52 protein-coding genes (2 of these 52 only partly in view) are annotated in these 57671 nt (G+C 63.9%); 26 read left to right on the plus strand and 26 right to left on the minus strand.

Going from position 1 to position 57671, the window contains the following annotated elements; translation table 11 throughout:
- Nucleotides 1–138: the beginning of an ABC transporter ATP-binding protein gene (locus IVB45_RS03475; RefSeq protein ID WP_007599710.1), read on the minus strand. 660 nt of this gene lie to the left of the window's left edge; the window shows 138 of its 798 coding nt (coding positions 1–138); the start codon lies at nucleotides 136–138; its stop codon lies off the left edge, out of view.
- A gap of 66 nt (nucleotides 139–204) precedes the next feature.
- Nucleotides 205–1071 carry an IclR family transcriptional regulator gene (locus IVB45_RS03480; protein WP_007599713.1) on the minus strand — a complete coding sequence of 289 codons (867 nt, stop codon included), beginning with the start codon at nucleotides 1069–1071 and terminating at the stop codon, nucleotides 205–207.
- Nucleotides 1072–1199: 128 nt separating this feature from the next.
- On the opposite strand from IVB45_RS03480, the gene IVB45_RS03485 reads away from it, so the two are divergent.
- The 9 genes from IVB45_RS03485 (at nucleotide 1200) to IVB45_RS03525 (ending at nucleotide 14903) form a co-directional block, all read left to right on the plus strand.
- Entirely contained in the window at nucleotides 1200–3296 is a 2097-nt protein-coding gene (locus tag IVB45_RS03485) for a 3-hydroxyacyl-CoA dehydrogenase NAD-binding domain-containing protein (protein ID WP_247362837.1), read from the plus strand.
- Between the two features lie 198 nt (nucleotides 3297–3494).
- Nucleotides 3495–5189 carry a dicarboxylate--CoA ligase PimA gene (pimA, locus tag IVB45_RS03490; RefSeq protein WP_247362836.1) on the plus strand — a complete coding sequence of 565 codons (1695 nt, stop codon included), beginning with the start codon at nucleotides 3495–3497 and terminating at the stop codon, nucleotides 5187–5189.
- A complete protein-coding gene (locus tag IVB45_RS03495; protein WP_247362835.1) occupies nucleotides 5186–6373 on the plus strand; it encodes an acetyl-CoA C-acyltransferase in 1188 nt (395 codons plus the stop codon). Before pimA ends, IVB45_RS03495 begins: the two co-directional genes overlap by 4 nt.
- Nucleotides 6374–6528: 155 nt before the next feature.
- The gene (gene pimC / locus IVB45_RS03500) at nucleotides 6529–7719 is read left to right on the plus strand and encodes a pimeloyl-CoA dehydrogenase large subunit (RefSeq protein ID WP_247362834.1); all 1191 of its coding nucleotides are present in this window, start codon (nucleotides 6529–6531) and stop codon (nucleotides 7717–7719) included.
- Between the two features lie 132 nt (nucleotides 7720–7851).
- Nucleotides 7852–8994 (plus strand): pimeloyl-CoA dehydrogenase small subunit, encoded by a 1143-nt coding sequence (gene pimD, locus IVB45_RS03505; RefSeq protein ID WP_247362833.1) that lies wholly within the window; start codon nucleotides 7852–7854, stop codon nucleotides 8992–8994.
- A 125-nt stretch (nucleotides 8995–9119) separates the two neighbouring features.
- Entirely contained in the window at nucleotides 9120–9893 is a 774-nt protein-coding gene (locus IVB45_RS03510; RefSeq protein WP_247362832.1) for a glucose 1-dehydrogenase, read from the plus strand.
- Nucleotides 9894–10143: 250 nt separating this feature from the next.
- A complete protein-coding gene (gene glpK, locus IVB45_RS03515; protein WP_247362831.1) occupies nucleotides 10144–11649 on the plus strand; it encodes a glycerol kinase GlpK in 1506 nt (501 codons plus the stop codon).
- Nucleotides 11650–11767: 118 nt separating this feature from the next.
- A complete protein-coding gene (locus tag IVB45_RS03520; RefSeq protein WP_247362830.1) occupies nucleotides 11768–14215 on the plus strand; it encodes a penicillin acylase family protein in 2448 nt (815 codons plus the stop codon).
- Between the two features lie 94 nt (nucleotides 14216–14309).
- The gene (locus tag IVB45_RS03525; RefSeq protein WP_247362828.1) at nucleotides 14310–14903 is read left to right on the plus strand and encodes a GNAT family N-acetyltransferase; all 594 of its coding nucleotides are present in this window, start codon (nucleotides 14310–14312) and stop codon (nucleotides 14901–14903) included.
- Nucleotides 14904–15013: 110 nt separating this feature from the next.
- On the opposite strand, the gene IVB45_RS03530 is transcribed toward IVB45_RS03525, so the two are convergent.
- Complete coding sequence (locus tag IVB45_RS03530) at nucleotides 15014–15268, minus strand: hypothetical protein (protein ID WP_247362826.1); 255 nt, start codon at nucleotides 15266–15268, stop codon at nucleotides 15014–15016.
- Nucleotides 15269–15350: 82 nt separating this feature from the next.
- On the opposite strand from IVB45_RS03530, the gene IVB45_RS03535 reads away from it, so the two are divergent.
- Entirely contained in the window at nucleotides 15351–15980 is a 630-nt protein-coding gene (locus tag IVB45_RS03535; RefSeq protein WP_247283565.1) for a glutathione S-transferase family protein, read from the plus strand.
- 51 nt (nucleotides 15981–16031) lie between these two features.
- On the opposite strand, the gene IVB45_RS03540 is transcribed toward IVB45_RS03535, so the two are convergent.
- The 6 genes from IVB45_RS03540 to metF form a co-directional block, all read right to left on the minus strand.
- Nucleotides 16032–17039 (minus strand): DUF3592 domain-containing protein, encoded by a 1008-nt coding sequence (locus IVB45_RS03540; RefSeq protein ID WP_247362824.1) that lies wholly within the window; start codon nucleotides 17037–17039, stop codon nucleotides 16032–16034.
- A gap of 83 nt (nucleotides 17040–17122) precedes the next feature.
- Nucleotides 17123–17815 carry a hypothetical protein gene (locus tag IVB45_RS03545; RefSeq protein WP_245287899.1) on the minus strand — a complete coding sequence of 231 codons (693 nt, stop codon included), beginning with the start codon at nucleotides 17813–17815 and terminating at the stop codon, nucleotides 17123–17125.
- Nucleotides 17816–17871: 56 nt separating this feature from the next.
- Complete coding sequence (locus IVB45_RS38855) at nucleotides 17872–18003, minus strand: hypothetical protein (RefSeq protein ID WP_256379063.1); 132 nt, start codon at nucleotides 18001–18003, stop codon at nucleotides 17872–17874.
- Nucleotides 18004–18216: 213 nt separating this feature from the next.
- A complete protein-coding gene (locus IVB45_RS03550; protein WP_155810035.1) occupies nucleotides 18217–18465 on the minus strand; it encodes a hypothetical protein in 249 nt (82 codons plus the stop codon).
- Between the two features lie 52 nt (nucleotides 18466–18517).
- Nucleotides 18518–22381, minus strand: a complete 3864-nt coding sequence (metH, locus tag IVB45_RS03555; RefSeq protein WP_247807588.1) for a methionine synthase — start codon at nucleotides 22379–22381, stop codon at nucleotides 18518–18520.
- Between the two features lie 6 nt (nucleotides 22382–22387).
- Nucleotides 22388–23308, minus strand: a complete 921-nt coding sequence (metF, locus tag IVB45_RS03560; protein ID WP_027570183.1) for a methylenetetrahydrofolate reductase [NAD(P)H] — start codon at nucleotides 23306–23308, stop codon at nucleotides 22388–22390.
- 395 nt (nucleotides 23309–23703) lie between these two features.
- Between metF and IVB45_RS03565 the strand changes: the two genes are divergently transcribed.
- A complete protein-coding gene (locus IVB45_RS03565; protein WP_247359483.1) occupies nucleotides 23704–24717 on the plus strand; it encodes an LLM class flavin-dependent oxidoreductase in 1014 nt (337 codons plus the stop codon).
- Nucleotides 24718–24762: 45 nt separating this feature from the next.
- Here the strand turns inward: IVB45_RS03565 and IVB45_RS03570 are convergent, their stop codons facing one another.
- On the minus strand, nucleotides 24763–25608 hold the full coding sequence (locus IVB45_RS03570) for a prephenate dehydratase (protein WP_247359484.1): 846 nt from the start codon (nucleotides 25606–25608) through the stop codon (nucleotides 24763–24765).
- 21 nt (nucleotides 25609–25629) lie between these two features.
- Nucleotides 25630–26370, minus strand: a complete 741-nt coding sequence (locus tag IVB45_RS03575; RefSeq protein ID WP_007599748.1) for a 3-deoxy-manno-octulosonate cytidylyltransferase — start codon at nucleotides 26368–26370, stop codon at nucleotides 25630–25632.
- Nucleotides 26371–26589: 219 nt separating this feature from the next.
- Here IVB45_RS03575 and IVB45_RS03580 point away from each other — a divergent pair, with 219 nt between their 5' ends.
- From IVB45_RS03580 to IVB45_RS03605, 6 genes are all read left to right on the plus strand, one after another.
- Nucleotides 26590–27144 carry a cytochrome c family protein gene (locus IVB45_RS03580; protein ID WP_247359485.1) on the plus strand — a complete coding sequence of 185 codons (555 nt, stop codon included), beginning with the start codon at nucleotides 26590–26592 and terminating at the stop codon, nucleotides 27142–27144.
- A gap of 208 nt (nucleotides 27145–27352) precedes the next feature.
- On the plus strand, nucleotides 27353–29254 hold the full coding sequence (locus IVB45_RS03585; RefSeq protein WP_247359486.1) for an extracellular solute-binding protein: 1902 nt from the start codon (nucleotides 27353–27355) through the stop codon (nucleotides 29252–29254).
- Nucleotides 29255–29268: 14 nt separating this feature from the next.
- Nucleotides 29269–31149, plus strand: a complete 1881-nt coding sequence (locus IVB45_RS03590) for an extracellular solute-binding protein (RefSeq protein ID WP_247359487.1) — start codon at nucleotides 29269–29271, stop codon at nucleotides 31147–31149.
- On the plus strand, nucleotides 31146–32255 hold the full coding sequence (locus IVB45_RS03595; protein ID WP_007605353.1) for a microcin C ABC transporter permease YejB: 1110 nt from the start codon (nucleotides 31146–31148) through the stop codon (nucleotides 32253–32255). Before IVB45_RS03590 ends, IVB45_RS03595 begins: the two co-directional genes overlap by 4 nt.
- Nucleotides 32255–33436 carry an ABC transporter permease gene (locus IVB45_RS03600; RefSeq protein WP_247359488.1) on the plus strand — a complete coding sequence of 394 codons (1182 nt, stop codon included), beginning with the start codon at nucleotides 32255–32257 and terminating at the stop codon, nucleotides 33434–33436. The genes IVB45_RS03595 and IVB45_RS03600 overlap by 1 nt, the downstream gene beginning before the upstream one ends.
- Nucleotides 33437–33440: 4 nt before the next feature.
- The gene (locus IVB45_RS03605) at nucleotides 33441–35078 is read left to right on the plus strand and encodes an ABC transporter ATP-binding protein (protein WP_247359489.1); all 1638 of its coding nucleotides are present in this window, start codon (nucleotides 33441–33443) and stop codon (nucleotides 35076–35078) included.
- Between the two features lie 6 nt (nucleotides 35079–35084).
- Here IVB45_RS03605 and IVB45_RS03610 read toward each other — a convergent pair whose 3' ends face one another.
- Nucleotides 35085–35939, minus strand: coding sequence for a C40 family peptidase (locus tag IVB45_RS03610; RefSeq protein ID WP_247359490.1), 855 nt, complete (start codon nucleotides 35937–35939; stop codon nucleotides 35085–35087).
- Entirely contained in the window at nucleotides 35932–37305 is a 1374-nt protein-coding gene (locus IVB45_RS03615) for a leucyl aminopeptidase family protein (protein ID WP_247359491.1), read from the minus strand. The genes IVB45_RS03610 and IVB45_RS03615 overlap by 8 nt, the downstream gene beginning before the upstream one ends.
- A gap of 200 nt (nucleotides 37306–37505) precedes the next feature.
- Between IVB45_RS03615 and IVB45_RS39000 the strand changes: the two genes are divergently transcribed.
- From IVB45_RS39000 to IVB45_RS03630, 3 genes are all read left to right on the plus strand, one after another.
- Nucleotides 37506–37709: a hypothetical protein gene (locus IVB45_RS39000; protein ID WP_018454690.1), complete on the plus strand. Its 204-nt coding sequence runs from the start codon at nucleotides 37506–37508 to the stop codon at nucleotides 37707–37709.
- Between the two features lie 284 nt (nucleotides 37710–37993).
- Entirely contained in the window at nucleotides 37994–39496 is a 1503-nt protein-coding gene (locus IVB45_RS03625) for a metallophosphoesterase (RefSeq protein ID WP_247359493.1), read from the plus strand.
- Nucleotides 39497–39695: 199 nt separating this feature from the next.
- A complete protein-coding gene (locus tag IVB45_RS03630) occupies nucleotides 39696–40445 on the plus strand; it encodes a tetratricopeptide repeat protein (RefSeq protein WP_247359594.1) in 750 nt (249 codons plus the stop codon).
- 60 nt (nucleotides 40446–40505) lie between these two features.
- Here the strand turns inward: IVB45_RS03630 and IVB45_RS03635 are convergent, their stop codons facing one another.
- From IVB45_RS03635 to IVB45_RS03680, 10 genes are all read right to left on the minus strand, one after another.
- A complete protein-coding gene (locus IVB45_RS03635) occupies nucleotides 40506–41480 on the minus strand; it encodes a type II secretion system F family protein (protein ID WP_027570195.1) in 975 nt (324 codons plus the stop codon).
- Between the two features lie 9 nt (nucleotides 41481–41489).
- A complete protein-coding gene (locus tag IVB45_RS03640; RefSeq protein ID WP_247359494.1) occupies nucleotides 41490–42467 on the minus strand; it encodes a type II secretion system F family protein in 978 nt (325 codons plus the stop codon).
- A 16-nt stretch (nucleotides 42468–42483) separates the two neighbouring features.
- Nucleotides 42484–43947 (minus strand): CpaF family protein, encoded by a 1464-nt coding sequence (locus IVB45_RS03645; RefSeq protein ID WP_027570197.1) that lies wholly within the window; start codon nucleotides 43945–43947, stop codon nucleotides 42484–42486.
- 21 nt (nucleotides 43948–43968) lie between these two features.
- Nucleotides 43969–45237: an AAA family ATPase gene (locus IVB45_RS03650; RefSeq protein ID WP_027570198.1), complete on the minus strand. Its 1269-nt coding sequence runs from the start codon at nucleotides 45235–45237 to the stop codon at nucleotides 43969–43971.
- Nucleotides 45234–45971: a CpaD family pilus assembly protein gene (locus IVB45_RS03655; RefSeq protein WP_247359495.1), complete on the minus strand. Its 738-nt coding sequence runs from the start codon at nucleotides 45969–45971 to the stop codon at nucleotides 45234–45236. The genes IVB45_RS03650 and IVB45_RS03655 overlap by 4 nt, the downstream gene beginning before the upstream one ends.
- A gap of 17 nt (nucleotides 45972–45988) precedes the next feature.
- Complete coding sequence (locus IVB45_RS03660; protein WP_027570200.1) at nucleotides 45989–47464, minus strand: type II and III secretion system protein family protein; 1476 nt, start codon at nucleotides 47462–47464, stop codon at nucleotides 45989–45991.
- Between the two features lie 11 nt (nucleotides 47465–47475).
- Nucleotides 47476–48273, minus strand: a complete 798-nt coding sequence (gene cpaB / locus IVB45_RS03665) for a Flp pilus assembly protein CpaB (RefSeq protein WP_027570201.1) — start codon at nucleotides 48271–48273, stop codon at nucleotides 47476–47478.
- 127 nt (nucleotides 48274–48400) lie between these two features.
- The gene (locus IVB45_RS03670) at nucleotides 48401–48925 is read right to left on the minus strand and encodes a prepilin peptidase (protein ID WP_027570202.1); all 525 of its coding nucleotides are present in this window, start codon (nucleotides 48923–48925) and stop codon (nucleotides 48401–48403) included.
- Nucleotides 48926–49047: 122 nt separating this feature from the next.
- Nucleotides 49048–49194, minus strand: a complete 147-nt coding sequence (locus IVB45_RS03675; RefSeq protein WP_247359496.1) for a hypothetical protein — start codon at nucleotides 49192–49194, stop codon at nucleotides 49048–49050.
- Nucleotides 49195–49261: 67 nt separating this feature from the next.
- Nucleotides 49262–49426, minus strand: a complete 165-nt coding sequence (locus IVB45_RS03680) for a Flp family type IVb pilin (protein WP_007599783.1) — start codon at nucleotides 49424–49426, stop codon at nucleotides 49262–49264.
- A 260-nt stretch (nucleotides 49427–49686) separates the two neighbouring features.
- Between IVB45_RS03680 and IVB45_RS03685 the strand changes: the two genes are divergently transcribed.
- From IVB45_RS03685 to IVB45_RS03700, 4 genes are all read left to right on the plus strand, one after another.
- Nucleotides 49687–50514: a sterol desaturase family protein gene (locus IVB45_RS03685; protein WP_247283629.1), complete on the plus strand. Its 828-nt coding sequence runs from the start codon at nucleotides 49687–49689 to the stop codon at nucleotides 50512–50514.
- A gap of 153 nt (nucleotides 50515–50667) precedes the next feature.
- Complete coding sequence (locus tag IVB45_RS03690) at nucleotides 50668–51165, plus strand: pilus assembly protein N-terminal domain-containing protein (RefSeq protein WP_027570204.1); 498 nt, start codon at nucleotides 50668–50670, stop codon at nucleotides 51163–51165.
- A 261-nt stretch (nucleotides 51166–51426) separates the two neighbouring features.
- Nucleotides 51427–51999, plus strand: coding sequence for a TadE/TadG family type IV pilus assembly protein (locus IVB45_RS03695; RefSeq protein ID WP_027570205.1), 573 nt, complete (start codon nucleotides 51427–51429; stop codon nucleotides 51997–51999).
- Between the two features lie 5 nt (nucleotides 52000–52004).
- Nucleotides 52005–52655, plus strand: coding sequence for a TadE/TadG family type IV pilus assembly protein (locus IVB45_RS03700; protein WP_247359497.1), 651 nt, complete (start codon nucleotides 52005–52007; stop codon nucleotides 52653–52655).
- Between the two features lie 77 nt (nucleotides 52656–52732).
- On the opposite strand, the gene IVB45_RS03705 is transcribed toward IVB45_RS03700, so the two are convergent.
- The 3 genes from IVB45_RS03705 to IVB45_RS03715 form a co-directional block, all read right to left on the minus strand.
- Entirely contained in the window at nucleotides 52733–52945 is a 213-nt protein-coding gene (locus IVB45_RS03705) for a cold-shock protein (protein ID WP_007599788.1), read from the minus strand.
- A gap of 271 nt (nucleotides 52946–53216) precedes the next feature.
- Entirely contained in the window at nucleotides 53217–53504 is a 288-nt protein-coding gene (gene infA, locus IVB45_RS03710; protein WP_007599789.1) for a translation initiation factor IF-1, read from the minus strand.
- Between the two features lie 23 nt (nucleotides 53505–53527).
- Nucleotides 53528–55123: a DEAD/DEAH box helicase gene (locus IVB45_RS03715; RefSeq protein ID WP_247359498.1), complete on the minus strand. Its 1596-nt coding sequence runs from the start codon at nucleotides 55121–55123 to the stop codon at nucleotides 53528–53530.
- A 478-nt stretch (nucleotides 55124–55601) separates the two neighbouring features.
- Here IVB45_RS03715 and urtA point away from each other — a divergent pair, with 478 nt between their 5' ends.
- Nucleotides 55602–56924 (plus strand): urea ABC transporter substrate-binding protein, encoded by a 1323-nt coding sequence (gene urtA / locus IVB45_RS03720; protein WP_027570208.1) that lies wholly within the window; start codon nucleotides 55602–55604, stop codon nucleotides 56922–56924.
- A gap of 84 nt (nucleotides 56925–57008) precedes the next feature.
- Nucleotides 57009–57671, plus strand: partial view of an urea ABC transporter permease subunit UrtB gene (gene urtB, locus IVB45_RS03725; RefSeq protein WP_247359499.1) — the 5' portion only. The gene runs 945 nt beyond the window's last position; the window shows 663 of its 1608 coding nt (coding positions 1–663); the start codon lies at nucleotides 57009–57011; its stop codon lies off the right edge, out of view.

The following is a 57671-nucleotide window of genomic DNA, read 5'->3' on the forward strand; positions in this document are numbered from 1 at the left end:
GCCGATCAAGCCGAGGATCTGGCCCTTGTGCATGTCAAAGGACACACCGTTGAGCGCGACGATGCCGCCGAACACGACGCTGACGTCGCGAACCGCGAGCAGGGGCGATGTCCCCTGCGCGAGCTGTGCCTGCGTCATCTCGTCTCGCCCACTCTGTTCGGTGAGCGAAGGAGCGATGTGAACCGCTCTCGATGACAACAAAGGCTATCTGATCCCCTCGGCCACACGCGCAACTTTCCCTCCTGATTTCAGCTTTTTGCTGACGTCTTTTTTGGAATGCGGCATCAGACCCCCAAGTGCCGCTTCGATGTTCCTTACCATCGCAAGCAGACGCGGTCCAATGTCGTTGATCAAACGCTCTTCCGTGAAGCGGAATGCCGGCGCGCCGCAATTGAATGCGTAGGGGCCGGTTCCGTCGTTGAGCCTGAGTGCGACGCCGGCGGCGCCGATGTCGTCGTGCCAGTCGCCGACCGAAATCGCAAATCCGTATTTCGCGACCGTCTCGCCGGAACGTTCCAGCCCGTCGCGCATCTTGGGCCAGCGGCTGCCGTAATGTTCGCGCAAGACACGAGACAGTTCCGCCCGATCGTTTTCCTCGAGCGCCCAGAAATAGGCGCGGCCCATCGCGCTGGTTGCAATCGGCACGCGGGAGCCGACGTCGAGTTGAACGCCGACCGTCTCGCTGCCGCGGCTTTGCCCGAAATAGATCATGCTGTGACGGTCGCGGCCGCCGACGGCAACGGCTCCGCCGGTCGCGCGCATCATTTCCTCGCGGAACGGTTCGGACAAATGCCGAACGCCGAGATTGGACAACGCGGCGTAGCCGAGCGCCATCGCGGCCGGCGCAAGCTGATATTTCTCGAAACGGGGAACCGGCGTCAGATAGCCGAGCTTGGTCAAGGTATAGGTCAGCCGCGAAACGGTCGGCTTGGGCAAATTGGTACGGGCCGCGATTTCCTGATTGCCAAGAAGTCCGTCGCTGGGCTGGAATGCGCGCAATACGTCTAGTCCGCGGGAAAGCGCGACGACGAAATTCCGATCGGTCGCGGTCTTCTTTCCTGTACGCTTCATCCCAGATCTGCTTCTTGCGCGGAGTCGTTGACAAGCCACGTGCTTCAAAATAACCCTGCCGTCAAGATGCGGAATTAAATTCCGCAGTGCGAAATTGAACAAAAGTTACCCCACCAAGGAGGGACACCGTGAGCGAAGTGGTCAAGCTTGAGCGTCATGACGAAGTCGGGATCGTCACGGTCGACAGCCCTCCGGTCAACGCGCTGAGCGCCGCGGTTCGCGGCGGAATTCTGGGATGCATCAAGGCCGCAATCGCCGATCCCGCCATCAAGGGCATCGTGCTGACCTGTGCCGGCCGCACCTTCATCGCAGGCGCCGACATCACCGAATTCGGCAAGCCGCCGAAGGCGCCCGCCCTCAACGACGTGCTTTCCGAGATCGAGAATTCACCGAAGCCGGTCGTGGCCGCGATTCACGGCACCGCGCTCGGCGGCGGCCTCGAGGTCGCGCTCGCCTGTCATTTCCGCGTCGCGGTGAAGGAAGCCAAGCTCGGCCTGCCCGAGGTGAAGCTCGGCCTGCTGCCGGGCGCCGGCGGCACCCAGCGCCTGCCGCGCGCAGTCGGACCGGAGCTCGCGGTCAAGATGATCGTCGGCGGTGATCCGATCGGTGCGGCGGAAGCTCTGAAGAACGGCCTGATCGAGGAGATCGTCGAGGGCCCGGCCGCCGGAGGTGAAGCCTTCGTACGAAAGCTGCTGGCTGAAAAGCGTCCGCTGCGCCGTCTGCGTGACGACGACTCCAAGATCGCGGCGGCCAAGGTCGATCGCTCGATCTTCACCAACGCGGTCGCCGCCATGACCAAGAAGTCGCGCGGCCTGGAAGCTCCGTTCGCGGCGGCTGACGCCGTCGGCTCCGCCATCGACCTGCCGTTCGACGAAGGCCTCAAGAAGGAGCGCGAAGGTTTCCTGAAGCTCGTCGCCAGCGATCAGTCCAAGGCGCAGCGTTATGCCTTCTTCGCCGAGCGCGAGGCCAGCAAGATCGCCGGCGTTCCTGAGGGGACCAAGCCGCGGCCCGTGAACCGCGTCGCCATCCTCGGCGCCGGCACGATGGGCGGCGGCATCGCGATGTCCTTTGCCAATGCCGGCGTTCCCGTCACCCTGATCGAGACCGGCGAGGAGCAGCTCAAGCGCGGCATGGGCATCATGCAGAAGAACTGGGAAGCGACCGCTGCGCGTGGTGGCATCCCGGCGGATGCGCCCGCCAAGCGCATGGCGCTGATCAACGGCGTCGTCGGCATCGAGAACGTCGGTGATGCTGACCTGGTGATCGAGGCCGTGTTCGAGACCATGGCGGTGAAGAAGGAAGTGTTCGGCAAGCTCGACCAGTACGTCAAGCCGGGCGCCGTGCTCGCCTCCAACACCTCGTACCTGAACATCGACGAGATCGCGAAGTCGACCAAGCGTCCGCAGGATGTGCTCGGCATGCACTTCTTCTCGCCCGCCAACGTCATGAAATTGTGCGAGATCGTGCGCGCCGACAAGACCGCGCCGGATGCCCTTGTGACCGCGGTCTCGATCGCGCGCAAAATCGCAAAGGTGCCGGCCGTGGTCGGCGTCTGCGACGGCTTTGTCGGCAACCGCATGCTGGCCCAGCGCGGCAAGCAGTCCGAGAAGCTGCTGTTCGAAGGCGCGCTTCCGCAGCAGGTCGACGCCGTCGTGACGAAGTTCGGCATGCCGATGGGGCCGTTCGCGATGGGTGACCTCGCCGGCCTCGATATCGGCTGGCGCTCGCGCAAGGACCGCGGCATCAAGTCGGAGATCGCGGACGCGCTCTGCGAAGCCGGGCGCTTCGGCCAGAAGACCGGCAAGGGCTATTACAAATACGAAGCCGGCTCCCGTTCGGCGCTGCCGGATCCCGAAGTCGAGAAGCTGATCGATGAGACGCTGCTGCGCATGGGCCGCAAGAAGCGCGTCGTCAGCGACGACGAGATCCTCGAGCGCATGATGTATCCGATGATCAACGAGGGCGCAAAGATCCTGGAGGAAGGTATCGCCGCGCGCCCGTCCGACATCGACGTGGTCTGGCTCTATGGCTATGGCTGGCCGATCTACCGCGGCGGCCCGATGTTCTGGGCCGACACCGTCGGCCTCAAGCACATCGCCGATCGTCTCTCCTTCTATGCCAAGGAGACCAACGATCCGAGCCTCGAGCCCGCGCCACTGCTGAAGAAGCTCGCGGCCGAAGGCAAGACCTTCGCGTCGCTCGCGGCGGGCTCGAAAGCGGCGTGATTGGATTGGGGTGGCTGTGATGTCTCGCCCCGGGCAACGCCCTCTCCGTTCCATCCCCCCTTGTGGGGGAGGGTCAGGGAGGGGGATAGCCCCGGGCGCAGGCGTTTGTGGCCACCCCCTTCCCCAACCCGTCCCCACAAGGGGGAAGGGAGCCCGTCTGTCCGTGCCCGCCTCACGTTTGCAAAGTAACGGCCTTCAATGACCCATCCCGGCGAACAGTTTTATCCCGAGGGCGTGCGTTGGGACGACGCCATCGTCCAGGGCACGCTCCCTGACCTGCTGTCGAAAGCCGCCGCTGACTACGGTGCGCGCACCGCGCTCGAGTTTCGCGATCGTCCGATTAGCTACACCGAGCTCGCCGCGATGGCGGAGCGTGCGGCTGCCGCGTTCCTGCGCGCCGGCTGCGGCAAGAATACTTCCATCGCGCTGTTCCTCGGCAATACGCCGGACCATCCCGTCAATTTCTTCGGCGCGCTGAAGGCCGGCGCCCGCGTCGCGCATCTCTCACCGCTCGACGGCGAGATCGCGCTGACGCACAAGGTCTCCGATTCCGGTTCGCGCCTGCTCGTCACGTCCAACCTCGCGGCGCTGCTGCCGACCGCGCTGAAATTCCTGGAGAAGGGCCTGATCGACCGCCTGGTGGTCTGCGAGGACAATAATTGGGGTAAGGTCGGCACGCCGCAGGCTGCGATCCCCAGCGATCCCCGCATCGTCACCTTCAAGGCCTTTGTCGAGGGCGCCACCGCGCCGGCAGAGTGGCCGCAAGTGAGCGCCGACGACGTCGCGCTGCTGCAATATACCGGTGGCACCACCGGCTTGCCCAAAGGCGCGATGCTGACCCACGGCAATCTCACCTCGGCCGTGTCGATCTACGACGTCTGGGGCAAGCCGTCGCGCGCGACGCGTGGCGACGTGGTCGAGCGCGTGATCTGCGTGCTGCCGCTGTTCCACATCTATGCGCTCACAGTCGTGCTGCTGTCCTCGCTCAGGCGCGGCAATCTGATCTCGCTGCATCAGCGTTTTGACGTCGAAGCGGTGATGCGCGACATCGAAATCAAGCGCGCAACCTACTTTCCCGGCGTGCCGACGATGTGGATCGCGATCGCGGCCCTTCCCGATCTCGACAAGCGCGATTTTTCCTCGCTGGCGACGATCGGCTCCGGGGGCGCGCCGCTGCCGGTGGAGATCGCGAGTTTCTTCGAGCGCAAAGTCGGCAAGAAGCTCCGCAGCGGCTGGGGCATGACCGAGACCTGCTCGCCCGGCACCGGCCATCCGCCTACAGGTCCCGATAAGCCCGGCTCGATCGGCCTGATGCTGCCCGGCATCGAGCTCGACGTCGTTTCCCTGGACGATCCCACGAAGGTGCTGCCGCCGGGCGAAGTCGGCGAGATTCGCATCAAGGGCCCGAACGTCACCAGGGGCTACTGGAACAAGCCCGAGGGATCCGCGGAGGCCTTCGTCGACGGCCGCTTCGTCACCGGCGACATCGGCTATGTCGATAGCGACGGCTATTTCTTCCTGGTTGACCGCAAGAAGGACATGATCATCTCCGGCGGCTTCAACGTCTATCCGCAGATGATCGAGCAGGCGATCTATACCATGTCAGGCGTGCACGAGGTGATCGTGCTCGGCATTCCCGACCAGTACCGGGGGGAGGCGGCCAAAGCCTTCATCAAGCTGAAGCCGGATGCAAAACCGTTCTCGCTCGACGAGCTGCGCGCGCAGCTCGCCGGCAAGCTCGGCAGGCACGAATTGCCGGCGGAGGTCGAATTCGTCGACGATCTGCCGCGCACGCCGGTCGGAAAGCTGTCGCGCCATGAGTTGCGCCAGCAGCAGAAACCATCACAATCCGCCCAACTTGCCACCCGACTTGCATCAGGAGATCGCTCTTGACCGACGCCGTCATCGTTTCCACCGCCCGCACCCCGATCGGCAAGGCTTATCGCGGCGCGCTCAACGCTACCGAGGGCGCAACCCTGCTTGGCCACGCCATCGGCGCGGCCGTCGCGCGCGCCAAGGTCGACCCCAAGGAGATCGAGGACGTTGTGATGGGCGCAGCGCTCCAGCAAGGCGCGACCGGCGGTAACATCGCGCGCAAGGCGCTGCTCCGTGCCGGTCTCCCCGTCACGGTCGCCGGCACCACCATCGACCGGCAATGCGCCTCGGGACTGCAGGCGATCGCGCTCGCCGCACGTTCGGTGATTTTTGACGGTGTGGAGATCGCGGTCGGCGGCGGCGGCGAGTCCATCTCGCTGGTGCAGAACGACAAGATGAACGGCTTCCATGCGCAAGACCCGGCGCTGCTCGAGATCAAGGGCGAGGTCTACATGCCCATGATCGACACTGCCGAAATCGTGGCCAAACGCTACGGCATCTCGCGCGAGAAGCAGGACGAATATTCGCTGGAGAGCCAGCGCCGAACGGCCGCGGCCCAGCAAGGCGGCAAGTTCAGGGACGAACTCGCGCCGATCACCACAAGGATGGCGGTGACCGACAAGGCAACCGGCGCAGTCTCGTTCAAGGACATCACGCTCTCGCAGGACGAAGGCCCGCGCCCCGAGACCACTGCGGAAGGCCTCGCCGGCCTCAAGGCCGTGCGCGGTGAAGGCTTTTCGGTCACCGCCGGCAATGCCAGCCAGCTCTCTGACGGCGCCAGCGCGAGCGTGATCATGAGCGACAAGGAAGCGGCGAAGCGCGGGCTGAACCCGCTCGGCATCTTCCGCGGCTTCGTCTCCGCCGGCTGCGAGCCGGACGAGATGGGCATCGGCCCGGTGTTCGCGGTGCCGCGCCTGCTCAAGCGTCATGGCCTCACCGTCGACGACATCGGCCTGTGGGAGCTCAACGAAGCCTTCGCGGTGCAGGTGCTGTATTGCCGCGACAAGCTCGGCATCGACCCCGACAAGATCAACGTCGACGGCGGCGCGATCGCGGTGGGGCATCCCTACGGCATGTCGGGCGCGCGTCTCACCGGCCACGCTCTGATCGAAGGCCGCCGCCGCAAGGCGAAGTACGCGGTCGTCACCATGTGCGTCGGCGGCGGCATGGGCGCGGCGGGGCTTTTTGAGGTGTTGCAGTAGTTCTGGTCCAGTAGCCGTCGTCCCGGCGAAAGCCGGGACCCATACTCCGCAGCAGGAGTTTGGCGCACGAACAACAATGGCCTTCGCAGGACAACGAAGGCCGGTGGTTATGGGTCCCGGCCTTCGCCGGGACGACACATTCACAGGAGGATCCGATGGATCTCGCATTCACGAAAGAAGAGCAGGCGTTTCGCGAGGAAGTGCGGTCATTCTTCCGCGACAATGTGCCGCCGGATACGCGGCGCAAGCTGGTCGAGGGCCGCCACCTCTCGAAGGACGAGATGGTGACGTGGTGGCGCATCCTCAACAAGAAGGGCTGGGGCGTCAGCCACTGGCCCAAGCAATATGGCGGCACCGGCTGGACCTCCGTGCAGCACTACATCTTCAACGAAGAGCTGCAGTCCTATCCGGCGCCGCAGCCGCTCGCCTTCGGCGTCAGCATGGTCGGTCCCGTGATCTACACCTTCGGCAATGAAGAGCAGAAGAAGCAGTATCTGCCCCGCATCGCCAATGTCGACGATTGGTGGTGCCAGGGCTTCTCCGAGCCCGGCTCCGGCTCCGACCTCGCCTCGCTGAAGACCAAGGCCGAGCGCAAGGGCGACAAGTGGATCATCAACGGACAGAAGACCTGGACCACGCTCGCCCAGCACGCCGACATGATCTTCTGCCTGTGCCGCACCGATCCGTCCGCCAAGAAGCAGATGGGCATCTCCTTCATCGTGTTCCCGATGAAGTCGAAGGGCGTCACCGTGCGCCCGATCCAGACCATCGACGGCGGCGCCGAGGTCAACGAAGTGTTCTTCGACGACGTCGAAGTGCCCTACGAGAACCTGATCGGCGAGGAGAACAAGGGCTGGGATTACGCGAAATTCCTGCTCGGCAATGAGCGCACCGGCATCGCTCGGGTCGGGGTCTCCAAGGAGCGGCTCCGCCGCATCCGCGATCTCGCCGGTAAGGTCGAATCCGGCGGCAAGCCGATCATCCAGGACGCGGCCTTCCGCGACAAGCTCGCGGCCTGCGAGATCGAGCTCAAGGCGCTCGAGCTGACGCAGCTCCGCGTCGTCGCCGACGAAGGCAAGCACGGCAAGGGCAAGCCCAATCCGGCTTCCTCGGTGCTGAAGATCAAGGGCTCCGAGATCCAGCAAACCACCACCGAGCTGTTGATGGAAGTGATCGGCCCGTTCGCCGCGCCCTACGACGTGCACGGCGACGACGGCTCGAACGAAGCCATGGACTGGACCGCCCAGATCGCGCCGAGCTACTTCAACAACCGCAAGGTCTCGATCTACGGCGGCTCCAACGAAATCCAGCGCAACATCATCGCCAAGGCGGTGCTGGGGCTGTGATCGTACACTATTAACGCGCACTCACCGTCATGGCCGGGCTTGACCCGGCCATCCACGCCTAGCGCCACGAAAGAACGTGGATGCCCGGCACAAGACTGGGCATGACGACATCGATACCGGAGAGCAAAGAATATGGATTTTGATCTGAACGAGGAGCAGCGGCTTCTCAAGGAAAGCATCGACGGCCTCTTGACCGATTCCTACGATTTCGAGAGCCGCAAGAAGTACATGAAGGAGAAGGGCGGCTGGAGCAAAGCGGTCTGGGGCAAGCTCGCCGAGCAGGGCCTGCTCGGTCTGCCCTTCGCGGAGGCCGATGGCGGCTTCGGCGGCGGCGGCGTCGAGACCATGATCGTGATGGAAGCGCTCGGCAAGGCGCTGGTGCTCGAGCCTTATCTCGCAACCGTCGTGATCGGCGGCGGCTTCCTGCGCCATGCGGGCAGCGATGCGCAAAAGGCCGCGCATGTGCCCGGCATCGTCGACGGCAGCAAGACGCTCGCCTTTGCCCAGCTCGAGAAGAACTCGCGCTACGATCTCTTCGACGTCTCCACGACGGCGAAGAAGAAGGGCGAGGGTTGGGTCATCGACGGCGAGAAGTTCGTCGTGCTCAACGGCGAGAACGCAGATACCCTGATCGTGACCGCGCGCACCAGGGGCGAGCGCCGCGACAAGAGCGGCATCGGCGTGTTCCTGGTGCCGGCCAACGCCAAGGGGGTCGCCAAGAAATCGTACCCGACCCAGGACGGTCTGCACGCCGCCGACCTCACCTTCACCGGCGTCGAGATCGGTGCCGATGCCGTGCTCGGCAATTCCGACGATTCGCTCGCGCTGATCGAGCGTGTGGTCGACGAAGCCCGCATCGCGCTCTGCGCCGAAGCGGTCGGCCTGATGGACGAGTCTCTGAAGACAACAGTCGAGTACATCAAGACGCGCAAGCAGTTCGGTGTCGCGATCGGTTCGTTCCAGAGCCTCCAGCACCGCGCCTCCGACATGTTCGTCGCCGCCGAGCAGGCGCGATCGATGTCGATGTTCGCGACCATGGCTGCTGATTTCGAGGACGCCAAGGAGCGCAGCAACGCCGTCGCCGCGGCCAAGGTGCAGATCGGCAAGTCGCTGAAGTTCGTCGGACAGCAGGCGATCCAGCTCCACGGCGGCATCGGCATGACCATGGAGGCGAAGATCGGCCACTACTTCAAGCGCCTGACCATGATCGAGAACAGCTTTGGTGACACCGACTACCACCAGCGCCGCGTGGCGGACGGTGGCGGGTTGATCTAAGCGCCACCGCCGTCATTGCGAGGAGCGTAGCGACGAAGCAATCCAGACTTTCTCCGCCGAAAGATCCTGGATTGCTTCGCTGCGCTCGCAATGACGCAGTCAACGGAATCAACGGAGCAACAACAATGAAAAACACCCCGTTCGATCTTACCGGCAAGGTCGCCGTGGTCACCGGCTCCAGCCGCGGCATCGGCCGCTCATCCGCGGAGTTGCTGGCAAAGCTCGGCGCCAAAGTGGTCGTCTCCTCGCGCAAGGCCGACGCGTGCCAGGAGGTCGCCGACGGCATCAAGGCGGCCGGTGGTGACGCCACCGTCATCCCCTGCAACATCGCGCGCAAGCAAGAGGTCGAGGCGCTGATCGCGGGTGCGACCAAGCACTATGGCAAGATCGACGTCCTCGTCTGCAACGCCGCGGTGAATCCGTATTACGGCCCGCTGCTCGACATCACCGACGAAGCCTTCGACAAGATCATGGGCAGCAACGTCAAGAGCAACATCTGGCTCTCCGCGCTGGCGATCCCGCAGATGGCCGAGCGTGGCAACGGCTCCGTCGTCATCATCTCCTCGATCGGCGGCCTGCGCGGTTCGACCGTGATCGGCGCCTACGGCATCTCCAAGGCCGCCGACTTCGCGCTGTGTCGTTCGCTCGCCGGCGAATGGGGCCCGAAAGGCGTCCGCGTCAACTGCATCGCGCCCGGCCTGATCAAGACCGACTTCGCCCGTGCGCTGTGGGAAGACGAAGCGAATCTGAAACGCCGCACCGCCACCACACCTCTTCGCCGCATCGGCGAACCCGACGAAATCGCGGGCGCAGTGGCCTACCTCGCCTCCGACGCGTCGAGCTTCATGACCGGACAGACCATCGTCATCGACGGCGGCGTGACCACGGCGGCGGCGTAGGTCTCTCAGCTGATCGTCCCGGCGAAGGCCGGGACCTATAACCACAGGGAGTGGTTTGACGAAGTCTGGTCGTGCTGGATCGGCATCGTGCGCAATCGATGGATCACGCGGTATGGGCCCCGGCCTTCGCCGGGACGACAGCTGAGCCCTTCTTGACCTTCCCGCCCTAATCCGCTCCCTTTGGCGCGACACAATGATCCCTCCCGGGACAACGCCAAGAAAACAACCAGCAAACCCCAAGGGTGCTTCCATGTCTTTCGTCCTTGCCATCGACCAGGGCACCACCTCCTCGCGCGCGATCGTGTTTCGCGGCGACATTTCCATTGCGGCGAAGGCGCAAGCCGAGTTTCCGCAGCATTTCCCCGCCTCGGGCTGGGTCGAGCACGAGCCCGAGGACATCTGGACCTCGACCGTGACGGTCTGCCGCGACGCGATCGCGCAGGCCGGCATCAGCGCAAAGGACATCGCCGCGATCGGGATCACCAACCAGCGCGAGACCACCGTGGTGTGGGACCGCGCCACCGGGCAGGCCGTGCACCGCGCCATCGTCTGGCAGGACCGCCGCACCGCCGACATCTGCGCGAGACTGAAAGCCGACGGCCGCGAGCCCGTGATCTCGCAGAAGACCGGCCTGATCATTGATCCCTATTTCTCCGGCACCAAGGTCGCCTGGATTCTCGACCACGTCCCCGGCGCGCGGGCGCGCGCCGCGCGCGGCGAATTGATGTTCGGCACCGTCGATTGCTATCTGCTGTGGCGCCTCACCGGCGGCAAGGTGCACGCCACCGATGCCACCAACGCCTCGCGCACGCTGCTGTTCAACATCCACACCGGCCAGTGGGACGACGAACTGCTCGAGATCATCGGCGTGCCGCGCTCGATGCTGCCCGAGGTGAAGGATTCCTCCGCCCGTTTCGGCGAGAGCACGCCGGACCTGTTCGGCGGCGCGATTGCGATCTCCGGCATCGCCGGCGACCAGCAGGCCGCGACCATCGGCCAGGCCTGCTTCCGCCCGGGCATGATGAAGTCCACCTACGGCACCGGCTGCTTCGCCCTGCTCAACACCGGCACGACGCCCGTGGCCTCGAAGAACAAGCTGCTCACCACCATCGCCTACCAGCTCGGTGGCAAACGCACCTACGCGCTCGAAGGCTCGATCTTCGTCGCGGGCAGCGCGGTACAGTGGCTGCGAGACGGCCTCGGCATCATCAAGCACGCCGCCGAGACCGGACCGCTCGCCGATCAGTCCGACTCCATGCAGAGCGTGTATCTGGTGCCGGCCTTCGTCGGCATGGGCGCGCCGTACTGGAATCCGCGCGTGCGCGGCGCGCTGTTCGGCCTCACCCGCAACACCGGCCCGGCCGAGCTTGCCCACGCCGCGCTCGAAAGCGTCTGCTACCAGACGTTTGATCTCTGGGCCGCCATGCGCGCCGACTGGCCGAGCTCGGAAACCGCAAGCGTCGTGCTCCGCGTCGACGGCGGCATGACCGCGTCCGACTGGACCATGCAGCGCCTCGCCGATCTGCTGGATGCGCCGGTCGATCGTCCGGTGATCCAGGAGACCACGGCACTCGGCGCCGCCTATCTCGCGGGCCTGCAGGCCGGCGTCTATCCCGAGCCGACCAAGTTCGCCGACAACTGGCGCCTCGAGCACCGCTTCAAGCCGAACATGAGCCAGGCGACAAGGGAGCGGAAGCTGGCGGGCTGGGCGAGGGCGGTGAAGGGCGTGCTCGCGAGCGACGAGGGCGAGGGCTAGGAGGATCTCGTAGCCTGGATGGAGCGCAGCGAAATCCGGGGTTCTGCATGGCACGGTTCCCGGATTGCGCTGCGCTCCATCCAGGCTACAAGAAACAGCAACAAAGGGAGCACCAACAATGAACACGGATTTCAACCGGGTCATCCAGAAGCTTTTTGGCGCAGCGATCTGCGCCGCGCTGCTCACCTCGACCGCCATTGCGCGTGAGAAGCCGGACCCGCTCGGAAGCGCGCGGCAGGTCAAGACCGACGTCGCCGGTCTCAAGGCTCCCGCGCAGATTCTGGTCGATGTCTGGGGCATCCCGCACATCTATGCCGGTAATGAGCACGACCTGTTCTTCCTGCAAGGCTTCAACGCCGCGCGCGACCGGCTCTGGCAGATCGATCTCTGGCGCAAGCGCGGGCTCGGTCTGCTGGCCAAGGATTTCGGCGCGGCCTATGCCGAACAGGACAAGGCGCTGCGGCTCTTTCTCTATCGCGGCGATATGAAAGCGGAATGGGCGGCTTACGGCCCCAAGGGGAGGACCTATGCGGAGGCATTCGTCGCCGGGGTCAACGCCTACGTCGCCGATGTGCGCGCGGGCAAGCGCCCGCTGCCGACCGAGTTCAGGATCGCCGGCACCATGCCGGATCCGTGGACGGCGGACGACATCGTCCGCATTCGCAGCCACGGCCTGACGCGCAATGTCGCCTCCGAGGTCAAGCGCGCGTTGGTCGCCTGTGCGGCCGGCCTCGATGCCGATCGCTTTCGCGTCAAGCTCGAACCGGCGTGGACGACGAAAGTGCCGGATGGTCTCGATCCCTGCAGCGTGCCGAAGGCGGTGCTGGCGCCTTACGACCTGGCGACGCGCCCGGTCGCCTTTGCCGCGCCGAAAGACCGCCAAGCCGCGCTCGCGCACGATCCGGACAAGTACCTCACCGAGGCCGACCAGCAACGCGACACCATCGGCTCCAACAATTGGGTGATCGCGGCGTCGCGGACCGCGACGGGACGGCCGATCCTCGCCAACGATCCGCATCGCGAGCACAGCGTGCCGTCGCTGCGCTACATCGTCGGCCTCAATGCGCCCGGCCTCTCCGTGATCGGTGCGGGCGAGCCGGCGCTGCCCGGCATCTCGATCGGCCACAACGGCACCATCGCCTTCGGTCTCACCATCTTCAACGTCGACCAGGAAGACCTCTACGTCTACGAGCTCAATCCGCAGAATCCCAACCAGTACCGCTATGGCAGCGGCTGGGAGGACATGCGCATCGTGCACGAGAAGGAGCAGGTGAAAGGCGAAGGCGATCGCGATCTCGAGCTGAAATTCACCCGGCATGGTCCGGTGATCTATGTCGACGACGCCAACAAGCGCGCCTTCGCCGTCCGCTCGATCTGGTTCGAGCCCGGCACCTCGGCCTATTTCGGCTCCTCCGACTACATGACCGCGAAGGATTGGAACGGTTTCCTCGGCGCCATGCGGCGCTGGGGCGCGCCATCGGAGAACCAGGTCTATGCGGACACCAAGGGCAATATTGGCTGGGTTGCCGCCGGCAAGACGCCGCGGCGCGCCAATTATGATGGCCTGATGCCGGTGCCGGGCGACGGCCGCTACGAATGGCAGGGGTTTCTCTCGCTCGACGAACTGCCCAAGGCCTATCAGCCCAAGCAGGGCTTTCTCGCCACCGCCAACCAGATGAACCTGCCGGCGGATTATCCCGTCAGCGAGCGCAAGGTCGGCTTCGAATGGGCGGACAGTGCGCGCTGGCAGCGCATCACCGAGGTGCTGCAGGCCAACAGCAAGGTGACGCTGGCCGATGCCATGGATTTGCAGAACGACGACACCACGATGCTGGGGCGGCGGCTCGTCAATCTGCTGCAGCCGCTCACTTCGGACGATGCCAACGTGAAGAAGGGCCTCGAACTGCTCAAGCCGTGGGACGCGCGTGATGCCGCCGACAGCGCCGCTGCCGCGGTGTTCGAGGTTTGGATCGCCAATCATCTTGGACCGGTGCTGTTGAAGACCACGGCGCCCAAGGCGGCCGACCTGATCGCGCCCGAAGCGTCCAGCATTTCGGCGCTTGTCCCCTTCCTGGAATCTCCAGACGCGTCGTTTGGCTCCGATCCCGCCGCCGCCCGCGACCAGATCCTGCGCGACAGCCTTGGCGCCGCGGTGGCCGATGTGACGACCAAGCTCGGGGCCGATTCCTCAACCTGGCGCTGGGGCCGCCTGCACGTCGCGAAATTCGACCATGCTCTGATGCCGCTTGCCGACAAGGCGACGGCCGCTCAGCTCTCGGTCGGTCCGCTGGCCTACGGCGGCGCCGCCAATGTGCCGCGCGCGGCCACCTATCGCCGCACCGATTATCAGCTGTTCGCCGGCGCCTCGTTCCGCATGGTGCTGGACGTCGGCAATTGGGATGCGAGCCGCACCATCAACACGCCGGGCCAGTCGGGCGATCCCTTCAGCGGCCACTATCGCGACCTCGCGCCGCTGTGGGCGACCGGCCGGTATGTGCCGCTGCTCTACAGCCGCGCTGGGGTCGAAGCGGCGACGGCTGAGGCGATCACGCTGACGCCGCGGTGAATGAGGCGTATCCACAAACTCCGCCGTCGTCCTGGCGAAAGCCAGGACGACCCCGAATGTGTGGCCGGCGTTCAGCTTCAAAGGGACGCATCCCATGATCCTCCCCGACGGCTATTCCGACATTCCCGCCGGCAAGATCGCTGCGGTCGTCACGCATCTCGAGATGACGGCGCGTCCGCCGCTGCGTGGCGATCCCCTTGGCGCATGGACCCTGCGCAAGGTCGATACCCCCGCGGTTCATTGGTATCGCGATCTCCATCGCCGCGTCGGCGAGGAGTGGTTGTGGTTTTCGCGGGCGCGCATGAACGACGCCGAGCTCGCCGCAGTCATCCATGCACCGGGCGTCGAGGTCTATGCGCTTGTCGTGGACGGCAACGATGAAGGCCTGCTGGAGCTGGACTTTCGCGAGGCCCGCCAGTGCGAGCTCGTGTATTTCGGCGTCACCGCAAAACTGATCGGCAGTGGTGCCGCTCGCTTTATGATGAACCGCGCGCTTGAGCTCGCGTGGTCACGCGACCTGTCCGGGGTCTGGGTGCACACCTGCACCTTCGACCATCCGTCCGCCGTCGCGTTCTATCAGCGCTCCGGCTTCCGCCCGTTCCGCCGCCAGATCGAGGTTGCCGACGACCCGCGGCTCGATGGCACGGCGCCGCGAACCGCGGCGAAGCATGTGCCGATCATCGAATAAAAGCTACTGTCAGACGTCGCCCCGGACTGGCCGAAGCTCGAAGCGCGAAGGCGGAAGCGCAATCCGGGACAGCGTCCCCGCATTCCGCTCCGCTCCATGCGGGCTACTCCTCAAAACACCTTCTGCTCCGCCCGCGCCAGCGAAAACCCGCGCTGCAAAATGACCGGTGCGGACGGCAGGGCGAAATCGGCGAGATCGGCCTCAACGAGCGGCGTGCGCCGTATGTGCGGACGGATGACGGCCTCGGTCGCCGCGATCCGCTCCCGATTGATGTCCATTGTTGCTGTCATGATGCCGTCCTTGATAGCGCATCCGGCAGACGCTGTCGCGGCGCCGTTGCATCCGGCGCAATGCTCCACTTCCATGATTTTGCTTGCGCTACTGCGGCCTTGCCGTGGAAACTGATCGGCCCTGCCTCGTCTAAAAGCCAGAGAAGAGCGCAAAACCATGTTCCTGATCGGCCAATACGATTCCCCCTTTGTCCGCCGCGTCGCAATTGCGCTGCGGCTGTACGGCCTCGCCTTCGAGCACAGGCCGTGGTCGACCTTCGGCGACGCCGACAAGATCGCGCCCTATAATCCGCTGCGCCGCGTGCCGACGCTGGTGCTCGACGACGGCGAGGCGCTGATCGAGAGCACGGTCATCCTCGATTATCTCGACGAATTGGTAGGGCCGGAGAAGGCGATGCTGCCGCGCTCCGGCGCCGAGCGCCGGCATCATTTGCGCATCTGCGCGCTCGCCTCCGGTCTCGGCGACAAGGCGGTCAGCCTGCTCTACGAGCGCGTGTTGCGGAAGGAGCAGCTTGCGCTGTGGGTGCAGCGTTGCGAAGCGCAGATCGCGGACGTGCTGAAAGCGCTGGAGGCCGAGCGCGCCAAGGTGACCACGCCATACTGGCTAGGCGACCGCATCGGCCATGCCGACATCGCGGTGGCCTGCGTCGTGCGCTTCACCCGCGAGGCGCACCCGCTTCTGTTCGAGACCTCGCGCTATCCGGCGTTGTCGGCGCATGCCGACGCGTGCGAGGCGCTGGTGCCGTTCCAGGAGATCGTGCAGCCACTGTCACCGCCAAAGGGGTGAGGCTCTTTCAATCCCTCCCGCTTACGGGGAGAGGCGAAGGGAGAAGCGCCGCTATGCGAACCCGACCTTGATCAGGATTGTCAGGAACAGGCCGCCGACAACCGCGCAGACCGCGGCGCCGATCAGCGGCCCCAGCGCGCCTGCGCGGCTTGCAGGCTCCAGCACGGCTTGACCGGGCTGGTCCGGATCGTAATAGACCTGGACGCTCTTCCCGGGCCTGTATTTCGCAGCGCCCTCTTCGGCGACCTCGCGCAACCCGGAGATCATGGTGCCGTTCCAATCGACTTCGGTGCCGATGAAGTCGCGCTTGCCGACCCTGTAGGCGTAGCGCAGGTCGACCTGATAGCGGTGGACGAGCTTTGAAGTCGTCGGTCGATTGTCGTGCTCGGTCTTCTCCTCGACGATTTCCTCGATCACGTCGCAATGGGTGACCCTACCGGCAGCGGTCGGCCAGCGCAGGCTGGCGCTCGCCAGCCGGCGCGTCCGGACATAATCGGCGGCGAGGAACACCCCGCCCACGAGCACGATGATCGGCACCGCGAACGCGAACAGCGGCACGCCCTTGTCGGCGTAGAGCACGTGGCCTGCGAACGAATGCGCGGTCAGCGTGGCGGCGATGATGCCGAACACCATTGTGAACGCCACCAGTGCCGCGACGTTCTGCGCGGCGGCGGGCTCCAGCAGCGCCTCGGTCGGTTGCTTCGGATCGACGTGGACGTCGACATGGGCGCCGACCGGATAACGTCCGGTCAGTTTTGCGGCCAAGACCCTCGTCGTGATGACGGTGCCGCCGACAAAGACCTTGTCGCCTTCCAGCTCCTGGCCGCCGGCCTGATAGCGGTAGCGGATGATGGGCTTGGCGTCGTTCCGATCGTCCGAGGTGTGCGCCGCTGGCTGGTCGACCCGGGAGACCGTGATGATGCCCTCCACCTTGTCCCAACTCCGCGCCGCGACCATCCGGCCTCGCATGCGGATCAGGTTGAACAGCGTCAATCCAAACAGCAGCACCGCGATGCCGGCGGCAATCTGGGTCCACATTAATTGTTGGGCGTTCAGCATCCGATTCCCCTGCGCTTCGGCGGCGACCGCCATTGGTCGCGGCGAACGCGCGTTGCGTTCACGTCAGGGGTGCGGCGCCGATCCTATCTCCTCGTGCAGGGCTTGATCTCGCCCGAAGCAGAGTGCATCACGATCGGATTTGGCGACAGTCTGATGCCGAAAAACAATTGAGAGCCGGAGACCTTGTCGTTCGCCCCCTCATGGACGTCAAGATCGAGCTTCGTCGCGATCTCGGATGTCAGTTTGGCCCGCTCCTCCATCGAAATAGTGTTGTGATATTTGATCTCGTAGACGACGTCGGCCTCCAGCACGGACCGCGTCTGGCACACGACGCCGCCGCTCGAAACGTTCTGGGTGACCGCGTCTTCACACTCGGCTTTCAGCAAGGCGTTGCGGGCCGAGATCAGCGACTCGTCGGATATCAGCAGAATGTTGGCGTTCTCGAGCTTGAGGTTGACGGTCTCGACCTGCTGCATTCCGGCGACGGCCGACAGCTTGTCCCTGACCTGGGCCGACACGTCGAGCTTTTTCTCGAGCGACTGCTTCAGGTCGCGGTCGACGGTCCGCGATTTTTGAATCTTGCCGGTGAGCAGCGTCGGATCGACCTCGCAAGTCGGATGCAGCTCCACCCGGCCATTGCTCAGATACTCGATCGTGTTGATCGTGCCGGGGCCGCCGAACGTGCTTGGCGGCACCACCTCGAAATATCCGGTCTCGGAGAGGATGGCCGTGATGGTCTGCTTCTTGCGCGGGAATCCCGCGTAGACCGAGACCATCACGAGGGCTATCGCGACAAAAACTCCGCTACCAAGCCAAAGCCATTTGCGGCTTGTTACTTTCCCGGGCAGCACAACTGATTTTTCTCGCCGCATGGCACATAGCCTTTCGGACAGTCCGCCGCGGCAATCGTGGGTAGCACGACGAGAGCGATCGCGGCGACGAACGGTGCAATGAACTGCTTCATATGTTCGATCCCAAGCAAATCGTCGGTTAAAGGTAGTAGGCCGAGACAGTAGCGAACCAAGGTTGAGCGGACAAGTGAACGAGTTCACAAGCGGCCGATTCTTGCGAGGGCGCATCCGCAGCTGTTCGATGTGCTGCGTCGTTCCGGTACAGGCTAGAGCATTTGCCTCACCGATATTGTTCTGGGAAAGCCAGGACCCATCACCCCAGTTGGTCATTTGGCGAAGATTCGTCGTTCGGTAGTGCCCGCGATCGTCACCGATGGGTCACTCGGCATGAGTCCTGGCTTCCGCCATGACGACACCGAACGTTCGACACCGAACGTGTGGCGCGCGCTCATGATCGCGGCGGACGAGGCAGCGAGTATCAAATGGGCGCGGTCGGCGATCATGCATTCATACAGGTGTTTTGCCCGACGCCGCAAGCCATTTCGGGAAGGACGAAATTTGTCGAGCTTTTTCAACCCCATGCCTACTGTGCATGGGGTTGATTTCTCGTTTTTGTTTGGAGGGCGCCTAGCCCGCGCCCGCGCGCTTCTTCTGCCAGACCAGGTGCACCGCGCAGGTGCAGCCCGGCGGATGCGAGGCAAGCTCCTTCGACGTTTCGTCGTTGGCCGGTGTTGCCGCGAATGCCGCCTTGTCGGCCGTGCCCTCTCGCGCCGGGATGTAGTTCAGGATCGGCGCGAGCCAGCGCTCGGTCTCGGCGACGCTCATGCCCTTGCGCGCAGCATAATCCTCGACCTGATCGCGCTCGATCTTGCCGACGCCGAAATAGTAGCTCTCGGGATTGGCGAGATAGAGCCCCGACACGGAGGAGCCCGGCCACATCGCAAAGCTCTCGGTCAGCTTCACGCCGGCGGTGTTCTCGGCGTCGAGCAGCTCGAACAGCGTGGCCTTCTCGGTGTGATCGGGCTGCGCGGGATAGCCGGGAGCGGGACGGATGCCCTGGTACTTTTCGAGGATCAACTCGTCGGTCGAGAGCGTCTCGTCCGGCGCATAGGCCCAGAACTCGCGGCGGACGCGGGCATGCATGCGCTCGGCGAAGGCTTCGGCGAGGCGATCGGCCAGCGCCTTGCACAGGATCGACGAGTAGTCGTCATTGGCCATCTTGAAACGGTCCGCGACCACATCCTCGCCGATGCCGGCGGTGACGACGAAGCCGCCGACATAATCGGGCACGCCGGTGCCGGCGGGCGCGACGAAGTCGGACAGCGCCGCGTTGAAACGGCCCTCGCGCTTCTCGAGCTGCTGGCGCAGCGTGTGCAGCGTCGCGATCGTCCTGGTCCGGCTCTCGTCGGCGTAGAGCACGATGTCGTCGCCCTGCGCATTGGCCGGCCAGAAGCCGACGGTGGCGCGCGCGCGAAACCATTTCTCCTTGACGATCAGATCGAGCATCTTGCGCGCGTCGTCGTAGAGTGAGCGCGCGACTTCGCCGACCTTGGCATCGTCGAGAATGGCGGGGAAGCGCCCGGCGAGCTCCCAGGTCTGGAAGAACGGCGTCCAGTCGATATAGGGCACCAACTCGGCGAGATCGTAGTCGTCGAAGCTTCGGGTGCCGAGGAAGGTCGGCTTCACCGGCTTGTTCGCGGCAAAGTCGACCGGCACGCGGTTGGCGCGGGCGGTCGCCAGCTTCAGCCGCTTCTTGTCGGCCTGGGCGCGCATATGCGCGTCCGAGATTTTTGCGTATTCAGCGCGGACTTCGGCGGCATAGGCCTCGCGCCTCTCGGGCGACAGCAGAGCAGACGCAACACCAACCGCGCGGCTGGCGTCGTTGACATGCACCACGGGGCCGGCGCGATAGCTCGGGTCGATCTTCACCGCCGTATGCACGCGGCTCGTGGTGGCGCCGCCGATCAAGAGCGGCAGCTTGAGGCCTTCGCGCTGCAATTCTGCGGCGAAGAACGCCATCTCGTCGAGCGAGGGTGTGATCAGGCCGGACAGCCCGACGATGTCGGCCTTCTCCGCCTTCACCGTCTCGACGATCTTGGCCGCGGGCACCATCACGCCGAGATCGATCACCTCGTAATTGTTGCACTGGAGCACGATGCCGACGATGTTCTTGCCGATATCGTGGACGTCGCCCTTGACAGTCGCGAGCACGATCTTGCCGGCGGACGATGAGCCTTCCGTGCCGATGCCGTTGGCGAGATTGCGCGCCTTCTCCTCTTCCATGAACGGCATCAGCCAGGCGACAGCCTGCTTCATCACGCGGGCCGACTTCACCACCTGCGGCAGGAACATCTTGCCGTCGCCGAAGAGATCGCCGACCACGTTCATGCCCGCCATCAGCGGACCCTCGATCACGTCGAGCGGGCGCTTCGAGGCCTTGCGGGCCTCCTCGGTATCCTGCTCGATGAACTCGGTGATCCCGTGGACCAGCGAATGCGACAGCCGCTTCGCCACCGGCCATTCGCGCCAGGCGAGATCGGCTTCCTTGGTCTGGGTCTTGTTGCCGCGGAATCTTTCGGCGAGCGCCAGCAGACGCTCGGACGCACCGGGGTCGCGGTTGAGGATGACGTCCTCGCACACCTGGCGCAATTCGGGATCGATGTCGTCATAGACGATCATCTGCCCGGCATTGACGATGCCCATGTCCATGCCGGCCTTGATGGCGTGATACAGGAACACCGAGTGCATGGCCTCGCGCACCGGTTCGTTGCCGCGGAACGAGAACGACAAATTGGACACGCCGCCCGAGATATGCGCGCCCGGCAGATTCTTGCGAATCCAGCGCGTCGCCTCGATGAAGTCGACGCCGTAATTGTTGTGTTCCTCGATGCCGGTTGCGATCGCGAAAATATTCGGATCGAAGATGATGTCTTCCGGCGAGAAGCCGACGCGGTTCACGAGGATGTCGTAGGCGCGCTTGCAGATCTCGGTCTTGCGGGCGAACGTATCGGCCTGGCCGACCTCGTCGAACGCCATCACCACGACGGCCGCGCCATGACGGCGGGCGACCTTCGCCTCGTGAATGAACTTGTCCTCGCCTTCCTTCATCGAGATCGAGTTGACGACCGGCTTGCCCTGCACGCATTTCAGGCCAGCCTCGATCACGGAGAATTTCGAGCTGTCGACCATCACGGGGACGCGGGCGATGTCGGGCTCGGCGGCGACGAGGTTGAGGAAGGTCACCATCGCGGCTTCCGAGTCCAGAAGGCCCTCGTCCATGTTGACGTCGATGATCTGCGCGCCGTTCTCGACCTGGTCGCGCGCCACCTGCAGCGCGGCGGTGTAGTCGCCGGCGGTGACCAGCTTGCGGAAGCGGGCGGAGCCGGTGACGTTGGTGCGCTCGCCGACGTTCACGAAAGGAATCGCGTCGGTCAGGATGAACGGCTCGAGGCCGGAGAGCCGCAAGCGAGGTTCGATCTCCGGCACGATGCGCGGCTTGTGCGGCGCGACCGCCGCCGCAATCGCCGCGATATGATCCGGCGTGGTGCCGCAGCAGCCGCCGACGATATTGACGAGGCCGTCACGCGCGAACTCGCCGACCAGGCGGGCCATGTATTCCGGGGTCTCGTCATACTGGCCGAACTCGTTGGGCAGGCCGGCATTGGGATAGGCACAAACGAGCGTGTCGGCGACGCGGCCGATATCGGCGATATGCGCGCGCAGATCTTCCGCGCCGAGCGCGCAGTTGAAGCCGATGGTGATGGGCTTGGCGTGTTGCACCGAATGCCAGAACGCTTCCGGCAACTGGCCGGACAACAGGCGGCCGGACTTGTCGGTGATGGTGCCCGACACCATCACCGGCATGTCGATGCCGCGTTCTTCCGTGATCTCGGCGATCGCGTACAGCGCCGCCTTTGCGTTGAGCGTGTCGAAGATGGTCTCGACCAGCAGCAGATCGACGCCGCCGTCGAGCATGCCGTTGATCTGCTCGCCATAGGATTTGCGCAAATCGTCGAACGTGACGGCGCGGTAGCCGGGATTGGACACGTCAGGCGAGATCGAGGCGGTGCGGTTGGTCGGTCCGATGGCGCCGGCGACGAAGCGCGGCTTGCCGTCCTCGGCCTCGACGCGGCGTGCGGCGTTGCCGGCGAGGCGGGCGCCTTCGCGCGCCATCTCGTAGACGATGTCGGCGAGATCGTAATCGGCCTGCGCTATCGAGGTCGTGGAGAAGGTGTTGGTGGCGACGATGTCGGCACCGGCACGCAAATAGGCGGCGTGGATGTCCTCGATCGCCTGCGGCTGGGTCAGGATCAAGAGATCGTTGTTGCCGCGCAAATCGCGATGGAAGGTCTTGAAGCGCTCGCCGCGGAAGGCGGCTTCGTCGAACTGGAGGTTCTGGATCATCGTGCCCATGGCGCCATCGAGCACGAGAATGCGCTCGCGCGCGGCGTTGAGCAGGGCGGTTCGCTTGGGAGAGGTGGATACGGTCATGCTGTCTTAAGCCGCCTTCTGCGCGCTCTTGGCGCGGATGCCGAGCAAATGGCTGATCGCGAACACGAGATCGGCGCGGTTCATGGTGTAGAAATGGAAGGTGTCGACGCCGTGCTTGGCGAGCTTCTGCACCTGGCCGGCGGCGACGGTGGCCGCCACCAGCTTGCGGGTCTCGGCGTCTTCATCGAGGCCCTCGAACTTCGCGGCGATCCAGTCCGGCACGGAGGTGCCGTTGCGGGTGACGAAATTGCGAGCCTGCTTGAAATTATGCATGGGCATGATGCCCGGCACGATCGGGATGTTGATCCCGCGCGCCTGCACGCGGTCGAGATAGCGGAAATAGAGGTCGTTATCGAAGAACACCTGCGTGATCGCGCGGGTCGCACCCGCATCGACCTTGGCCTGCAGCGTGTCGATGTCATCGTCGAAGTCGCGCGCCTCCGGATGCTTCTCAGGGTACGCCGAGACCGACACCTCGATATCGCCGTGCCGCTTCTTGATGCCGGCGACGAGGTCGGCGGAGCTCTGGTAACCGTCGGGATGGCTGGAATAGGCCGTGCCGATGCCGCCCGCGGGATCGCCGCGCAAGGCCACGATGTGGCGGACGCCGACCTCGTGATAGCGATCGACGATCTCGTCGATCTCCCCGCGCGAGGCGCCGACGCAGGTCAGATGCGCGGCCGGCAGCAGCGCGGTTTCTTTCAGGATACGCGAGATGGTCGCGTGGGTGCGCTCACGGGTCGAGCCGCCGGCGCCATAGGTGACCGAGACGAATTTCGGGTCGAGCGGGGCCAGCCGGTTGATGGTGTCCCAGAGATTGCGCTCCATATCTTCCGTCTTGGGCGGAAAGAACTCGAAGGAAATCGCAGGCCGCTTCAGGTACCCGTCTTGCCCGTCGGTGTGGGCAGGCATCGTCGCGTCAGTCATGGGCACCACTCACTCCAAGGGCGCGCCGGGTCGTGGGCGGGCCGCGGTCAGGTCTAGATTGGGAGAGGTCAAGATAAGCCAAAGCGGCCGCGCACGACAGCCCATCGCAGATGGGAAATGGCCCACTTTTGTTATTATCGTAGCAAATGAGATGTCGTTTGAAGTCGAAGTGGGCTAAATGCATTCAGCTATAATGATAAATAAATCAGGCATATAGCCAGAATCCGTGGCCATTTGACGCAAAGTTCTGGCGTGGGCAATGTGAAGGAGTTGTTTTCAGATCGATCTTGTCCCAACTTCGCGGCGCGGTCCGGCGCGCGAGCCCGCGGCCTGCACGTCAGACCTGCGCGCCCTGCCCATTGCCGCTGCGCCGCTCTCCATTACGTTAGCGCGCCATGATCCCGCTCTCAGTCCTCGACCTCTCCGTCGTCACAACAGGCACAAAGCCGGCCGCGGCACTGCGCAACAGCATCGACCTGGCGCGCCATGCCGACGGGCTCGGCTATGTCCGCTACTGGCTCGCCGAGCATCACAACCTTGCCTCCGTCGCCAGCCCGGCGCCCGACGTGATGATCGGGCAGATCGCGGCGGTGACGAAGCACATCCGTGTCGGGTCGGGTGGCGTGATGCTGCCCAATCACGCGCCGCTGGTCGTGGCCGAGCGCTTCAAGATGCTGGAGGCGCTGTTTCCGGGTCGCATCGATCTCGGCCTCGGCCGCGCCCCCGGCACTGATGGTGCCACAGCCTATGCGCTGCGCAGTCGGCTCGATCGCCGCGAAGGCGACGATTTCCTCGAGCGGCTGCACGAATTGATCCTGTGGCAGACCCGGGAATTCCCCTCGGGCCATCCCTACCACAACGTCGTCGCGATGCCCGACGATACGCCGTTGCCGCCGATCTGGCTGCTCGGCTCCAGCGATTATTCGTCCGAGCTCGCCGCGCAGGTCGGCATGGGCTTCGCATTCGCCCATCATTTTGCATCCCACGATGCGATCGATGCGATGGTGCATTATCGCAATCGTTTTCAGCCCTCGGCCTGGAGTTCGAGCCCGCGCGCGATCCTCGCGGTCGCCGTCATCACAGCCGACACGGATGACGAAGCCGAAAAGCTCGCCGCATCTTTCGACCTCAACCGCCTGCGCCGCGACCGCGGCCAGTATCTTCCGTTGCCGAGCGTCGCAGAGGCGCTGGCCTATCCCTATACCGACTCGGAGCGCACCTCGATCCGGCGCAACCGCTCGCGCCTGTTCGTCGGTAACCCGGCGACGGTGCAGAAGACGCTTCAGCCACTGATCGATGCAAGCAAGCCGGACGAGTTGATGGTGATCACCGCCGTCTATGATCACGAGGCGCGAAAGAAATCGTATTCGCTGCTGGCGGAGGCGTTCGGGCTTAAGACGGTCGGATAAGGCTCTCGTGCTCCGGCTCGCGCTTCGCGCGTCCGGGACACGAGACTATTCCATCGTCGCGCGGAACGGGTGGCCTGGATACACGCCGACGATGCGGAATTCGCGCGAGAAGAATTTCAGCTCCTCGATCGCGAAAGCGAGGCCCTTGTCATCAGGGTGGCCGTCGACGTCGGCGTAAAACTGGGTGGCGAAGAAATTGCCGTCGACCATGTAGCTCTCGAGCTTGGTCATGTTGACGCCGTTGGTGGCAAAGCCACCGAGCGCCTTGTAGAGCGCGGCCGGCAAATTGCGCACCCGGAACACAAAAGTCGTGACCAGCGGACCGGAGCCCTGTGCGGCCCATTTCGGTTCGCGCGCGAGCACCACGAAGCGCGTGGTGTTGTGGGCCTCGTCCTCGATGTCCTCGGCCAAAATGTCGAGGCCGTAAATCTTTGCGGCCAGGCGCGAGGCGATCGCGGCGACGGACTTGTCGTTACGCTCGGAAATGTCGCGGGCGCTGCCGGCGGTATCGGCGTGCACGATCGGCTTGATGCCAAGCTTGCGAATGATGCGCCGGCATTGGCCGAGCGCGTGCACGTGGCTCTCGACGCTCTTGATGTCCTCGAGCCTGGTCCCCTTCACCGCCATCAGCTGATGCCGGACCGGCAGAAACCATTCGCCGATGATGAAGAGGCCGGAGGCCGGCAGCAAATGATGGATGTCGGCGACGCGGCCTGCGACCGAATTCTCGATCGGGATCATGCCGAGATCGGCTTCGCCCGACGCGATCGCCGACAAGGCGTCCTCGAAGGTGGCGCAGGGCATCGGCTCGGCGTCGGGATAGGCCTCGACGATGGCGATGTGGGAATTGGCCCCAGGCTCGCCCTGGAATGCGATTTTCAGCTTGCTCATGCTCGGCCTTGTAACAGCGGCTCAGGATTTGGAAAGGATGCTGCGGGCGGTTTCCAGGTCCGCCGGGGTGTCGACCCCGCGGGGCACGGTATCGACGATGGTGAAGTCGATGCGCATTCCGGCCTCGAGCGCCCGGAGTTGCTCGAGCTTCTCCTGCAATTCCAGCGGCGAAGGCGGAAGCCGGACGTAGCGCTCCAGCGCGGCGCGGCGATAGGCGTAGAGGCCGATATGGTGGTAACGCGGCCCGTCGCCGGTCGGCGCGGTTGCGCGGGTGAAATAAAGTGCACGCATGCGTCTGCCGCCGAGCGAGGTCCCGATCGCCTTCACGACGCTGGGCGCGAGGTCCTCCTCCTCGGTGTGGATCTGCGAAGCCAGCGTTGCGATGTCCACGACGGGGTCTTGCAGCGGCGGCAGCACCTCGCGGATGTTGTCGATCGTGATGGTCGGGAAATCGCCCTGGAGATTGACCACGATCTCGGCTTTGCCGTCCGGATCGAGCTTCAGCATGGCCTCGTGGATGCGATCGGAGCCGGACGGGTGCTCCGGGCGGGTCATCACGGCCTCGCCGCCATGGGCGGTCACGACGGACGCGATCTCCGCGGTGTCGGTTGCGACCGCGACCCGGCCTATCCCGGCGGCCTCGGCGCGGCGCATCACGTGCACGATCATCGGCTGCCCCGCGATATCGGCGAGCGGCTTGCCGGGCAGGCGGGTGGCGGCCATGCGGGCTGGAATCAGCACCAGGATGCGGGGATCGATCATGGTTCAAGGGCCTGGAAACGGGGCGTTTTCCGCGCCGAGAAATGGGGTGGGGACGGGCGTGAAGCCCGCTCGCTTATACGGGTTGCCAGACCCCGGGCAAACCGATATCTCAATGGCAAAACTCGGGGAAACAATAAAGGAACGTTGATTCTCCGAGGCTCGTCCTGGCGGCCGCATTGGGCCGCTCGATCCTTCTTGCGGTGTGGGGCCTGGCCGGCAATGGACTCTTTCGAACTGAACAAGATTCTCGGTGCCGTGCTCGGCACCTGTCTCCTTCTGCTGGTGACGAGCTTCACCGCGAGTGCGCTGTTCTCGCCCAAGATGCCGGAAAAGCCGGGCTTCGAGATCGCGGTGAAGGAAGACGCCGGTCACGGCAAGGAAGGCGGCGCTGCCCCCGCGGCCGCCGAACCGATCGAAAAGCTGCTCCAGACCGCCTCGGTCGAGAAGGGCGCCTCCGCCGCCAAGAAGTGCGGCGCCTGCCACACCTTCGAGAAGGGCGGCCCGAACCGTGTCGGTCCGAACCTCTACGGCGTCGTCGGCGACCATGTTGGCGAGGGCCGCGGCGGCTTCAACTTCTCGGCTGCGATGAAGGCCAAGGGCGGCACCTGGGACTTCGATGCGCTCAACAAGTTCATCGCCAATCCCAAGGCGGCTGTCCCGGGCACCGCGATGGGCTTTGCCGGCATCCCGAAGGATAGCGAGCGCGCCGACGTGATCGCTTACCTGAACAGTCTCTCCGACAGCCCGAAGCCGCTGCCGACCGCGACGAAGTAAGGCCTGTCGATTTCGATCTTGGTACGCGGCCGGGCTCAAAGCCCGGCCGTTTGCTTATCCGGGCCTCGCGGCGTTGTTATCGGGGCGTTTGGCCGCAGCGATCGGCCAGCCGGGCTTCCAAGATGAGGAAAAAGCAACATATTCCGTCGAAACCTCGCCTATATTGGGAACTTAAAGGAGTAGCCTCCTTCAAGACAGGAATGTTGATTTGGCCCTTACCCGACGCGATCTCCTGCTCACTGGCACCGCTGCCGCAACGCTCCCCGCCCTTGGTTCCGTAGCGGGCCTTTCCGGCGTCGGCGTGGCACACGCGCAATCCGCCAGCGAGCCGACTTGGCGGCACGCGCTGTCGCTGTTCGGACAGGTCAAGTACCCTGCGGACTTCAAGCGCTTCGACTACGTCAATCCGGAAGCGCCAAAAGGCGGCGTCGCGCGCCAGATCGCCGTCGGCACATTCGACAATTTCAACATCGTCGTCTCCGGTGTGAAGGGGCAAGTTGCCGGTGCCGTGGCATTCATCTACGAATCCCTCACGACGGCCTCGCTCGACGAAGTCTCGACCGAATACGGCGCGCTGGCCGAGGCCGTCAGCCATCCGGATGATTTCTCCTTCGTGACTTACCGCTTGCGGCCGCAAGCCAAATGGCATGACGGCAAGCCGGTTACCGCGGACGACGTGATCTTCTCGCTCGATTCCTTCAAGAAGCACCACCCGCAGTACTCGGCCTATTACAGCCATGTGGTGAAAGCCGAGAAGGTCGGCGAGCGTGAGGTAAAGTTCGTGTTCGACGCGCCGGGCAACCGCGAATTGCCGCAGATCGTTGGGCAGCTCACGGTCCTGCCGAAGCATTGGTGGGAGGGCACCGACGCGCAGGGCCGCAAGCGCGATGTCTCCGCCACCACGCTCGAAGTGCCGCTGGGTTCGGGCCCCTACCGGGTCAAGGAATTCGTTGCCGGGCGGTCGATCGCGCTGGAGCGCGTCAAGGATTATTGGGGGCGCGATCTCGCCGCCAATGTGGGCCGAAATAATTTCGACGAGCTGCGCTACGAGTATTTCCGCGACGCCACCGTGGCGATCGAGGCTTTCAAGGCCGATCAGGTGGATTGGCGCACCGAGAACAGCGCAAAGAATTGGGCGACAGCCTACGACTTCCCGGCCGTCACCGAAAAGCGCGTGATCCTCGAGGAGTTCGCCAATCGCAGCTCGGGCGTCATGCAGGCCTTCGTGCCGAACCTGCGCCGCGCCAAGTTTAAGGATCCGCGCGTGCGACGCGCGCTCAATTACGCCTTCGACTTCGAGGAGATGAACAAGCAGATCTTCTACGGCCAGTACAAGCGCATCAGCAGTTATTTCGATGGCATTGATGAGCTGATGGCGACCGGGCTGCCGCAGGGCAAGGAGCTCGAGATACTCGAGACAGTCCGCGCCGAGGTCCCGCCCGAAGTCTTCACGACGGCCTACACCAACCCGGTCGGCGGCAGTCCGGAAGCCGTTCGCGACAATCTGCGCGAGGCGCTGCGCCTGTTCAAGGAAGCCGGCTACGAGGTGCGCGAGCGCAAGCTGATCGACATCAAGACCGGCGCCCAGTTCTCCCTGGAATTGCTGAACTCAGATCCAAGCTTCGAGCGGATCACGCTGTTCTACAAGCCGTCGCTGGAACGGCTCGGCATTGCCGTCAGCGTGCGGACGGTGGATCCCACCCAGTACGAGAACAGGACGCGGGAGTGGGATTTCGACATCGTCACCAACCCCTGGCCCGAGTCGCAGTCGCCGGGCAACGAGCAGCGCGAGTTCTGGTCATCGAAGACGGCCGACATCGCGGGTTCGCGCAATATTACCGGCATCAAGAACCCGGCGGTCGACAAACTGATCGAGCGCGTGATCTACGCCAAGGGTCGCGACGATCTGGTTGCGGCGACCAAGGCGCTGGATCGGGTGCTGCTGTGGAATCACTACGTCGTGCCCCAGTGGAATTATCCAAAGGTGCGCACCGCGCGCTGGGACCGCTTCGGCCGGCCGGCGGAATTGCCCAAATACGGTCTGTCCGGCTTCCCGTTCGTCTGGTGGTACGACGCAGACAAAGCGGCGCGGATCGCAAAGAAGTCGTGAAGGGCATTTCTCGCATGGCGCAGCTTTCACGCCGGCATGTGCTGGCCTTGGGTGCCGGTGGCGCGTTCAGCGCCTCCTGGCTCCGGGGCGCGGCAGCGTCCGAGATGCATGCAGAGGCCCACGGCATGTCGGCCTTCGGCGACCTCAAATATCCCGCCGACTTCCATCACTTCGACTACGTCAATGTCGACGCGCCGAAGGGCGGCACCTTCTCGCTTATCCCGTCGGTGCGCGCCTACAACCAGTCCTACCAGACCTTCAACTCGCTCAATGCCTTCATCCTCAAAGGCGATGGCGCGCAGGGCATGGACATGACCTTTGCGCCGCTGATGGTGCGCGCCAATGACGAACCGGACGGGATGTACGGGCTTGCCGCCAAGTCTGTAAATATATCGGCAGACAAGCTGGTCTATCGCTTCACGATGCGGCCCGAGGCGAAATTCCACGACGGCACCAAGCTGACCGCGCACGACGCGGCGTTTTCGCTGACGTCGCTGAAGACGAAAGGCCATCCCCTGATCATCGTGCAGATGCGCGATATGGTCAGCGCGGAAGCCGTTGACGATGCGACGCTTGTCGTGACCTTCGCCAAGGGACGTGCGCGCGACGTGCCGCTCTATGTCGCGAGCCTGCCGATCTTCTCGAAAGCGTATTATGCCTCTCGCGCTTTCGACGAAACGTCGCTCGATATCCCGTTGGGCTCGGGGCCGTACAAGGTCGGCAAGTTCGAGGTCAACCGCTACATCGAATACGAGCGCGTCAAGGATTGGTGGGCTGCCGATCTGCCCCCCTGTCGCGGCAGCTACAATTTCGACGTCGTGCGCTACGAATTCTACCGCGACCGCGATGTCGCTTTCGAAGGTTTCACCGGCAAGAATTATCTCTACCGCGAGGAGTTCACTGCTCGTATCTGGGCGACCCGCTATGACTTCCCCGCGGTCAAGGACGGTCGCGTCAAGATGGAGGTCGTGCCCGACGACACGCCGTCCGGCGCGCAAGGATGGTTCATCAACACGCGGCGCGAAAAATTCAGGGATCCTCGCGTGCGTGAGGCACTGATCGACGCCTTCGACTTCGAGTGGACCAACAAGACCATCATGTACGGTGCTTATGCTCGCACGGTGTCGCCATTTCAGAATTCGGACCTGATGGCGAGCGACGGGCCTCCGCCGCCGGAAGAACTGAAGCTGCTGGAGCCGTTTCGCGGCCAGGTTCCCGCGGAGGTGTTCGCCGCACCGTTCACCCCGCCAGTCTCCGACGGCTCCGGGCAGGACCGCAGCCTGTTGCGCAAGGCGCAGCAATTGCTCAGCGACGCCGGCCTGCCAATCAAGGACGGCAAGAGGGTGCTGCCAAACGGAGAGATCTTCAGGATTGAATTCCTGTTGGACGAAGCTTCGTTCCAGCCGCACCATGGGCCCTACATCAAGAATCTCGCGACGCTCGGCATCGAAGCGAGCGTGCGCCTCGTCGATGCCGTACAACATAAGGCGCGCCAGGAAGATTTCGACTTCGATATGACGATCCAACGCTTCAGCATGTCGGCAACGCCGGGTGACGCCATGCGCGCGTTCTTCTCGTCGCAGGTCGCGGCAACGAAGGGCTCGTACAATCTCGCGGGCGTCGCCAGCCCGGCGATCGATGCCATGATCGAGAAGATCATGGCGGCCGACAGCCGCGAGGACTTGACCATCGCCTGCCGCGCCTTCGATCGCCTGTTTCGCGCCGGCCGTTATTGGGTGCCTCAATGGTATAACAAGACGCACCGGCTTGCTTATTGGGACCAATTCGGTCATCCGCAGAAGCCGCCGCGTTATGCCAACGGCGTCGGCGCTCCCGACATCTGGTGGTACGAGGGTGGCAAGGCCGCGAAGCTCGATCAGGCGAAACAGCCATGAGCGCCTATATCGCCCGCCGCATCCTGCTGATGATCCCGACCTTGCTCGGGATCCTCTTCGTCTCCTTCATCGTCGTGCAGTTCGCGCCGGGCGGCCCGGTCGAGCGCGTGATCGCGCAGCTCTCGGGCGCCGACACCGGCGGCACCTCGCGCATTTCCGGCGGCAGCGACTTTGCGCAGCGCGCCCCGGGGCAGTTGGGGGCCGGCGGCGACGCCATCAATTCGAAATATCGCGGCGCGCAAGGCCTCGATCCAGACTTCATCAAAAAGCTGGAAGTGCAGTTCGGCTTCGACAAGCCGGCCCCTGAGCGCTTCGCGCTGATGGTCTGGAATTTCGCCCGCTTCGATTTCGGCAAGAGCTATTTTCGCGATGTCAGCGTGCTCCAGCTCGTCAAGGAGAAGTTGCCGGTCTCGATCTCGCTCGGCATCTGGCTGACGTTGCTCACTTACCTGATCTCGATTCCGCTCGGCATCCGCAAGGCGGTCAGGGACGGGACGCGCTTCGACACCTGGACGTCGAGCGTGCTCGTGCTCGGCTACGCCATACCCGGCTTCCTGTTCGCGATCCTCCTGATCATCCTGTTTGCCGGCGGCTCGTTCTTCAACTGGTTCCCGCTGCGCGGACTGACGTCGGACGGCTGGTCGCAATTTCCCTGGTACTGGAAGATCATCGATTACTTCTGGCATTTGACACTGCCGCTGATCGCCATGGGGCTCGGTGCGTTCACCACCATGACGTTCCTGACCAAGAACTCGTTTCTGGACGAGATCCGCAAGCAGTATGTGATGACCGCGCGCGCGAAGGGCTGCAGCGAGAACCGGGTGCTCTACGGTCACGTCTTCCGCAACGCGATGCTGATCGTCATCGCCGGCTTTCCCAGCACCTTTATTCACGCCTTCTTCTCGGGCTCGCTTCTGATCGAGACCATCTTCTCGCTGGACGGACTGGGACTACTCAGTTTCGAAAGCGTTCTCAACCGCGACTACCCCGTGGTGTTCGGCACGCTCTTCATCTTCTCGCTCGTCGGCCTCGTGATCAACCTGATCTCTGACCTGACCTATATGTGGATTGATCCGCGGATCGATTTCGAGGCGCGGGAGGTCTGATGACGCTGGCCGCTCCCACCACGCCGATCGAAACCACTGCGAAGTCGCCGCTCGGCAGTGCCGTGCCGATCACGCGCAAACCGTTCGTGCCGTCGCCGCTCAACAGGCGCCGGTGGCAGAATTTCAAGGCGAACCGGCGCGGCTACTGGTCGTTCTGGATCTTCCTGATCCTGTTTGTGGTGTCGCTGTTCGCCGAGTTGATTGCCAATGATCGGCCGTTCCTGATCAAATATGACGGCCACCTCTATTGGCCGTCCGTCGTCACCTATTCGGAAACCACTTTCGGCGGCGACTTCGAAACGGCGGCCGACTATCGCGATCCCTACTTGCAGAAGCTGATCAGGGAGAAGGGCGGCAGCATCGTCTGGCCGCTGATCCGCTATTCCTACGACACCCACAATCTCGATCTGCCGACGCCGGCGCCGTCGCGGCCGACCTGGATGTTGACGGAAGCGCAGTGCAAGCCCGTCGTCGAGAAGAAGGGCCTCAAGAGCTGCCGCGATCTCGAATACAACTGGCTTGGCACCGACGATCAGGGCCGCGACGTGGTGGCGCGGCTGATCTACGGCTTCCGCATTTCGGTGCTGTTCGGCCTCTGCCTGACCATCGTCTCCTCCGTCGTCGGCATCGCGGCCGGCGCGGTGCAGGGCTATTTCGGCGGCTGGATCGACCTGTTGTTCCAGCGTTTCATCGAGATATGGACTGCGATCCCTTCGCTCTATCTGCTGCTGATCCTGTCGTCGGTGCTGGTGCCCGGTTTCTTCGTGCTCCTCGGCATCCTGCTGTTGTTTTCCTGGGTGTCGCTGGTCGGGCTTGTGCGCGCGGAATTCCTGCGCGGGCGCAATTTCGAGTACATCCAGGCGGCGCGGGCGCTCGGCGTGTCGAACAAGGTCATCATGTTCCGGCATCTGTTGCCGAACGCGATGGTCGCGACCATGACATTCCTGCCGTTCATCGTGTCGAGTTCGGTGATGACGCTGACGGCGCTCGACTTCCTGGGGTTCGGACTGCCGCCCGGCTCGCCGTCGCTCGGCGAGCTGCTGTCGCAGGGCAAGTCCAACGTGCAGGCGCCCTGGCTCGGTTTCTCCGGCTTCTTCTCGGTCGCGATCATGCTGTCGCTCTTGATCTTCGTCGGCGAGGCCGTGCGCGACGCGTTCGATCCGCGCAAGACGTTCAGGTAAGCCAATGGACGCGATCAACCAGCCTCTGCTCAGCGTGCGCGACCTCTCGGTGGCTTTCCACCAGGGCGGCGCCACCACGCTCGCGGTCGACAAGGTCTCGTTCCAGATCAGGCGCGGCGAGTGCCTGGCGCTGGTCGGCGAGTCCGGCTCCGGCAAGTCGGTCAGCGCGCTCTCGATTCTCAAGCTGTTGCCCTATCCGAACGCCTCGCATCCTTCGGGCAGCATCCACTTCAAGGGCCAGGAACTGATCGACCGGTCGGAGCAGGAGATGCGGGAGATTCGCGGCAGCGACATCTCGATCATCTTCCAGGAGCCGATGACCTCGCTCAACCCACTCCACACGATCGAGGCGCAGATCGGCGAGATCATCCAGCTGCACAATCCGACCAGCAATGCCGAGGCGCGCGGGCGGACGCTGGAATTGCTGACGCAGGTTGGCATTCCCGAGCCAGAAACGCGGCTGAAGAGCTATCCGCACCAGCTCTCCGGCGGCCAGCGCCAGCGCGTGATGATCGCGATGGCGCTCGCCAACGAGCCGGACCTGCTGATCGCGGACGAGCCGACCACGGCGCTCGACGTCACCGTGCAAGCGCAGATCCTGACGCTGCTCGCAGAGATCCGCGGCCGGCTCGGCATGAGCCTGCTCTTCATCACCCACGATCTCGGCATCGTGCGCCGCATCGCCGACCAGGTCTGCGTCATGAAGGGCGGCGAGATCGTGGAGCAGGGGCCGGTCGAGCAGGTCTTCAAGAGCCCGAAGCATCCCTATACGCGCGACCTGCTCGCCGCGGAGCCGAAGCCGGATCCCGCGCCGCCGCAGCCAGATGCGCCGGTGGTGATGTCGGCCGACGATCTGAAAGTCTGGTTTCCGATCAAGCGCGGGTTGATGCGCAAGACGGTCGGCCACATCAAGGCGGTGGACGGCGTCAGCATCGCCGTGCGCAAAGGCGAGACGCTCGGCGTCGTCGGCGAGTCCGGCTCGGGCAAGACCACGCTGGGGCTCGCATTGCTGCGGCTGATCTCCTCGAACGGACGCATTGTGTTCCTGGGGCAGGATATCCAGGGTCTGCGCTTCAAGGAAATGCGGCCGTTCCGGCGCGACATGCAGATCGTGTTTCAGGATCCGTTCGGCTCGCTCAGCCCGCGCATGTCGGTCGCCGACATCGTCGCGGAAGGCCTCACCGTGCATCAGCCGCAGCTCTCGCGCGGCGAGCGTGAGGAGCGCGTCGTCAAGGCGCTCGAGGACGTCGGATTGAAGCCGGATACCCGCAACCGTTATCCGCACGAATTCTCCGGCGGCCAGCGCCAGCGCATCAGCATCGCGCGGGCGGTGGTGCTGGAGCCGGATTTCGTCGTGCTGGATGAGCCGACCAGTGCGCTCGACATGCTGATTCAGGCGCAGATGGTCGATCTGCTACGTGAATTGCAGCGCCGTCGCGATCTCACCTACATGTTCATCTCGCACGATCTGCGCGTCGTCGCCTCGCTCGCGAGCCATCTGATCGTGATGCGTGGCGGCAAGGTGGTCGAGGAAGGCCAGGCCGCCGAGATCTTCAGGAATCCGAAGACGGATTACACGCGCGCGCTGTTTGCGGCGGCGTTCCGGCTGGAGACGGCCGAGAACGGTTCGGCGGCGACGTAGCGTCCGTCAGAGCCGCTTGATCGCGGTGACCTCGCTGCCGGCTTGCTTGATCCGTGCGATGGCCGGCTCGATCGGCTCGATCACCGTTGCCATGTGATGCGCATTGGCGTGAACCATGGTGCCGCCATCGCGGACGATCGCGACATGCCCCTTCCAGAAGATGAGATCGCCGCGTTGTGGCTTGCTCTGCTCATGCGGCTCCAGCGCGCGACCGAGGCCGGCCTGCTGCATGTCGCTGTCGCGCGGGCAGCCGATGCCCGCTGACGTCAGCGAGATCTGGACGAGTCCGGAGCAATCGACGCCAAGGCTGCTCTTGCCACCCCAGAGATAGGGCGTGCCGACGAAACGCTCGGCGACGGCGACGAAATCCGGCTCGCGATGACCGAGCGGGACGAGATGGGGCTTGGGCAGATATTGTCCGTCGCGCGTCACGGCGAAGCTGCCGTCCTCGCGCACAACCACGATCTTTGATCCCATCACCAGGGTGTCTGCGGGCGGCAGCTTGATCGAGGGACCGGGGAAGGCAAAGGTTCGTAGCGCGCTGACCATATGGGTCGGGGCGGCCGAGGGCTTCATCAGCGCTGCATCCGGCAGCCAGCCGACATAGCCGTCACCGGAAAGCTGACCCCACACCCAGCCTTCGCCGTTGCGGTCGTAGACCGTGACGCGCTCGCCGCGCAACGCTTGCGTCATCAGCATCGCGTTCGACGACGGCTGTTCGCGCACGGGCGCGATCGCCTCGACTGTCTCGAATTCCTCGCCCGTGACGAAACGATCCGCCTGCACCTTGCCTTCGAGGTATTTTGCGGCGAGGTCGCCGCGCGCGGGTGTCAGCCTTGGATCTCGCCCAGGATCACGCATAGCGCTCGCTCAACAATGTGTAGATCGCGCGCGCGGCCTGGCATTCGCCGCCCTCGGGGCGTGCGGGCTTCGCCGACGGTGTCCAGCCATAGATGTCGACATGCAGCCAGCTCCTGGCGTGTTCGACGAAGCGTTGCAGGAACAGTGCGCAGATGATCGAGCCGGCAAAGCCGCCTGATGGTGCGTTGGTGATGGTGGCGGTCTTGGAGTCCAGCCACGCATCGTAAGGCGGCCACAGCGGCATGCGCCACAGCGGATCGTTCTCCTTCACCGCGCATCGTGCGACGTCGGCGGCAAGCATCTCATCGTTGGTGTAAAACGGCGGCAAATCCGGCCCCAGCGCGACGCGTGCCGCTCCCGTCAGCGTGCCGAGATCGATCAGCAGGTCCGGCTTTTCCTCGTCCGCCAGCGCCAGCGCGTCGGCAAGCACCAGCCGTCCCTCCGCGTCCGTATTGCCGATCTCGACCGTGATGCCCTTGCGCGAGGTGAAGATGTCGAGCGGGCGAAAGGCATTGCCCGCCACCGCGTTCTCCACGGCCGGAATCAGCACGCGCAGACGTACCTTCAGCTTCGCATCCATCACCATGCGCGCCAGCGCCAGCACGTTGGCGGCGCCTCCCATGTCCTTCTTCATGATCAGCATGCCGCTCGAAGGCTTCAGGTCGAGCCCGCCGGTGTCGAAGCAGACGCCCTTGCCGACCAGCGTCACCTTGGGATGCGCCGGGTCGCCCCAGCCGATGTCGATCAGCCGCGGCGCGCGGTCTGAGGCCATGCCGACGGCGTGGATCAGCGGAAAACTCGTCTTCAACTCATCACCGATGGTGCAGGCAAAGCTTGCACCGAATTCGGCGGCGAGATCCTGCGCGGCTGCGGCAAGCTCCTCCGGCCCCATGTCGTTGGCCGGCGTGTTGATGAGGTCGCGCGCCAGCATTGCGGCGTCCGCCATGCGGTTGATCTCGGTCGCGTCGACGCCGTCGGGTGGCACGAGACGGACCTCGGGGCGATCCGCCTTGCGGTACCGGGCAAAGCGGTAGCTGCCGAGTGCGAAGGCGAGTGCGGCGAGCCGTGCATCGTGCGGTGCATTGGCGAAGCGATAGACGCCCGGCGGCAGCAGGCCGGCCAGGGCGCCCGGTCGGAACAGGTCGCGCGATCTTGCACTTTCGTCCTCGATCCCGAACAGCACTTGCGCGATCGCGCCATCGGGCGCGGGCAGCGCAAGATAGCCGCCCGGCTTTGCGGTAAAGGCGCTCGCAGTGGCGAACTGGCGTTGCGCCGCCGGTAGCCGCTCAGCGACCTGATCCCAGCTCGACTTGGTGACGAAGGTGATCGGAATGGCGGTAGGCGACGTCTCGAAGACAGAAGGCATTGGCGGGTCCGGATCGTCAGATCGAGCGGGTCATACGAACGGACGAGATTTCGCAGAGTTTCGCCGCCGCTGCAATCAGCTTTGCTGCCATCGTTGAGCGATCCGCTACTCGCAGCAAGGGGGCCATGCTAGGTTCCGGCAACGGCCGTCAGGTGCAGATCTCCGGCGGCCGACGACAAAGCCGGCCGGGAGGAAATGCAATGGAATTTGTGTGGAGCGTGGTCACATTCATCGGCCAGGCGGTCGAGGCGATTTTTGGCTATGTCGAGCATCATCATTGGATATTCGCGTTCCTCGCCGGTGGTTACGTCTTCTATCTCCACGACCGCTCCGTTCACGCGCGGTTCGATGCACTGGACAAGCGCATTGACGAAATCCGCAAGCGGCTCGCCATCGAATATTGATCTGGTGAACGAAACCATCATCGGGCGGGCCCCGTATCTCATGCCGAGGACCGCCGTTCACGCGAGCGGCCGCAGGGCTTTACTAGCGCTGCGGTTGTGGCATTATTGGCCAATATTTTAGATTGTGTCGTGCGGTTCTGCACGTGGCGAGCGCAACAACGAGGCATGCGGTCGCTTCTTACCCCGGCTCATCATGGCTCGGGCTGATACAGAACGGAACTGATCGTCGAAGGCATTTCTCTTATCGTTTACGCGGCGCGGCATTCGCAAATAAGCGACGCAAAATGGATAGATCTTTCGTCATCGTACAGATTTCCGACCTGCATCTGGACGGGTCTGGTCGGCTGCTTGCGACGATCGAGACGCTCAATGCCGCAATTCGCGAGAGGATGGCGGACTTCCCGGATGTTCCCGATCGCATCCTGCTGATCACCGGCGATATCGTCGACGACCCGACGCCGCCTGCGCTCGACGAAGCGCTCGCCGTCATTACGTCCTTCCGGCAGACCGGGCTGTTCACCGACATTCAGGCCATTGCCGGCAATCACGACGTCAAGCGCCCGAGCCAGCGTGCAGGCCGCCACGATGTGTATGATTACCTGCATTTGCCGCGGACCTCGAAGAGCGTCTACTACCGTCAGGCCGGTCTCGATCTGGTGCTGCTGGATTCGAACCGCGCGAGCCTCACGACGCTCGCGAGCGGCAACGTCGACCAGAGCGCCTATCACGCCCTGGTCTCGGATTCCTCGCGGCTGAGCGTCGAACTCGCGGGCAGCCTCGGGTCGGGCGGCCGCGCCGATTATGCCGAGCCGGTTGAAAACCTGGTGCGCGTGCTGGCGCTGCACCATCATCCACTGCCGCAGGCGACCGGAGAAGGAAAGCGGTTTCTCGGCGTGCCCGACGAGCCGCTGATGTATCTCGCCGCGCCCGCGACCTTCCTCGAAGCGGCGACATCGCTCAACGTCGATCTGGTTCTGCACGGACACCGGCATGTCGAAGGCTTGACGCGCTATTCGATTCCCGATCCGCGCGCCACGTCGAGTGAGAGCGATGAAGCATTCTGGCGCACGATCTACGTCCTGTCCTGTCCATCATCGACCGGGCAGGCCGGTGACGATGCCGGCTTCAACGTCATCCATTTCGGCCCGATGTCCCATGGCGGCCGCACCGAGTATCGCTTCGCGATCGCCCGCTACTCACGTCCGCGCAAGGATGGTGTCTTCAGGCCGCTCGATTCCAACCTGCCGCACGGCGTCGTCAGGCTGTCGGCCGGGCGCGAGTTTTCCCGAGATCCGGCCGTCCAGTCGGGCATCGAGATCGACGCATGCACGACGCTGAAACGGGATCAGGTCGCGGCATTCGCCCGCCGGCTCCTGCTACGCCGCGCCTTCTATGCCGACGGCGAGGTGGATTGGGCCGATTTGCTCCACGTCTATCTCGTGACCTCTCACGCCTGGGCCGATCTCGACAGCAAGTTCTCGAGATCCGCACGCAAGCATGACCTCGACGCAGTAGCCGTGGTGACATCGCTGCTGCGTCGGTTGGTCGAGCAATCTGCAAATGTGCTCGGCATCGACGACGTTCAGCTCGACGAGCTCCGCGCGAGGCGTCTGGTCAATCGTGACGATCTTCGGCGCGAATTGCCGAGGGTGGTGCGGCCGGGCATCGATGTCGAGATCGAAACGCGGCAACGACTGCAATTGCTGCGAGACCTGAACGAGCAGGTGAAGGCGCTGGGCCTCGATCAGGGCCTCGGCGGCGAGGTGCCGCCGCAGGCGCCGCGGTGAGGGACGCGGCAGGGAATTAACCGGCTGTTAGGGTTAACAGTCTATTGCTGGCGTGTTCGGCTCGATCAATCGGCTCGAGAGTCAAAGCGTCATGCGTCAACGGTTCGGTCTTGAACGGTTCGGTCTTGGACGGCTCAGTCTTGGACGACTCAGTCTTGCCCGGCTTCTTGCGTCCACCTCGCTGGTTGCGGCGGTGGCCATGGGCCTCGGCGGCTGCACGGCGATGTCGAAACTCTCCGACGTCACGGGCTCGGTCGGGCCGCGGGCGGAAGCCGCTCCCACCGATCCCGCGCGCGCTGCCGAAGTCTATGGCGAGCGCTATCGTGCCAATCCCAAGGACGCCGATGCGGCGCTCGCCTACGGCCAGGCCTTGCGCGCCAACGGCCAGCACGCCCAGGCCGCCGCCGTGCTCGAGCAGGCGACCATCGCCAATCCCGGCAACAAGGCGCTGATGGCCCAATACGGCCGCGCGCTCTCCGACAACGGCAATTTCCAGCAAGCCTTCGACGTGCTGACGAAGGCGCATTCGCCCGACAACCCGGATTGGCGGCTGCTCTCGGTGCAGGGGACCGCGCTCGATCAGATGGGCCGCCACGAGGAAGCGCGTTCCTATTACGCGAGCGCGCTCAAGATTGCGCCTGGCGATCCCGGCGTGCTCTCCAATCTCGGCCTGTCCTACATGTTGTCGCGAGACCTGCCGAAGGCCGAAGACGCGCTGCGGCAAGCCTATGCCTCGCCGCGCGCAAACGCGCGGGTGCGGCAAAATCTCGGTCTGGTCGTCGGTCTCCAGGGCCGCTTCGCCGAGGCCGAGACCATCGTGAAGGCGGACCTGCCGCCGGACCAGGCTGCCGCCAATGTCGCCTATCTCAAGGAAATGCTGACCCGCAGCGACGTCAAGCGGGGTGCGCCGAAGCGGACTCCGGTCGCCTCGCTCGGCCAGCCCGAGTGATCAGACGTGATCGTCCAATCTTGAGAAGGCAGCCGCGGACCTTGCGCGGTCCGTCTAACGTCATTGCATCTCGGTGACCTTGATCCCCGTCGGTCCGAGAATGACGACGAACAGCACCGGCAGGAAGAACAGGATCATCGGTACCGTCAGCTTCGGCGGCAGTGCCGCGGCCTTTTTCTCGGCCTCGTTCATGCGCATGTCGCGGTTTTCCTGCGCCATCACCCGCAAGGATTGGCCGAGCGGGGTGCCGTAACGCTCCGCCTGCTGGAGCGCGAGACATACCGACTTGACGCCCTCGAGCCCGGTGCGCCGCGCGAGGTTCTCGTAGGCGACCTTGCGATCCTGCAAATAGGACAGCTCGGCCGTAGTCAGGGTGAACTCCTCCGACAGCGCGATCGATTGGCCTACGATTTCGACCGCGACCTTCCGGAACGCCATCTCGATCGACATGCCGGATTCGATGCAGATCAGGAGCAGGTCGAGCGCGTCGGGAAAGGCGCGCTTGATCGAGAGTTGGCGCTTGGAGATCGCGTTCCTGAGGAACAGCATCGGCGCTTGAAGTCCGAGATAGGCCGCGCCGACGCAGATGCCGATCTTGATCGGCATCGACTGCTGCATATGCGCGATCAGGAACACGTAGACGACCGAACCGACGAACAGCACGATCGGGGCAACCAGGCGGGCAAACAGGAAGGTGATGTAGGGCGCCTGGCCCCGATAGCCCGCCATGATGAGCTTGTCCCGCGCAGCTTCCTGCGCGAGCCATTTGGTCAGGTTGAAGTCGTCGACGACCTTCGAGACGAGCTGCTTCGGCGTCTGGCGCAGCGAGACTTTTTCGCTCTTGTGGAGGCGCTCGCGCTCGCGCTGCCGGATGCGCTCACGTTCGTTCGCTACCGCCTTCATGCGCTTGGAAAGGCCTTCGCCAGCGAACAGCGGCATCACCAGCGTATAGACTGTGGCGCTGGCGGCAACGGCGGCCAGCAGCATCGTCATGAAGTGGACATCGTGAAGTTTCGCAACAAGGAACTCTACCATAAGGCACCATCAGAAGTCGAAATTGATCATCTTCTTCATCACCATGATGCCAATCGACATCCAGACGACGCAGCCGACCAGCATGAGCTGGCCGGTGGGATGAGTCCAAAGCATCGAGATGTATCCCGGCGTTGTGAGGTAGACGAGGAACATCACGATCGGCGGCAGCGAGCCGATGATGCCGGCCGAGGCCTTGGCTTCCATCGACATCGCCTGGATCTTCTCTTTCATCTTCTTGCGGTCGCGCAGCACCTTGGAGAGGTTGCCGAGTGCTTCGGAGAGGTTGCCGCCCGATTTCTGCTGGATCGAGATGACGATGCCGAAGAAATTGGCCTCGGGCAGCGGCATCCGATCGTAGAGTCGCGTGCAGGCCTCGCCGAGCGGCATGCCGATCGCCTGCGTTTCGATGATGGACAGAAACTCCGAGCGTAGCGGCTCTGGCGCATCGGCGGCGACGACCTTGATCGATTCGAACAGCGGCAGGCCCGCCTTGATGCCGCGGACGATCACGTCGACCGCGTCGGGCAGCGCCTTCAGGAATTTGGCTTCGCGGCGCCTCTTCAGGAAGCCCAGCGCCCAGCGCGGCAGACCGAAGCCGCCGGCAAAAGCGAGTCCGGCGGCACCGAGCAGGCCGCCGCCGATGAACAAGGCGACTGCGAACAGCACGCCCGCCACGACGGCGGACACGATCCAGAATTTCTGCGGCGCCCAGTCGAGGCCGGCCTGCGACAGGCGAACACTGAGCGGTACGCTCTTCTCCTGCTGGCGTCGTGCTTCGAGATCCTTGAGCGAAGTTTCGACCTGCTCGCGGCGCGAGCGCTGCGTCTTCTCGGCCGCGCGGGCCGTGGGCGCCTCTGCCCGCGAGATCGAGGCGCGGCGGCTCTCGGCCTTCCGTTCTCCGGACAGCATTGGATAAAGGAAGACCCAGGCGAGGCCGCCGACGGCGGCGGTGGCAAGGAAGGCGAGGGCAAGGACTTGCATGTTCATGGCTGCGCTGACCTGCTCACGTCGTGGGCGCCACTTCCGCGGCGTCGAGCGCCGCGGCAAGGCGCTTCTCTTCGCCGTAATAGCGGGCGCGTTCCCAGAACTTCGGACGGCCGATTCCGGTCGACCGATGCCGGCCGATGATCTTGCCGTTGGCGTCCTCGCCGACCATGTCGTAGAGGAAGACGTCCTGGGTGATGATGGTGTCGCCTTCCATGCCCATCACCTCGGTGATGTGGGTGATGCGGCGCGAACCGTCGCGCAGGCGCGCGGCCTGGACGATGACGTCGATCGAGGCGCAGATCATCTCGCGGATGGTGCGTGAAGGCAGGGAGAAGCCGCCCATCGTGATCATCGATTCGCAGCGCGATAGCGCCTCGCGGGGATTGTTGGCGTGCAGCGTGCCCATCGAGCCGTCATGGCCGGTGTTCATGGCCTGGAGCAGGTCGAACGCTTCGGGTCCGCGGACTTCGCCGACGATGATCCGCTCGGGACGCATACGCAGGCAGTTGCGCACCAGCTCGCGCATGGTGACCTGGCCCTCGCCCTCGATGTTGGGCGGGCGGGTTTCCAGTCGGACCACGTGCGGTTGCTGGAGCTGGAGTTCGGCGGCGTCTTCGCAGGTGATGACACGCTCGTCGTGCTCGATGTAGTTGGTCAGGCAGTTGAGCAACGTGGTTTTGCCCGAACCGGTACCGCCGGAGATCAGCACGTTGCAGCGGACGCGGCCGATGATCTGGAGGATTTCCGCGCCCTCCGGCGAGATTGCGCCGAACTTGACGAGCTGATCGAGCGTCAGCTTGTCCTTCTTGAACTTGCGGATGGTGAGCGTGGGGCCGTCGATCGACAGCGGGGGCACGATGGCGTTGACGCGGGAGCCATCGGCCAGGCGCGCGTCGCAGATCGGCGAGGATTCATCGACGCGCCGGCCGACCTGGCTGACGATACGCTGGCAGATGTTGAGGAGCTGCTGGTTGTCGCGGAAGCGGATACCGGTGCGTTGGATCTTGCCGGCGACCTCGATGTAGACGGTGTCGGCGCCGTTGACCATGATGTCGGCGATGTCGTCGCGCGACAACAGCGGCTCCAGCGGACCGTAGCCGAGGACGTCATTGCAGATGTCGTCGAGCAGCTCTTCCTGCTCGGCGATCGACATCACGATGTTCTTGATCGCGATGATCTCGTTGACGATGTCCCGGATTTCCTCGCGCGCGGACTCCGAATCGAGCTTGGCGAGCTGGGCGAGGTCGATGGCCTCGATCAGCGCGCCGAAGATGGTCGCCTTGACCTCGTAATAATTGTCCGAGCGGCGGGCTTCCATGGTCGGCGCAGGCTTCGCCGGGGCAAGCGGCGGAGAGGTGACGGCCGGCGGCGGCGGCACGCGCGACACAGCGGGCGCCGAAGCCTGGGCAGGCTCTGACGACACGGCACCGGGCTTCGAGGCCCGAGGGTCGGTGTCTGTTCCGCTACGCTTACCGAACACTTAAAAACTCCATGCGGCGACCTATTTTCCCCGCAACTTCTCAATCAGGGGTGAAAGCAGGGACGACTTTTGCTTCTTCGTTTCGCTGCGGCCGGTCAGGCGCTGGGCGATCTGAAGGAACATCTCGATTGATTTGTGATTGGCCGAGATCTCCGCGATCATCTGGCCGTTATTGGCCGCCGAGCCGAAGATCTGCGGCTCGAACGGGATCGAGACGACTGGCTGGCTCTCGATCGCCTTGGCGAACTCCGCCGCGGCGATTTCGGGCCGTTTCGGCACGCCGACCTGGTTCAGGCAATAGAGCGGCGGACGGTCGTTCGGGCGCGCGGCCTTCAGGAGATCGAACAGGTTCTTGGTGTTGCGCAAATTGGCGAGGTCGGGTGCCGCCACGATCAGGATGTCGTCCGCTCCGATCAGGGCGCGTTTTGTCCAGCCCGACCATTGGTGCGGAACGTCGAGCACGATGCAGGGCATGGTGGAGCGCAGCGTGTCGAACACGGCATCGAAGGCGTCGGCGCCGAAATCATAGACCCGGTCGAGCGTCGCCGGCGCCGCCAGCAGGCTGAGGTGGTCGGTGCATTTCGACAGCAGGCGGTCGATGAAGGCGGTATCGACGCGATCGGGCGAGAACACGGCGTCGGCAATACCCTGCGGCGGATCCTGGTTATAGTCGAGCCCGGCAGTGCCGAAGGCGAGGTCGAGGTCGGCGACGACCGCGTCCATCGCGAGATCGCGGGCGATCGCCCAGGCGACGTTGTGGGAGATGGTTGACGCGCCGACGCCGCCCTTGGCGCCGACCACGGCGATGATACGGCCGACGGCCTTGGCTTCCGGCGCCGAGAACAGGTTGCAGATCGAGCGCACGACGTCGATCGCGCCGACCGGCGCGAGCACGTAGTCGCTGACGCCGCGGCGCACCAGCTCGCGGTAGAGCATGACGTCGTTGATGCGGCCGATCACGACCACGCGGGTGCCGGCGTCGCAGACGGTTGCGAGATGATCGAGCCCGCCCAGGAGGTCGTTGCGGCCGTCGCTTTCGAGCACGATCACGTTCGGCGTGGGTGCCGAGCGGTAGGCTTCGACCGCAGCCGCCATACCGCCCATCTGGATCTTGAGATGGGCCTTGCCGAGACGGCGATCTTCGCCGGCCGACTGCACGGCGGCCGCCGTTTCCACGGTCTCGCAGAAAGCCTGGACGGAAACGCGGGGCGCAGGCGCAATATGCTCCTCGGCCGGCGGGAGCGATGCCTCGGACTGCTCTTCTTGGGGCTGGCGAGCGTAGCTGATCATTTGCCGGTGTCGCTGAGTTTGGCCTTGTCGGCCTCAGGATAGGCGACCGCCGTCGGCATTCCCTTGCGATACTTCTCGAACGCGGCGGTGCGCCGCGGCGTGTAGGACGGCGTTTCGGGCCGCGGCTGCTCGAGATCTGACGGATTGTCGACCATCGCCGCGAGGTTGCGCTGATAAGCGCAGCCGTAATTGTAATATTCCTTGTTCTCGAACCAGCTCTTGTTCTTCATCGAAGGGCCGATATCTTCCGGCCACAGGCCGCAGGGACCCGCGACCGCGGCGATCTTGGAATAGGTGAGCCGGATCGGCGGCAGGAAGCGCTTGTCTTCCGGCTGGTAAGAACGGGCGCTGACGCCGCGCGGCGGAACGCCTGCCGCTGACAGGATCGCCTGGATTTCACGCATGGTGTCCGCGACCGGACGCGCGTTGGGCGTGCCGGACGGCACGTCGATCTGGATCGCGCCGGTGCCTTCGTGCATCCAGGCCGACGCGACGCCCATCACGTCGGCGCGCTGGGCGGCGGTCAAGCCGCCGCGGGCATGGCCGACGAAGACGACGATGGAGCGATTCTGCTCCTCGATGGCGATCGGATGGCGCTGCTTGTAGCTGTCGGGAATGGAGGCGGTGACCGCTTCGTCATGCTGGCAGCCGCCAAGGGCGAGCGCCATGCCGACGAGCGCGCCGCCGAGGTGGATGGCGCGCCTGCGAATCTGGGGTGGTCTAGTGATCTTCATGAAGTCCCCGTTCCGCCTCAATCGGTGATGAAGCCGTAGGTGCCGCGGTAGTTCTTGGCCGGTTCGGTCCGGCCGGGCACGCCGTAGATGCGGTTGATGTTGCCGAGCAGTTCGGCCTGCGGATCCGCAGGCGCGGAGAAGCCATCATCCGGCCGCGACAGATCCTTTTGCGCAACTGCGCGAACGATATAGGGCGTCACGATCACGACCAGCTCGGTCGCGTTGTTGACGAAGTCGCGGCTGCGGAACAGCGTGCCGAGGACCGGGAGCTGCATCAGGCCCGGCAGTCCGCTGACCGCCTGCTTGGTCTGCTGCTGGATCAGGCCGGCCATAGCCATCGCGCCGCCGGAGGGAATTTCCAGCGAGGTTTCTGCGCGGCGGGTCTTGATCGAGGGCACCGTGAGCGAGTTGACCGAGGTCGAGGTCACGGCCTGGGACAGCGTGATCGCGTTTTCGTTGGAGAGCTCAGAGACCTCGGTCATCACCCGCAGGCTGATCTTTCCCTCGGTGAGAACGACGGGGGTGAAGTTGAGCGAGATGCCGAACTTTTTGAAGCTGATCTGGGTAGTACAAACGTGCGTGGTAGGGTCGCACGCGTAGCCGGCAGGCACCGGGAATTCACCGCCGGCGATGAATGTTGCCGATTCACCGGAGATCGCGGTCAGATTCGGTTCGGCCAGCGTCCGGATCACACCCGCGGTTTCCATCGCACGCAGGGTGGCCTGCACCGACGGGGCCCCGCCGAACTTGGTGGTCAGATTGTTGCCGTCGACGAGGTTCTTGCCGAGAGCCGTGAACGGATTGGAGTTGCTGAAGCTGACGACCGAGGTGCCGTAGCTGAGGTTGGCGGTAAGGTCGATTCCGAGCTGCTTGATGATGCTGCGCTGCACTTCGGCAACAGTCACCTTGAGCATGACCTGGTCGCGGCCGCGGACCACGATCGAGTTCACGACCTTCTCGGGGCCGCCCGCGAGGCGCACGGCGAGGTCGTTGGCCTGCTGGGCTTCGGCGGGATTCGCGGCCGAACCGGTCAGGATGATGCCGTCCCCGAGCCCGTCGATCTGGATGTCTGAATTCGGCAGGACCTGCTTCAGTGCGGCCCGCACGCCGTTGAGGTCGCGCTTGACCGCGATGTCATAGGCCGCAATCTGCTGGCCGGCGGAATCGAAGAACACGATATTGGTCTGGCCGATCGCGGCGCCGATGATGTAGGCGCGCTGCGCCGAGCGGACGACCGCATTGGCGATCTTGGGATCGGCGACAAGCACGTCCTTGATGTCACGCGGAAGGTCGATCACGATCGACTTGCCGATGCCGAGCGAGAGGAATCGCGCGTTCATCTGACCGTCGGCCGCAGCCTGCGCCACAGGGCGATAGTCGGCGGCAACCACAGGGGTCAGCACCGGGTTGAGCGCGAGCGCGACGGTGGCCGAAAACGACAGGGCGCGGACCACAGAGGTTCGCATCGTCGCCAAGTTCGCCCTGCATTTCATATCGACAGTCCTCATCGTGCCTTCGCCGTCGAGCTTGGGATACCGTACCGAATGATCGAAATGCCATCGCGCTTCTGCGCGGAATCATCGAGCGTGATCTCGCTCAGCTTGACGTCGACGATGCTGCGCAACGCCAGCGACAGCGTGCCGCTCTGGCGTGCGGAGGAGAGCGTCGCAGTCTGCGCAGGATTGAGCTCGAGGGTGACGGTCTTGCCGACCACCGCGTTCTGCCCGTCCTTCTCCTTCGGCGCCTGGTCGATGGCCAGGACGCGGATATTGGCCAGGATGATCTCGGACGTGATCACATCAGGGGCGCCGCTGCTTTGGTCCGGATTCTTGAGACGGCGCGTCAGAAGCACGTCGACGCGGTCGTTGGGGAGGATGAAGCCGCCTGCGCCGGTTTCCGGCGAGATCTCGGTCGAAATCGCCCGCATGCCGGTGGGCAGGATTGCCGCCATGAAGCCGGAGCCTTCGGCCTTGACCAGCTTCTGGTCGCGGATCGGCTCACCCTGGATGAAGGGAGATCGTGCGATCGAGCCGGTGACCTGGGTTACCCCCTCGGGGCGCTCGTTGCGGCGGATGAAGGTGGTGCTGGCGGTCGCGGACGGCCAGGTCTGCCATTGCACGTCTTCCGGCTTGACGGTCTGGCCGAGGCCGATGTCGTTCTTGGCGACCAGGACGTCGACGGTGGGAAGCTGCGCGACGGGAGCCGGAGGCGGCGCAGAATTGTCCGAGCCGCTCGCCAGATACGCGGCGACACCGCCGGCGCAGATGGCGACCGTCAGGACGACAATGCGTGCCCTATTCATACGCTTCACTTTCCAACAAACGCCGCGACGCTGACGCCGCCGTAATCGGCAGTTGACCAGCTATTCGTCAAAGCATGGTTAATGAGGCGTATCTAAATCGCCTTAACGCCGGGTTGACCCGATGCGTTCAGCGCAATGCGAGGTGAGCGAGGTCGATCGCCTTCACCCATTCGGTCTCCGGGTAGACCATCAGCGCACTCATTGCGAGCGCGATGCCGTAGGGAATGCCGCTCTCCTTGGCGTGCAGCCGCGCGAGCCAGGCTTGGCCCGCCAGCCCATAAGGCAGCGGCCACTGCCGGAACTGGAGCAGGAGCAGCGTCAGCGCCCCGCCGAACAGCGAGGCGTAGAGCAGGAAGTTCATCAGCTGTGCGAACCCGAACCAGAGTGCGACGGAGGCCGCGACCTTGGCATCGCCACCGCCGACCCAGCCCATCGCAAAACAGGTGAAAGCCACGACCAGGACGAGCGCACCTGAGCCGACATGGCTCAGCATCTCGTAAGGTGCCATGCCACCGGCGAGAGCGAGCGCGAAAAAGCCGGCGACCAGCGCCAGCGATACGCGGTTAGAGATCGTCATCGTGAAGAGATCGCTCGCGGCGGCAAACGCCATCAGGGCAGGGAAGAGCAGAAGGCGCGCAAGGTCGAGGATCATGGGTTGCGTCTTGAGGCCTGGGTTTGCCGCGGAGCTGGCGTCGCCGGATTCTAGCCGGCAGTGCTAAACAAACCGAAAACGGCGGCAGCCGTTTCGATGGGCGGAACCAGCCGAAGGTGTTCTCACCAGAGGGAGGCGATGCGTGCGGCAAGCGCGACGGTCGCAAGCAGCAGGGCCAGGCAGACCCAGTAAGCCGGCGAGCCGGTCTGCGCGGCCTCCGCCACGTTTGCCGCGACCGCGGCATCGGTTCTGTACTTGCTTAACGCCACTGGAACTCGCCGTCTGAAAAACAAAGGCCCCGGAGGCCCGGGGCTTTTGCCGTCGTTCGTCGATCGCTTACTTCAGCGAGCTGCTGATCGAGGTGAACTTGGCGTTCAGCGTGGTGCCGAGATTGTTGACGACGGTGATGATGGCCAGCGCGATGCCGGCGGCGATCAGGCCGTATTCGATGGCGGTGGCGCCGGATTCATCTTTCGCGAAACGCGCAATCAGGTTCTTCATGAACAAAACTCCATCTGGGGTGGGATCGCCTCGTTCGGCGTTGTGCTTGACGCAATGACCATGAGATCCGAGCTCTTTCGGGAGAGTTAATTCGATCGGGCAAACCCGCCTGCCGCTGGCCAGAGTGAATTTCGCCTTAAGGCAGCCAGCTGCAATCGCTCCAGTTCCGGATGTGCAGCAAGCGCAGTTCCGGCTTCACCGTCCCTTAAATTTGAGGGAGTACGCGTAGGCGGGACCAGCAATTCGCAAGAGAGGCGACAATGTCGAGCCTGCCCATGGAAATCGCCCTGATGCTCGGCGAGACCATCGCGAAGGTGATCCCCACGACTTTCGCGCTCGCGGTGGTCTTCACCGTGCTCGAGCACGTCTGGGCCTGCAATCCCGGCGTGCCCTGGTGGCGCAAGCGGGAGATCGTCACGGACATCTGCTACTGGTTTGTCGTTCCGGTGTTCGCACGCGTCATGCGGATCAGCCTTCTGATCGTCGGTGCGAGCTTCGTCTTCAACATCCATGATGCCGACGAACTCATCGCCTTCTACGACAATGGCCACGGCCCGCTGTCGCTATTGCCGCTCTGGGTCCAGGCCGTGCTGTTCCTGGTCCTGTCCGATTTCATGCTGTACTGGCTGCACCGGCTGTTCCACGGCGGCGGGTTCTGGAAGTACCACGCGATCCATCACTCCTCGGAGGAGATCAGCTGGATTTCCGCGGCCCGCTTCCATCCCGTCAATCTCGTGCTCGGTACGATCGCGGTCGACGTCGTGCTGCTGATGGCCGGCATTTCGCCGAACGCCATGGTCTGGCTCGCCCCGTTCACGACCTTCCATTCGGCCTTCGTGCACGCCAACCTCAACTGGACCTTCGGGCCGTTCAAATATGTGCTGGCGACGCCGGTGTTCCATCGCTGGCACCACACCTCGCTCGCAGAGGGCGGCGACACCAATTTTGCCGGCACGTTCCCGATCTGGGATGTGCTGTTCGGCACTTTCCGCATGCCCGCGGGGCAATTGCCGCAGGATTACGGCAAGGATGAAGCCACCATGCCGAAGGAGATCGGAGGGCAGCTTGCCTATCCGTTCCGCCGCTAGGTTCTCGAGGGCCGCGAAATGCCAGTCCGTTCAAACAATAGTCGGCGAATTTGCGGAACGTTCACGAATTGAGGGCAGGTTAGCCAGGTCGGGCACCGGCTCGGCTGTTATCTGATTGCTTCTGCCGGTTTGTGACGTCCCGGGGGTAAGAGTATGCGTAAACAACTGCTGCGCCGTCATGCGCGCGTCTGTCTTCTGGTTGCGGCCGCGGTGCTGGCATCGCCGGCTGCTGGCCTTGCCGAGCCGACCGCAGATGCCATAGCCGTGAATGTCGACCAGGCCAAGCTGGTGCGGTTGCCTGGCAAGGTGGCGACCATCGTGGTCGGCAATCCCATGATCGCCGACGTCACGCTCCAGCCTGGTGGCATGATCGTCGTGACCGGCAAGGGCTATGGCGCCACCAATTTCATCGCGCTCGACAGAGGCGGCGAGATCCTGGTCGATCGCCAGATCCAGGTCGAAGGTCCGAGCGATCGGCTCGTCACCGTCTATCGCGGGATCGAGCGCGAGTCCTACAGCTGCATGCCGGTTTGCCAGCGTCGCGTGACGCTCGGCGACAGCGACACCTATTTCAACAACACGATGAGTCAGGCCGGTTCGTTGAGCAGCACGGCCAGCGGCAATGCTGGTGCGGGCGCCAAGACGAACTGAGTAAGACCAACTAAGTAAGACCAACCAGCGAGTTTGATTGGCGGGTTTGCCGGGGCAAGGATCGCCCCGGGCCGATGCGGGCGCATGAGTTTCTCTCTCCGTATGCTCGTCTCAATGCTCTCGTCTCCTTGGCCTGGGTCGTTCACGGTTAACGCGCCCCTAATGGCCCGGGTCGCCGGGTGCGGATCGCCTGAAACACTTAAACAATCAGTTTCCGCTATTGAACATGGCAGATGATTGCTTCTGCTGCTGGGGAATTTGATGCCTTCGCCTGCACCTACGAGGTTCACGCTCCTCGCCATGCTGCGCCGGTTTCGCGGCAGTCGCCGCGGCTCCGCAGCCGTCGAGTTCGCGCTGGTCGCACCGATGTTCTTCGCGCTGCTGTTCGCCATCATCGAGACGGCGCTGATGTTCTTGGCGACCCAGGTGCTCGAGAGCGCCAGCCAGAATTCCGCGCGGGTGTTGCTGACGGGGCAGGCGCAATCCGGTTCGGTGGCGGCCTGCGCGGTGTCCGGCGTGAGCACGCCCTGCTCGCAAACGACGTTCAAGGCTTACGTCTGCAGCCAGATCCCAGCGCTCTTTGATTGCACCAAGCTCTACATCGACGTTGTGAGTACAAACTCGTTCGGAGCACTAAGCCTCACCAGCTACGGCAATTCCTGCAGCTTCAACCCGGCCGGCGTGCAGTACAATGCCGGGGCCGCCGGCCAGGTCGTCGTGGTGCGCCTGTTCTATCAGTGGCCGCTCATCGTCACCGGCCTTGGCTTCAACATGGGCTGCAGCAACAAACGGCTGCTGGTCGCGACCGCGGCCTTCAAGAACGAACCTTTTTGAGACAGATGGATTCGAGCAAGCCGATGCAGCCGATTGCGCATATCTGGAGGAATACCGGTCACTTCGTGCGTGACTTCGTCGCCGACAAGCGCGCGCTCGCGGCGACCGAATTCGCGGTCATCGTGCCGCTGATGCTGGTGATGTTCTTCGGTACCGTCGAATTTTCATCGGCCGTGGCGATTGATCGCAAAGTCACAATGATTGCACGGACACTGTCCGATTTGACGTCGCAGTCAACGTCGCTCGACTCGAACGACTTGCAGGACACGTTCACGGCAAGCATTTCGATGATCATGCCTTACGACGCTACGCTCGTGAACGGCACGGTTCTTCAGATCTATATCGACTCGAGCAGCGTCGCCAAAATTAAATGGAGCCAGTCCGCCACCATTGCCAACGGTGCGACGCAGGCCACGCTGACGGCTCCGCCCTCGGCTCTGGCTGCTGGTACCACGGTCACCTCGATGATTCCATCGACGCTCTTGATCCCGAAGACCTACCTCATTTACAGCGAGGCGAGTTACCTCTACACGCCTTCTGTCAAATTTGTTCTGAAGTCGGGCATCACGCTGAGCGATATCTCCTACACGCGGCCGCGCCAGGTCACCTGCGTTCCTTACAACGGCGTACCGTCGCTGCCGTGCCCCCTGAACTAGAAAAAAGGCCGGGCATTGTGCCCGGCCTTTTCTTTTAACTTGTTCGCTCGAGCCGATCGGGGCCGTAAGCGGTAGGCTCAACCGGCGGAACGGAGGTTGTCCGCTGCCGACTTGCCGGAACGGCGGTCGGCCACGATCTCGTAGGAGATCTTCTGACCTTCGCGCAGCGTGCCGAGGCCTGCACGCTCCACAGCGCTGATGTGGACAAACACGTCCTGGCCGCCATCGTCGGGCTGGATGAAGCCGAAGCCTTTGGTCGCGTTAAACCACTTCACGGTTCCCATGCTCATGGGGGTAGTCCCTTCTCAGATAACACAATGTCAGAGCCCGCTCGCGCGGACAGGTTAGATCGAATTTTTGGAAGGGTCGTCAGCGTGTCTGAACCGGCTGTACCGGTGGATGCTAATGTCGTCCGGCCGAAAATCGATTAACTCATTTTATTGGAAACAGAACCCCAAAACAATGCTGACGTGCACGATTTTTTGATCCGCCGTGATGTTCACGGCGGATCAGCATACAGGTCGGAACTTCAGGTCCGCGCTCGCGCGCTGAGCCTCCCGACTAGCGGCGGCGGAACTGGCCGCCGCGCTGTCCGGGGCGCGGAGGGCCGCCCATCCCGCTCGGACGTTCGTCCTTGTGGCGGAAAATCAGCCGGCCCTTTTCGAGGTCATAGGGCGACATCTCAACCGTCACGCGGTCGCCCGCCAGAGTCTTGATGCGGTTCTTCTTCATCTTGCCGGCGGTGTAGGCGACGATCTCGTGTCCGGCGTCGAGCTGCACGCGGTAGCGCGCGTCGGGGAGGATTTCAGTGACCAGTCCTTCGAACTGGATCAGCTCTTCCTTAGCCATGAATTTCTCCAGGTCGTGGACGGCTAGTGCGAATGGGGTTTGCGGTTCGGTTGGCCGTTCGGCCGACTCTCGCGGCGCAAAAAGGCAACGCCTTGTATCCCATCAGACGCCCCGGCGCTATGCGCGGAACGCTGTTCCGGACGGCCGTTTGGCGAAGAATGCGCCTTGCCGCCGGTGTGGTCGCGACGAGGAGCCTTCGAAGCCTTCGGGCCACTGCCGGGCCGTGCGTCAGCACGCCTGGCGTCGCCATGCCGTCCCTCGCCGGGTCTTCCGTCGCCCTGCTTGGCGGCACTGTGGTGGCGCCCGTCCGCATGCCTTTCGTCGGCACGGCGACCGTCACCGTGGCGTCCCTCACCAGACCTTGCGCCTTGCGGACGCTGGCCCGGGCGGCCCGGCCGACCCTGTCGTTGCTGCTGCGGGGGAGGGCCCGCATCCCGGCGGCCGGCGTCGGTGCGGCGATCCTCACGCGGCAGCGCCACTTTGATCAGCCGCTCGATATCGCGGAGATAGCTCAGCTCCTCGCCGCCTGCGACCAGTGAGATCGCGGTACCCTCGGCACCCGCGCGCGCGGTGCGACCGATGCGATGCACATAGGTCTCCGGCACGTTGGGCAGGTCGAAATTGATGACGTGGGTGATGCCGTCGACATCGATGCCGCGGGCGGCGATATCGGTGGCGACCAGCGTGCGGATTTCACCGGTGCGGAACTGGGCAAGCGTCCGTTCGCGATGGTTCTGCGACTTGTTACCGTGGATGGCGCTGGCGGGGATCCCCGCCTTCTCGAGTGTCTTAACGACCTTGTCGGCGCCGTGCTTGGTGCGCGTGAAGACCAGGGCTCGGTTGACCTGCTCCTGCTTCAACAGCTGGGCGAGGAACGCCGGCTTGGCGGAGAAGTCGACCTGGATGATGCGCTGCTGGATGCGCTCCACGGTCGAGGAGACCGGGGTCACCGCGACGCGGGCAGGGTCGCGCAGCATGGCGTCGGCCAGCTCGGCGATGTCCTTCGGCATGGTGGCCGAGAAGAACAGCGTCTGCCGCTTGATCGGCAGCTTGGCGACGATTTTGCGGATGTCGTTGATGAAGCCCATGTCGAGCATGCGGTCGGCTTCGTCGAGCACGAGGAATTCGACGCTTCCAAGCTTCAGTCCGTTGCTCTGCACGAGGTCGAGCAAACGGCCGGGGGTGGCGACCAGCACCTCGACGCCCTGCATCAGCGAGCGGACCTGACGGCCCATCGGCACGCCGCCGATGGCGAGGGTCGAGGACAGGCGGATGTGGCGGCCATAGGCGTTGAAGCTGTCGAGGATTTGGCCGGACAGTTCGCGGGTCGGCGACAGCACCAGGACGCGGGTCGTCTTCGGCTGCGGCTTGATGCGATTCTCGAGCAGGCGGTGCAGGATCGGCAGCGCGAAAGACGCGGTCTTGCCGGTTCCGGTCTGGGCGATGCCGACGACGTCGCGGCCGGTCAGCGCGGTCGGAATCGTCTGGGTCTGGATGGGGGTGGGGGTGACGTAGTTCTCTTCGGTGAGAGCACGAGCGATGGGTTCGGCGAGGCCGAAATCCTGAAACGAAGTCAAAAGGTGGGTTCTTTCCATGTCAAAAGCGGGCGCCCGGCGCATTCGGCGCGGCGCGCGCAAAAGGGTGTCGAGAGGGACACCTGCGTGTTTGGGGTGTCGGATGGCTTGATGGGATGGGGCAAGCCAGACGCCCGTAAGGGCTTAAGAACACGCGGCTCGCAACGGTCTCTGATTCGCAAGAGACCTCGCCCCCCATATGGAACATTGAGGCGGCGCTTTCAAGGCAGGCGCACCACAAATGGCGATCGCGTTGCAGAAATAGTTATGCCGGAAATTTAGCCAGGGTCGGAAATTTGCTTAGAAAATAGCCTGCCTGCCGCATTCGCATACATTTGAATTGCTCAATGTTTAGGCGACGTGGCTATGGCGATGATTGGTTTTCTGTCGATTTTGCCAGCGAAATCAATGGCTTAATATGTGTCTGATCCATGGCACGGTTCTTGCGAATCCGTTAATCGCAGGCGGCCGTTGGGGCCGTTTCGCAGCGTTTTCACGTCTGCGTCAGGGAGATGAGACACTCATGCATAGCAAATCCACTCACGATATAGCGGCGCCATTTAGCCGCCGTGGCGTTCTCGCCGCGACCGCCGGACTGATGCTTGGTCTGGCTTCCATTTCCGGTGCGAAAGCGGCGGACGACACCATCAAGGTCGGCGTGCTTCATTCTCTCTCCGGCACTATGGCCATCAGCGAGACCACGCTAAAGGACACCATCCTCTTCCTGATCGACGAGCAGAACAAGAAGGGCGGCGTCAACGGCAAGAAGCTCGAAGCCGTCGTCGTCGATCCCGCTTCAAACTGGCCGCTGTTCGCCGAGAAGGCGCGCGAGCTGATCACCAAGGACAAGGTCTCGGTCGTGTTCGGCTGCTGGACCTCGGTGTCGCGCAAGTCGGTGCTCCCGGTGTTCAAGGAGCTGAACAGCATCCTGTTCTACCCCGTGCAGTACGAGGGCGAGGAGAGCGAGCGCAACGTGTTCTACACCGGTGCAGCGCCGAACCAGCAGGCGATCCCCGCCGTCGACTATCTGATGAAGGACGAGAAGGTAAAGCGCTGGGTGCTCGCGGGCACCGACTACGTCTATCCGCGCACCACCAACAAGATCCTGGAAGCCTATCTGAAGTCCAAGGGTGTCGCCCAGGAAGACATCATGATCAACTACACGCCGTTCGGTCATTCCGACTGGCAGACGATCGTGGCCGACATCAAGAAGTTCGGCTCGGCCGGCAAGAAGACCGCCGTGGTCTCGACCATCAACGGCGACGCCAACGTACCTTTCTACAAGGAGCTCGGCAACCAGGGCATCAAGGCGAAGGACATCCCGGTCGTCGCGTTCTCGGTGGGTGAGGAAGAACTCGCCGGCATCGACACCAAGCCGCTGCTCGGCCATCTCGCCGCCTGGAACTACTTCCAATCGATCAAGTCGCCGGAGAACGAGAAGTTCATCAAGGCGTGGCAGACCTACACCAAGAATCCGAAGCGCGTGACCAACGATCCGATGGAAGCGCACGTGATCGGCTTCGACATGTGGGTCAAGGCGGTCGAGAAGGTGAAGTCGACCGATCCGGACAAGGTGATCGACGCGCTCCCGGGCATCGAAGCCAAGAACCTGACCGGCGGCACCTCCAAGATGCTTCCGAACCATCACATCACCAAGCCGGTGTTCATTGGCGAAATCAAAGCCAACGGCCAGTTCGACGTGGTGTGGAAGACCCCGGGTCTTGTCGCGGGCGACGCCTGGTCGAAGGAGCTCGACGGCTCCAAGGACCTGGTCGGCGACTGGGTCGGCAAGAAGTGCGGCAACTTCAACACCAAGAGCAACAAGTGCCTCGGTTCGGGTTCCTGATCCGAATCTGACACTTCATTGCATGATCGGAGAAGGCGGCGATCCCGCCGCCTTCTCCACCCTTTTCTGCCGGGGTCTTTCACAGTGCCAGCCAATTTGTCCGCCCGCCTCTGTTCGCTCCTGCTCTCGTTGTTCCTGATCGCGTTCGCACTGCCGGCCTTGGCTGGTCCGTTCGAAGATGCGGTCGCCAAATTCGCCAACGACGATTATTCCGACACGGAAGAGGCGATCGGCGTGGTCGCGAGCAGCGGCAATACGCTGGCCTTTCCGATCATCAGCGCGCTCCAGGACGGCCGGCTGATGGCCGATCCGGACAGCAAGAAGGTTTACGTTACCGGCGCCGACGGCAAGTCGATCGATGCTGCGACCGGTCAGGCCGTGGCCAGTGTGCCCGACAGTGCAAGCGCGGTCCGCCTCAACAACCGCCTGCGCCGCAGCGTCGATGCCGCGATCGGCAGTCTGACGCTGCAGTCACCCGACATCGGAGCGCGGCTCCAGGCGGCGCAATCCGTCTTCAAGTCGCATGAGGAGACGTCGCTCGAAGCCGTCGACGGCGCGCTCGCCAAGGAAACCAACCGATCCGTCAAGGCTGCGCTGGGCGACGCCCGCGCGGCGATCCTGTTGTTCAAGCCTGATGCCACCGAGGTCGAGAAGCTCGAAGCCGTTGCCACCATCAAGGCGCGCGGCGACCAGGAGGCGATGGCGCTTCTCACCGGCATGGGCGACCAGCCGGCCTCGGTGACCAAG

This window comes from Bradyrhizobium sp. 4, assembly GCF_023100905.1.
Taxonomy (GTDB): Bacteria; Pseudomonadota; Alphaproteobacteria; order Rhizobiales; family Xanthobacteraceae; genus Bradyrhizobium.

Bases quoted from the DNA above. Each gene is read 5' to 3' on its own strand.
- IVB45_RS03590 (WP_247359487.1), top strand. From the start codon at position 29,269: ATGGCGCAGCTTTCACGCCGGCATGTGCTGGCCTTGGGTGCCGGTGGC.
- IVB45_RS03565 (WP_247359483.1), top strand. From the start codon at position 23,704: ATGATCCCGCTCTCAGTCCTCGACCTCTCCGTCGTCACAACAGGCACA.
- IVB45_RS03510 (WP_247362832.1), top strand. From the start codon at position 9,120: ATGAAAAACACCCCGTTCGATCTTACCGGCAAGGTCGCCGTGGTCACC.
- IVB45_RS03545 (WP_245287899.1), bottom strand. From the start codon at position 17,815: ATGGTCTCGGTCTACGCGGGATTCCCGCGCAAGAAGCAGACCATCACG.
- IVB45_RS03540 (WP_247362824.1), bottom strand. From the start codon at position 17,039: ATGCTGAACGCCCAACAATTAATGTGGACCCAGATTGCCGCCGGCATC.
- IVB45_RS03705 (WP_007599788.1), bottom strand. From the start codon at position 52,945: ATGAGCATGGGAACCGTGAAGTGGTTTAACGCGACCAAAGGCTTCGGC.
- IVB45_RS03670 (WP_027570202.1), bottom strand. From the start codon at position 48,925: ATGATCCTCGACCTTGCGCGCCTTCTGCTCTTCCCTGCCCTGATGGCG.
- IVB45_RS03650 (WP_027570198.1), bottom strand. From the start codon at position 45,237: ATGATCAGCTACGCTCGCCAGCCCCAAGAAGAGCAGTCCGAGGCATCG.
- IVB45_RS03575 (WP_007599748.1), bottom strand. From the start codon at position 26,370: ATGATCGATCCCCGCATCCTGGTGCTGATTCCAGCCCGCATGGCCGCC.
- IVB45_RS03700 (WP_247359497.1), top strand. From the start codon at position 52,005: ATGGATTCGAGCAAGCCGATGCAGCCGATTGCGCATATCTGGAGGAAT.
- pimD (WP_247362833.1), top strand. From the start codon at position 7,852: ATGGATTTTGATCTGAACGAGGAGCAGCGGCTTCTCAAGGAAAGCATC.
- metH (WP_247807588.1), bottom strand. From the start codon at position 22,381: ATGACCGTATCCACCTCTCCCAAGCGAACCGCCCTGCTCAACGCCGCG.
- IVB45_RS03610 (WP_247359490.1), bottom strand. From the start codon at position 35,939: ATGCGTGATCCTGGGCGAGATCCAAGGCTGACACCCGCGCGCGGCGAC.
- IVB45_RS03625 (WP_247359493.1), top strand. From the start codon at position 37,994: ATGGATAGATCTTTCGTCATCGTACAGATTTCCGACCTGCATCTGGAC.
- IVB45_RS38855 (WP_256379063.1), bottom strand. From the start codon at position 18,003: ATGAAGCAGTTCATTGCACCGTTCGTCGCCGCGATCGCTCTCGTCGTG.
- IVB45_RS03600 (WP_247359488.1), top strand. From the start codon at position 32,255: ATGACGCTGGCCGCTCCCACCACGCCGATCGAAACCACTGCGAAGTCG.
- IVB45_RS03570 (WP_247359484.1), bottom strand. From the start codon at position 25,608: ATGAGCAAGCTGAAAATCGCATTCCAGGGCGAGCCTGGGGCCAATTCC.
- IVB45_RS03525 (WP_247362828.1), top strand. From the start codon at position 14,310: ATGATCCTCCCCGACGGCTATTCCGACATTCCCGCCGGCAAGATCGCT.
- IVB45_RS03520 (WP_247362830.1), top strand. From the start codon at position 11,768: ATGAACACGGATTTCAACCGGGTCATCCAGAAGCTTTTTGGCGCAGCG.
- IVB45_RS03680 (WP_007599783.1), bottom strand. From the start codon at position 49,426: ATGAAGAACCTGATTGCGCGTTTCGCGAAAGATGAATCCGGCGCCACC.
- IVB45_RS03530 (WP_247362826.1), bottom strand. From the start codon at position 15,268: ATGGAAGTGGAGCATTGCGCCGGATGCAACGGCGCCGCGACAGCGTCT.
- IVB45_RS03690 (WP_027570204.1), top strand. From the start codon at position 50,668: ATGCGTAAACAACTGCTGCGCCGTCATGCGCGCGTCTGTCTTCTGGTT.
- urtA (WP_027570208.1), top strand. From the start codon at position 55,602: ATGCATAGCAAATCCACTCACGATATAGCGGCGCCATTTAGCCGCCGT.
- infA (WP_007599789.1), bottom strand. From the start codon at position 53,504: ATGGCTAAGGAAGAGCTGATCCAGTTCGAAGGACTGGTCACTGAAATC.
- metF (WP_027570183.1), bottom strand. From the start codon at position 23,308: ATGACTGACGCGACGATGCCTGCCCACACCGACGGGCAAGACGGGTAC.
- IVB45_RS03635 (WP_027570195.1), bottom strand. From the start codon at position 41,480: ATGGTAGAGTTCCTTGTTGCGAAACTTCACGATGTCCACTTCATGACG.
- IVB45_RS03480 (WP_007599713.1), bottom strand. From the start codon at position 1,071: ATGAAGCGTACAGGAAAGAAGACCGCGACCGATCGGAATTTCGTCGTC.
- IVB45_RS03640 (WP_247359494.1), bottom strand. From the start codon at position 42,467: ATGAACATGCAAGTCCTTGCCCTCGCCTTCCTTGCCACCGCCGCCGTC.
- IVB45_RS39000 (WP_018454690.1), top strand. From the start codon at position 37,506: ATGGAATTTGTGTGGAGCGTGGTCACATTCATCGGCCAGGCGGTCGAG.
- IVB45_RS03630 (WP_247359594.1), top strand. From the start codon at position 39,696: ATGGGCCTCGGCGGCTGCACGGCGATGTCGAAACTCTCCGACGTCACG.
- IVB45_RS03685 (WP_247283629.1), top strand. From the start codon at position 49,687: ATGTCGAGCCTGCCCATGGAAATCGCCCTGATGCTCGGCGAGACCATC.
- pimA (WP_247362836.1), top strand. From the start codon at position 3,495: ATGACCCATCCCGGCGAACAGTTTTATCCCGAGGGCGTGCGTTGGGAC.
- IVB45_RS03695 (WP_027570205.1), top strand. From the start codon at position 51,427: ATGCCTTCGCCTGCACCTACGAGGTTCACGCTCCTCGCCATGCTGCGC.
- IVB45_RS03605 (WP_247359489.1), top strand. From the start codon at position 33,441: ATGGACGCGATCAACCAGCCTCTGCTCAGCGTGCGCGACCTCTCGGTG.
- IVB45_RS03580 (WP_247359485.1), top strand. From the start codon at position 26,590: ATGGACTCTTTCGAACTGAACAAGATTCTCGGTGCCGTGCTCGGCACC.
- IVB45_RS03715 (WP_247359498.1), bottom strand. From the start codon at position 55,123: ATGCGCCGGGCGCCCGCTTTTGACATGGAAAGAACCCACCTTTTGACT.
- IVB45_RS03655 (WP_247359495.1), bottom strand. From the start codon at position 45,971: ATGAAGATCACTAGACCACCCCAGATTCGCAGGCGCGCCATCCACCTC.
- IVB45_RS03615 (WP_247359491.1), bottom strand. From the start codon at position 37,305: ATGCCTTCTGTCTTCGAGACGTCGCCTACCGCCATTCCGATCACCTTC.
- IVB45_RS03535 (WP_247283565.1), top strand. From the start codon at position 15,351: ATGTTCCTGATCGGCCAATACGATTCCCCCTTTGTCCGCCGCGTCGCA.
- IVB45_RS03595 (WP_007605353.1), top strand. From the start codon at position 31,146: ATGAGCGCCTATATCGCCCGCCGCATCCTGCTGATGATCCCGACCTTG.
- glpK (WP_247362831.1), top strand. From the start codon at position 10,144: ATGTCTTTCGTCCTTGCCATCGACCAGGGCACCACCTCCTCGCGCGCG.
- IVB45_RS03660 (WP_027570200.1), bottom strand. From the start codon at position 47,464: ATGAAATGCAGGGCGAACTTGGCGACGATGCGAACCTCTGTGGTCCGC.
- pimC (WP_247362834.1), top strand. From the start codon at position 6,529: ATGGATCTCGCATTCACGAAAGAAGAGCAGGCGTTTCGCGAGGAAGTG.
- cpaB (WP_027570201.1), bottom strand. From the start codon at position 48,273: ATGAATAGGGCACGCATTGTCGTCCTGACGGTCGCCATCTGCGCCGGC.